At 56.5% G+C, this 57,671-nt stretch carries 49 protein-coding genes (2 of these 49 cut by a window edge); 27 read left to right on the top strand and 22 right to left on the bottom strand.

Annotated features, from left to right (window positions below; translation table 11 throughout):
• Nucleotides 1-864 carry the start of a 1,4-alpha-glucan branching protein GlgB gene (glgB, locus tag AC1RKC_RS21275; RefSeq protein WP_392454983.1) on the bottom strand. Its footprint begins 1,323 nt before the window's first position, so the window shows 864 of its 2,187 coding nt (coding positions 1-864); its start codon is at nt 862-864; the stop codon falls past the left edge of the window.
• A 496-nt stretch (nt 865-1,360) separates the two neighbouring features.
• Nucleotides 1,361-2,464 (bottom strand): aspartate-semialdehyde dehydrogenase, encoded by a 1,104-nt coding sequence (gene asd, locus AC1RKC_RS21270; protein WP_020837386.1) that lies wholly within the window; start codon nt 2,462-2,464, stop codon nt 1,361-1,363.
• A 213-nt stretch (nt 2,465-2,677) separates the two neighbouring features.
• On the opposite strand from asd, the gene AC1RKC_RS21265 reads away from it, so the two are divergent.
• Nucleotides 2,678-3,271: a YhgN family NAAT transporter gene (locus tag AC1RKC_RS21265; RefSeq protein ID WP_041415736.1), complete on the top strand. Its 594-nt coding sequence runs from the start codon at nt 2,678-2,680 to the stop codon at nt 3,269-3,271.
• A gap of 48 nt (nt 3,272-3,319) precedes the next feature.
• Here AC1RKC_RS21265 and gntK read toward each other — a convergent pair whose 3' ends face one another.
• The 4 genes from gntK to AC1RKC_RS21245 all read right to left on the bottom strand — a co-directional run bounded on the left by gntK (nt 3,320) and on the right by AC1RKC_RS21245 (nt 7,698).
• Nucleotides 3,320-3,847, bottom strand: a complete 528-nt coding sequence (gene gntK / locus AC1RKC_RS21260) for a gluconokinase (RefSeq protein ID WP_020837388.1) — start codon at nt 3,845-3,847, stop codon at nt 3,320-3,322.
• 184 nt (nt 3,848-4,031) lie between these two features.
• On the bottom strand, nt 4,032-5,348 hold the full coding sequence (gntT, locus tag AC1RKC_RS21255) for a gluconate transporter (RefSeq protein ID WP_046372451.1): 1,317 nt from the start codon (nt 5,346-5,348) through the stop codon (nt 4,032-4,034).
• A gap of 365 nt (nt 5,349-5,713) precedes the next feature.
• Nucleotides 5,714-6,709, bottom strand: coding sequence for a gluconate operon transcriptional repressor GntR (gene gntR, locus AC1RKC_RS21250; protein ID WP_020837390.1), 996 nt, complete (start codon nt 6,707-6,709; stop codon nt 5,714-5,716).
• 293 nt (nt 6,710-7,002) lie between these two features.
• On the bottom strand, nt 7,003-7,698 hold the full coding sequence (locus AC1RKC_RS21245) for a pirin family protein (protein ID WP_020837391.1): 696 nt from the start codon (nt 7,696-7,698) through the stop codon (nt 7,003-7,005).
• Between the two features lie 386 nt (nt 7,699-8,084).
• On the opposite strand from AC1RKC_RS21245, the gene AC1RKC_RS21240 reads away from it, so the two are divergent.
• The gene (locus AC1RKC_RS21240) at nt 8,085-8,603 is read left to right on the top strand and encodes a GNAT family N-acetyltransferase (protein ID WP_046372450.1); all 519 of its coding nucleotides are present in this window, start codon (nt 8,085-8,087) and stop codon (nt 8,601-8,603) included.
• Nucleotides 8,600-9,778: a P1 family peptidase gene (locus AC1RKC_RS21235; protein ID WP_493092721.1), complete on the top strand. Its 1,179-nt coding sequence runs from the start codon at nt 8,600-8,602 to the stop codon at nt 9,776-9,778. Before AC1RKC_RS21240 ends, AC1RKC_RS21235 begins: the two co-directional genes overlap by 4 nt.
• Before the next feature lie 60 nt (nt 9,779-9,838).
• On the opposite strand, the gene iolE is transcribed toward AC1RKC_RS21235, so the two are convergent.
• The 4 genes from iolE to iolD form a co-directional block, all read right to left on the bottom strand.
• Nucleotides 9,839-10,735: a myo-inosose-2 dehydratase gene (iolE, locus tag AC1RKC_RS21230; RefSeq protein WP_046372448.1), complete on the bottom strand. Its 897-nt coding sequence runs from the start codon at nt 10,733-10,735 to the stop codon at nt 9,839-9,841.
• Between the two features lie 60 nt (nt 10,736-10,795).
• Entirely contained in the window at nt 10,796-11,680 is an 885-nt protein-coding gene (locus tag AC1RKC_RS21225) for a sugar phosphate isomerase/epimerase family protein (protein WP_044554812.1), read from the bottom strand.
• Between the two features lie 39 nt (nt 11,681-11,719).
• A complete protein-coding gene (iolG, locus tag AC1RKC_RS21220) occupies nt 11,720-12,733 on the bottom strand; it encodes a bifunctional inositol 2-dehydrogenase/D-chiro-inositol 1-dehydrogenase (RefSeq protein ID WP_046372447.1) in 1,014 nt (337 codons plus the stop codon).
• Between the two features lie 64 nt (nt 12,734-12,797).
• The gene (iolD, locus tag AC1RKC_RS21215) at nt 12,798-14,738 is read right to left on the bottom strand and encodes a 3D-(3,5/4)-trihydroxycyclohexane-1,2-dione acylhydrolase (decyclizing) (protein ID WP_256814514.1); all 1,941 of its coding nucleotides are present in this window, start codon (nt 14,736-14,738) and stop codon (nt 12,798-12,800) included.
• Between the two features lie 534 nt (nt 14,739-15,272).
• Here iolD and AC1RKC_RS21210 point away from each other — a divergent pair.
• A complete protein-coding gene (locus AC1RKC_RS21210) occupies nt 15,273-17,201 on the top strand; it encodes a bifunctional 5-dehydro-2-deoxygluconokinase/5-dehydro-2-deoxyphosphogluconate aldolase (RefSeq protein ID WP_122080410.1) in 1,929 nt (642 codons plus the stop codon).
• Between the two features lie 196 nt (nt 17,202-17,397).
• The gene (locus AC1RKC_RS21205; RefSeq protein WP_020837400.1) at nt 17,398-18,234 is read left to right on the top strand and encodes a MurR/RpiR family transcriptional regulator; all 837 of its coding nucleotides are present in this window, start codon (nt 17,398-17,400) and stop codon (nt 18,232-18,234) included.
• Nucleotides 18,235-18,279: 45 nt separating this feature from the next.
• Here AC1RKC_RS21205 and iolB read toward each other — a convergent pair whose 3' ends face one another.
• Both iolB and AC1RKC_RS21195 read right to left on the bottom strand, forming a co-directional pair.
• Entirely contained in the window at nt 18,280-19,101 is an 822-nt protein-coding gene (gene iolB, locus AC1RKC_RS21200; RefSeq protein ID WP_174574865.1) for a 5-deoxy-glucuronate isomerase, read from the bottom strand.
• Between the two features lie 383 nt (nt 19,102-19,484).
• A complete protein-coding gene (locus AC1RKC_RS21195) occupies nt 19,485-20,990 on the bottom strand; it encodes a CoA-acylating methylmalonate-semialdehyde dehydrogenase (protein WP_020837402.1) in 1,506 nt (501 codons plus the stop codon).
• Nucleotides 20,991-21,543: 553 nt separating this feature from the next.
• On the opposite strand from AC1RKC_RS21195, the gene AC1RKC_RS21190 reads away from it, so the two are divergent.
• Both AC1RKC_RS21190 and AC1RKC_RS21185 read left to right on the top strand, forming a co-directional pair.
• Nucleotides 21,544-22,971 (top strand): sugar porter family MFS transporter, encoded by a 1,428-nt coding sequence (locus tag AC1RKC_RS21190; protein WP_046372444.1) that lies wholly within the window; start codon nt 21,544-21,546, stop codon nt 22,969-22,971.
• 46 nt (nt 22,972-23,017) lie between these two features.
• Complete coding sequence (locus tag AC1RKC_RS21185) at nt 23,018-23,854, top strand: TIM barrel protein (protein WP_122080411.1); 837 nt, start codon at nt 23,018-23,020, stop codon at nt 23,852-23,854.
• A gap of 68 nt (nt 23,855-23,922) precedes the next feature.
• On the opposite strand, the gene fetB is transcribed toward AC1RKC_RS21185, so the two are convergent.
• The 5 genes from fetB to AC1RKC_RS21160 form a co-directional block, all read right to left on the bottom strand.
• Complete coding sequence (fetB, locus tag AC1RKC_RS21180) at nt 23,923-24,696, bottom strand: iron efflux ABC transporter permease subunit FetB (RefSeq protein WP_020837408.1); 774 nt, start codon at nt 24,694-24,696, stop codon at nt 23,923-23,925.
• Nucleotides 24,683-25,360: an iron efflux ABC transporter ATP-binding subunit FetA gene (gene fetA, locus AC1RKC_RS21175; RefSeq protein WP_493092720.1), complete on the bottom strand. Its 678-nt coding sequence runs from the start codon at nt 25,358-25,360 to the stop codon at nt 24,683-24,685. The genes fetB and fetA overlap by 14 nt, the downstream gene beginning before the upstream one ends.
• Before the next feature lie 184 nt (nt 25,361-25,544).
• Complete coding sequence (locus AC1RKC_RS21170) at nt 25,545-25,826, bottom strand: FaeA/PapI family transcriptional regulator (protein WP_493092719.1); 282 nt, start codon at nt 25,824-25,826, stop codon at nt 25,545-25,547.
• 15 nt (nt 25,827-25,841) lie between these two features.
• On the bottom strand, nt 25,842-27,008 hold the full coding sequence (locus AC1RKC_RS21165) for an FKBP-type peptidyl-prolyl cis-trans isomerase N-terminal domain-containing protein (protein ID WP_493092718.1): 1,167 nt from the start codon (nt 27,006-27,008) through the stop codon (nt 25,842-25,844).
• Between the two features lie 2 nt (nt 27,009-27,010).
• A complete protein-coding gene (locus AC1RKC_RS21160) occupies nt 27,011-27,424 on the bottom strand; it encodes a YuaE family lipoprotein (RefSeq protein WP_020837412.1) in 414 nt (137 codons plus the stop codon).
• A gap of 763 nt (nt 27,425-28,187) precedes the next feature.
• Between AC1RKC_RS21160 and AC1RKC_RS21155 the strand changes: the two genes are divergently transcribed.
• The 9 genes from AC1RKC_RS21155 (at nt 28,188) to AC1RKC_RS21115 (ending at nt 37,211) form a co-directional block, all read left to right on the top strand.
• Nucleotides 28,188-28,718, top strand: coding sequence for a fimbrial protein (locus AC1RKC_RS21155; protein ID WP_020837413.1), 531 nt, complete (start codon nt 28,188-28,190; stop codon nt 28,716-28,718).
• 88 nt (nt 28,719-28,806) lie between these two features.
• The gene (locus tag AC1RKC_RS21150; RefSeq protein WP_048760457.1) at nt 28,807-29,358 is read left to right on the top strand and encodes a fimbrial protein; all 552 of its coding nucleotides are present in this window, start codon (nt 28,807-28,809) and stop codon (nt 29,356-29,358) included.
• Between the two features lie 102 nt (nt 29,359-29,460).
• On the top strand, nt 29,461-31,962 hold the full coding sequence (locus AC1RKC_RS21145; protein ID WP_046372439.1) for a fimbria/pilus outer membrane usher protein: 2,502 nt from the start codon (nt 29,461-29,463) through the stop codon (nt 31,960-31,962).
• Nucleotides 31,963-31,981: 19 nt separating this feature from the next.
• On the top strand, nt 31,982-32,737 hold the full coding sequence (locus AC1RKC_RS21140) for a fimbrial biogenesis chaperone (protein WP_493092717.1): 756 nt from the start codon (nt 31,982-31,984) through the stop codon (nt 32,735-32,737).
• Between the two features lie 11 nt (nt 32,738-32,748).
• On the top strand, nt 32,749-33,363 hold the full coding sequence (locus AC1RKC_RS21135; protein WP_116691625.1) for a fimbrial protein: 615 nt from the start codon (nt 32,749-32,751) through the stop codon (nt 33,361-33,363).
• A gap of 14 nt (nt 33,364-33,377) precedes the next feature.
• The gene (locus AC1RKC_RS21130; RefSeq protein ID WP_020837418.1) at nt 33,378-34,382 is read left to right on the top strand and encodes a fimbrial protein; all 1,005 of its coding nucleotides are present in this window, start codon (nt 33,378-33,380) and stop codon (nt 34,380-34,382) included.
• Nucleotides 34,383-34,400: 18 nt separating this feature from the next.
• Nucleotides 34,401-34,940, top strand: coding sequence for a fimbrial protein (locus AC1RKC_RS21125; RefSeq protein ID WP_493092716.1), 540 nt, complete (start codon nt 34,401-34,403; stop codon nt 34,938-34,940).
• Between the two features lie 22 nt (nt 34,941-34,962).
• Nucleotides 34,963-36,597, top strand: coding sequence for a PglL family O-oligosaccharyltransferase (locus AC1RKC_RS21120; protein ID WP_493092715.1), 1,635 nt, complete (start codon nt 34,963-34,965; stop codon nt 36,595-36,597).
• A 2-nt stretch (nt 36,598-36,599) separates the two neighbouring features.
• Nucleotides 36,600-37,211 (top strand): helix-turn-helix transcriptional regulator, encoded by a 612-nt coding sequence (locus AC1RKC_RS21115; RefSeq protein ID WP_122080418.1) that lies wholly within the window; start codon nt 36,600-36,602, stop codon nt 37,209-37,211.
• 13 nt (nt 37,212-37,224) lie between these two features.
• Here the strand turns inward: AC1RKC_RS21115 and ctlX are convergent, their stop codons facing one another.
• Nucleotides 37,225-38,151 (bottom strand): citrulline utilization hydrolase CtlX, encoded by a 927-nt coding sequence (ctlX, locus tag AC1RKC_RS21110; RefSeq protein ID WP_392455003.1) that lies wholly within the window; start codon nt 38,149-38,151, stop codon nt 37,225-37,227.
• Between the two features lie 41 nt (nt 38,152-38,192).
• On the opposite strand from ctlX, the gene AC1RKC_RS21105 reads away from it, so the two are divergent.
• Nucleotides 38,193-38,708 carry an Lrp/AsnC family transcriptional regulator gene (locus AC1RKC_RS21105; protein WP_020837427.1) on the top strand — a complete coding sequence of 172 codons (516 nt, stop codon included), beginning with the start codon at nt 38,193-38,195 and terminating at the stop codon, nt 38,706-38,708.
• Between the two features lies 1 nt (nt 38,709).
• Here the strand turns inward: AC1RKC_RS21105 and AC1RKC_RS21100 are convergent, their stop codons facing one another.
• Nucleotides 38,710-39,621, bottom strand: coding sequence for an arginase family protein (locus tag AC1RKC_RS21100; RefSeq protein WP_493092714.1), 912 nt, complete (start codon nt 39,619-39,621; stop codon nt 38,710-38,712).
• A gap of 240 nt (nt 39,622-39,861) precedes the next feature.
• Here AC1RKC_RS21100 and AC1RKC_RS21095 point away from each other — a divergent pair, with 240 nt between their 5' ends.
• The 4 genes from AC1RKC_RS21095 (at nt 39,862) to AC1RKC_RS21080 (ending at nt 46,734) form a co-directional block, all read left to right on the top strand.
• Entirely contained in the window at nt 39,862-41,076 is a 1,215-nt protein-coding gene (locus tag AC1RKC_RS21095; protein ID WP_116691622.1) for an SrfA family protein, read from the top strand.
• Nucleotides 41,076-44,021, top strand: coding sequence for a virulence factor SrfB (locus AC1RKC_RS21090; protein ID WP_493092730.1), 2,946 nt, complete (start codon nt 41,076-41,078; stop codon nt 44,019-44,021). The genes AC1RKC_RS21095 and AC1RKC_RS21090 overlap by 1 nt, the downstream gene beginning before the upstream one ends.
• Entirely contained in the window at nt 44,018-46,216 is a 2,199-nt protein-coding gene (locus tag AC1RKC_RS21085) for a virulence factor SrfC family protein (protein ID WP_493092713.1), read from the top strand. Before AC1RKC_RS21090 ends, AC1RKC_RS21085 begins: the two co-directional genes overlap by 4 nt.
• Nucleotides 46,217-46,323: 107 nt before the next feature.
• The gene (locus AC1RKC_RS21080; protein ID WP_048760442.1) at nt 46,324-46,734 is read left to right on the top strand and encodes a VOC family protein; all 411 of its coding nucleotides are present in this window, start codon (nt 46,324-46,326) and stop codon (nt 46,732-46,734) included.
• A 55-nt stretch (nt 46,735-46,789) separates the two neighbouring features.
• Here AC1RKC_RS21080 and AC1RKC_RS21075 read toward each other — a convergent pair whose 3' ends face one another.
• Complete coding sequence (locus AC1RKC_RS21075) at nt 46,790-47,629, bottom strand: putative oxygenase MesX (RefSeq protein ID WP_187962041.1); 840 nt, start codon at nt 47,627-47,629, stop codon at nt 46,790-46,792.
• A 312-nt stretch (nt 47,630-47,941) separates the two neighbouring features.
• A complete protein-coding gene (locus AC1RKC_RS21070) occupies nt 47,942-49,141 on the bottom strand; it encodes a BaiN/RdsA family NAD(P)/FAD-dependent oxidoreductase (protein WP_046375112.1) in 1,200 nt (399 codons plus the stop codon).
• A 301-nt stretch (nt 49,142-49,442) separates the two neighbouring features.
• Between AC1RKC_RS21070 and pitA the strand changes: the two genes are divergently transcribed.
• Nucleotides 49,443-50,945 (top strand): inorganic phosphate transporter PitA, encoded by a 1,503-nt coding sequence (pitA, locus tag AC1RKC_RS21065; protein WP_020837436.1) that lies wholly within the window; start codon nt 49,443-49,445, stop codon nt 50,943-50,945.
• A 75-nt stretch (nt 50,946-51,020) separates the two neighbouring features.
• Here pitA and uspB read toward each other — a convergent pair whose 3' ends face one another.
• Complete coding sequence (uspB, locus tag AC1RKC_RS21060) at nt 51,021-51,356, bottom strand: universal stress protein UspB (RefSeq protein ID WP_020837437.1); 336 nt, start codon at nt 51,354-51,356, stop codon at nt 51,021-51,023.
• Nucleotides 51,357-51,969: 613 nt separating this feature from the next.
• On the opposite strand from uspB, the gene uspA reads away from it, so the two are divergent.
• The 5 genes from uspA to AC1RKC_RS21035 form a co-directional block, all read left to right on the top strand.
• Nucleotides 51,970-52,416 (top strand): universal stress protein UspA, encoded by a 447-nt coding sequence (gene uspA / locus AC1RKC_RS21055; protein WP_012147365.1) that lies wholly within the window; start codon nt 51,970-51,972, stop codon nt 52,414-52,416.
• A 258-nt stretch (nt 52,417-52,674) separates the two neighbouring features.
• A complete protein-coding gene (gene gdhA, locus AC1RKC_RS21050; protein WP_020837438.1) occupies nt 52,675-54,018 on the top strand; it encodes an NADP-specific glutamate dehydrogenase in 1,344 nt (447 codons plus the stop codon).
• Nucleotides 54,019-54,356: 338 nt separating this feature from the next.
• Nucleotides 54,357-55,343, top strand: a complete 987-nt coding sequence (locus AC1RKC_RS21045; protein WP_020837439.1) for an autoinducer 2 ABC transporter substrate-binding protein — start codon at nt 54,357-54,359, stop codon at nt 55,341-55,343.
• A gap of 112 nt (nt 55,344-55,455) precedes the next feature.
• Complete coding sequence (locus tag AC1RKC_RS21040; protein WP_493092712.1) at nt 55,456-56,955, top strand: sugar ABC transporter ATP-binding protein; 1,500 nt, start codon at nt 55,456-55,458, stop codon at nt 56,953-56,955.
• A protein-coding gene (locus AC1RKC_RS21035) for an ABC transporter permease (RefSeq protein ID WP_046374939.1) crosses the window boundary here: on the top strand, nt 56,948-57,671 show its 5' portion. Its footprint extends 266 nt past the window's final position; 724 of the gene's 990 nt are visible here — the first part of the coding sequence; it begins with the start codon at nt 56,948-56,950; its stop codon lies off the right edge, out of view. Before AC1RKC_RS21040 ends, AC1RKC_RS21035 begins: the two co-directional genes overlap by 8 nt.

The raw sequence follows: 57,671 nt of genomic DNA, 5'->3' as shown, positions 1-57,671 counted from the left end.
CGGCAGCAGCTCGATATGGGTGAATCCCATGTCCTTGACGTAATCAATCAGCTGCACGGCCAGTTCGCCGTAGCTGAGCCAGAAATTATCGTCGGTGTGGCGGCGCCACGAGCCAAGATGCACTTCGTAGATAGAAATCGGGCGGTCAAAATCATTGGCCCGCTGACGTTGCGGGGTGTTTTCTACCACCTCAGGCAACGGAGTGACCAACGACGCGGTGTCCGGTCGCATCTGCGCTTCAAATGCGTAAGGATCGGCCTTGAGCTGGGTGTTGCCGTAGCAGTCGATGATTTCATATTTGTACAACTGCCCGACCTTCACGCCCGGCAGAAACAGCTCCCAAATGCCATTTTCACGACGCAGACGCATCGGATGGCGGCGTCCGTCCCAAAAGTTGAATTCCCCCACCACCGAGACTCGCTGGGCGTTGGGTGCCCAGACGGCAAAACTGACGCCTTCGACGTCATCGAGCGTGGCAAGATGAGCACCCAAACGTTCATAAGGACGCAAATGGGTCCCTTCAGCCAACAGCCAACTGTCGATATCCTGCAGCAGGGTGCCGAAGCGGTAGGGATCGTCGACGATCTGTTGGTGATCGTGCCAGCGCACATCAAACTGATAGCGGAACGGCGTTTTACGGCGCGGCACCGTGGCGCTGAAAAAACCCCGCTCATCATCACAGTTCAGCTGCACCAATCGGCGGCCGGTTTGCTGATCCCGCAGCCAGACTTCGCTGGCGTCAGGCAACAGCGCACGCACCTGCAGGCCGTTATCGACCGCATGCATGCCAAGCAGGGAAAAAGGATCGGCAGAGTTGCCGGAGAAAAGCTGATCAATCACGTCACGATCGGGAAGTACAGGCATAGTCTTCTTCCTAAGATTAAGAGCATGATTTATAAGAGGCCACGCAGCCCATCGCCTTTCAGGTTACAGCGGCGTTGGCTGTACCTTGAGATCCACAGGGCGTAACGCTTAATCCATAGCCGTTTTGGTTATCATGCAATTCATTCGGTTTCTAAAGCGTGATTACAGTCGGTTATTGATCAATTTTCACCCTACCGACCCGAATACCGCTCTTTATGCTTATTTTTGGTGCTGGCGAAAATTTATCCGCCAGCCCTTTAAGCATAGCTAATGTCAGTTAAAAACATTGCCGCATTACCAGGAAAAAGCTTCATTAAGAAAACTGCCAGCCTGACAGCGTCTTTGCGCTGCTGCCCGCATGGTGAAGTGCCGATGGCTTGTGTGCTTTCTCCCCTTTGCAGCGACTTAGTCCATAGCGCGCCGAAACGGAGAAAAAGGAAGAAAATAAGGCTTTTGAGGGCTGAAAGAGCTCAGCCCTCGGGAAGTACAGTTCAGGTTACAGCAGGATACGCAGCATGCGGCGCAGCGGTTCAGCCGCACCCCACAGCAACTGGTCACCCACGGTGAACGCAGACAGGTATTCCGGCCCCATATTCAGCTTACGCAGACGGCCGACTGGCGTATTCAGCGTCCCGGTAACCGCAGCCGGCGTCAGTTCACGCATGGTCAGTTCACGGTCGTTCGGGATCACCCGCACCCAATCATTGTGGGTCGCCAGCATCTGCTCGATTTCCGGCAGCGAAACGTCTTTTTTCAGTTTCAGGGTGAATGCCTGGCTATGGCAACGCAACGCGCCAACGCGCACGCACAGGCCATCAACCGGGATCACGCTGCTGCTGTTGAGGATTTTGTTGGTTTCCGCCTGGCCTTTCCACTCTTCGCGGCTCTGGCCGTTATCGAGCTGCTTGTCGATCCATGGGATCAGGCTGCCGGCCAGCGGCACGCCAAAGTTATCGGTTGGCAGTTTGCCGCTGCGGGTGGCCGCAGTGACTTTACGTTCGATGTCCAAAATGGCCGATGCCGGATCCTGCAGCTCTTTCGCCACGTCTGCATGCAGCATGCCCATTTGAGTCAGCAGCTCACGCATGTGGCGCGCGCCGCCGCCGGAAGCGGCCTGATAGGTCGCAACGGATGCCCACTCGACCAGGTTGTTGGCGAACAGGCCGCCCAGCGACATCAGCATCAGGCTGACGGTGCAGTTGCCGCCGACAAAGGTCTTGATGCCTTTGTCCAGGCCCTGCTGAATCACGTCGCGGTTGACCGGGTCCAGAATGATAATCGCGTCATCCTGCATGCGCAGAGAAGAAGCGGCATCAATCCAGTAGCCTTGCCAACCGGTTTCACGCAGCTTCGGGTAAATTTCGTTGGTATAATCGCCGCCCTGGCAGGTAATAATGATGTCGAGCGCGCTCAGCGCATCAACATCGTAAGCATCTTGCAGCGTGCCCTGCTGGCCGCCGAATGCCGGCGCCGCAGAACCGTGCTGCGAAGTGGAGAAAAAGACCGGGCGAATGGCGTCGAAATCGCGCTCTTCCGTCATGCGCTGCATGAGTACGGAGCCGACCATTCCGCGCCAACCGATGAAACCAACGTTTTTCATATGACTGTCCTGCCTTGGAGGATGACTGCTATAAGTTGTGTGCACTATCTCTCCACCTTACAAAATGTCAGCGCAGGCGCAAAGTGAATTTATTCGATAGCTGAACGATTCTCAGCAATCCTTCTTATATACCCCGTTGTCTTTCAAGCCATCGGGGATGGGTTAGTGCGTGGGTCGGGATGGCCGACACGTTTTTCAGATGCAGAGGTAATGATGACAGAGATGATTTCCGTCACGGTGTTGCTGTTTTTAATCATGGATCCGCTAGGCAACTTGCCGATTTTCATGTCGGTACTCAAACATCTGGAACCACGCCGACGCCGGGTGGTGGTGATCCGCGAATTGCTGATCGCCCTGTTGTTAATGCTGATATTCCTGTTCGCCGGCGAGAAAATTCTGGCGTTCCTCAACCTGCGAACCGAAACCGTGTCCATTTCCGGCGGGATTATTTTGTTTCTGATCGCCATCAAAATGATTTTCCCTACGCAGGAGGGCAACAGCAGCGGGCTTTCCGCCGGGGAAGAACCCTTCCTAGTCCCGCTCGCCATCCCACTGGTCGCCGGGCCTTCGATTCTGGCGGCGCTGATGCTGCTCTCGCACCAGTATCCGAACCAGATTTCACATCTGGTAGTGGCGCTGCTGATTGCCTGGGGGATTTCTGCCGCTATTTTGCTGATGTCGGACTTGTTCCTGCGCCTGCTGGGCAGTAAAGGCGTGAGCGCGCTGGAAAGGCTGATGGGGCTGATTCTGGTGATGCTGTCGACCCAGATGTTCCTGGACGGCGTGCGGGCTTACATGAAGCTGTAGTGAATAAACGGGCGCCTGTGCGGCGCCGGCTTAGGGTGGCAGCCCGGATTACTGGGCTGCAACATGCCGAATATAGGCAAGAGTATCGGCGACTACGCCATCCAGCGGCTGATCGATATCAATCGCCTGCACATCCGGCTCCTGCGCGCCCGGCTCTTCCAGGGTGGCAAATTGGGAAACCAGCATCTGCGGCTTGAAGAAATGCCCTTTGCGCTGCTTCAGGCGCTCTTCAATCACCGCCTTGTCACCCTTCAGATAGATGAAATGCAGGTTGCGGTTGCCTTCACGCAGACGGTCGCGATAGCTTTTTTTCAGCGCCGAACACACCAGCAGAGAGACGTCATTGGTGCGTTCCATGGCAAAGATAGCGTCATTCAATGCGGCCAACCACGGGGCGCGATCGTTATCGTCCAGCGCATGCCCGGCGGCCATTTTGTTAATGTTGGCGCGCGGGTGCAGGTAGTCTCCGTCCAGCATCGCGGCATGAGCTTCATGGGCAACGGCGCTGGCGACGGCAGACTTTCCGCTGCCTGAAACGCCCATCAAAATAAATACGTGGTGCTGTGGATTACTCATAATGTCATGCCCTTACGGAGTCAGATGTACGTTCTGGCAACGGGATACGCCGCCTGCGCCATCAAATGCGCCCCAAACTCAAAAGAATGTCCGACACCCCCACGGGGTGCCGGATAACCTCGCTATTCCCTTTGCATTTCAAGTGGCAGTCAACGCTGCGCCAACCTGAAAAACGACAGGAATATTAGACCACCGTCGCCAGCAGCAAACACCCTACCAGGCCGCAGACGGAAATGATGGTTTCCAGCACCGACCAGGACTTGATGGTTTCCATGATGCTCAGGTTGAAATACTCCTTGAACAGCCAGAACCCCGGATCGTTGACGTGAGAGAAAATCACGCTGCCTGAACCGACCGCGATCACCATCAGCTCCGGGCTGACGCCGGTAGTGGCGATCAACGGGGCCACGATGCCGCCGGCGGTGATCGCCGCCACGGTAGCGGAACCCAGCGCCAGACGCAGCGCAGCCGCAATCGACCAGGCCATCAGAATAGGTGAGACGTTGCTGCCTTCCATCAGGGCGGCAATGTATTTCTCCACGCCGCTGTCGACCAGTACCTGCTTGAACGCGCCGCCACCGCCGATGATCAACAGCATCATGGCGATAATTTTGATGGAGTCGGTGATGGTCCCCATCACTTCATCCATAGTACGGCCGCGGTTCAAGCCAAAGGTGAAGATAGCGATCAGTACCGCAATCAACGTCGCCATCACCGGATCGCCGAAGAACTCGGCAAAGCGCAGCAGGCTATGGCCCTTCGGCAGCACCATTTCCGCTACCGCACGCAGCGCCATCAGGATCACCGGCACCAACGAGGTGGCAACGCTGATGCCAAAGCTTGGCATTTCTTCTTCGGTGAAGATTTTTGGGTTATACAGGCCTTCAGGAACCGGCTTGTCGATGCCTTTCAGGAAGCGGGCGTAGACAGGACCGGCCAGGATCACCGTCGGAATGGCCAGCAGCGTGCCGTACAGCAGGGTTTTACCCATATCGGCATGGAAGATGGTGGCGATCGCCGTTGGGCCAGGGTGCGGCGGCAGGAAACCGTGGGTCACCGACAGCGCAGCCGCCATCGGCACGCCGACATACAGCAGCGGCACGCGTGCAGACGCGGCGATACTGAAGACCAGCGGCAGTAGCAGCACGAAGCCAACTTCATAGAACAGCGCAAAACCGACGGTAAAACCGGTCAGTACCACCGCCCATTGAATGTATTTTTGACCGAACTTCTCGATAAGCGTAGTGGCGATGCGCTGGGCGCCGCCGCAGTCCGCCAGCAGCTTGCCGAGCATGGCACCGAAGCCCATGATCAGCGCCAGGCTGCCCAGGGTGCCGCCCACGCCGGCCTTGATGGAGCCGATCACTTTATCGACTGGCATACCCTGAGCGATACCCACCGCCAGAGCAACCAGAACCAGAGAGATAAAGCCGTTCAGCTTAAAGCGGATCATCAGCAGCAACAGCAGCGCGACGCCGCCTGCAACAATCACTAATGGCATAATTTTTCTCCAACCTTTTTATCGCAGACTCTCTTTACGATAGGCCGTAAAGCGCGCGTTTGTTGTATTTTTAGGCTCTTCCCGGTGTTAGAAGACGAGCTGTAGGTGGTGCTGAGTCAAGGGTTCTATTTCTCCCTGTAGCGACCCTATCGCGCCGCCACAAGGTCATTGACCTCGTTGTTACCGGTATCATGATACCGGTAACAACAGCAGTGTCGGAACCGGGTAACGGGCTAAAATTCGCGTTCTGGGATAGAGATCAAACTTATGGGGGTAACGCGCGGTGGGCTTACAGATGACTAGCAAAACGCGCCGGGCGGCGCGATTTTCAAATTAAAATTGATGAAACAAAGAGTTAAAAGCGATCAGATGCTGCCGCCGGGGATCACGGTAAAACCGACGTCCACCATGCGCGGGCTGACCGTTTCGCCCCGCAAACGCGCCAACAGGCGTTCAGCCCCGATCTGCCCCATACGTTCACGCGGCGTCAGGACGCTCGCCAGTTTTGGCACCATCACCTGACCGATATCGTGGCCGTGGAAACCGGCAATCGCCATATCTTTGGGGATCGACAGCCCTTGGCGCTGGCACTCAAAGGTCGCGCCAATCGCCAGGTCATCGTTGGTGCAGAAAATACTGTCGATCTGCGGATAATCGCGCTGCGCCTGACGCAGCAGTTCGCCACCGGCGGAATAGGACGACGAACGCGCGGTCATGACGCTGTACGGCTCGAGACCGGATTCACGCATCGCCTGTTCATAGCCCTGTTGCTTGATAATGGTACGTTCATCCTGACGCGCCCCGAAATACACCACGTGGCGATGACCGTGCGCGATGATTTGCTGGGTCATCTGGCGTGCCGCCTCAAAGTTGTTGAACCCCACGGCCAGGTCAATGCACGGTGAAACGCAGTCCATCAGTTCGACAACCGGGATCCCTGCCACCTCAATCATCTTCATGGTGCGCGGCGTATGGTGGCGTTCAGACAGGATCAGCCCATCAATGTTGTAAGACAGCAGCGAGGTCAGGCGCTGTTCTTCGCGCTCCGGCAAATAGCCGTAGTGCGCCAGCATGGTCTGGTAATTGTGCGCATCGGTGACGCTCTCGATGCCGCGCAGCACTTCAGCAAACACCTGGTTGGTCAACGACGGCAGCAATACGCCAATGGCGCGACTGGTGGAGTTGGAAAGGATATCCGGCGCACGGTTGGGAATGTAGCCCAGCTCATCCAGCGCGACGGCAATTTTTTGCTGCAAGATGGCAGAAACCTGCTCGGGATTACGCAGATAACGGCTCACCGTCATCTTGGTAACGCCAACCTTGTCTGCGACATCTTGAAGTACCGGCCGTTTTTTCTTCATTATCAATGAACTGGCTAACCGTGAATGGGTGCTCATTTTAGCAAAAAAAAACCGCTGCCGATATTGTTGGTTATCGGACGTCACAACGCAAAAAGGGCTCACTGTGTGAGCCCTAAGACTGATGGCGAACCTGCGAAAAGGCTAAACCGGTAGGGGTCGAACATGTTCGACCCGATTTAACCCATTGATTATGCTATTGGGCGCAGCATGCAGCGCCCCTACTATTAAACAACAGAGCACTTTGTCAACGGCCTGAGGGCTCACAGTGTGAGCCCTCAGTATTTACCGCTTTATCAGACCGGCGGCAGATCGAACAGCAGAATTTCACTGTCTTCATCGGCATGAATCGACAGCGCAGTTTCATCCCACACCGCGAAAGCATCGCTGGTGCCGGCCTGCTGACCATTGACCACTACCTTGCCACGCACCACCTGGATCCACACGCGACGACCGGCTTCAATCGGGCATTCTGCCTGTTCGTCTTGCTTCAATGCCCAGCGGGACAACGTCATGTCCTGGAACACTTTCAGTGAACCGTCGCGCGCATCCGGCGACAACACCAGTTGGCGGCCCTGTGGCGCATCAAACATGCGTTGCTCATAGCGCGGCTCCAGCCCGACCCGATCGGGAATGATCCAAATCTGGTACAGGTGCAACGGACGATCGTTATTGCCGTTGTACTCGGAGTGACGCACCCCGGTGCCGGCACTCATGATCTGAAACTCACCGGCCTGGATCTGCTCTTTATTGCCCATGCTGTCCTGATGCTCTACTGTGCCGCTCAGCACGTAGGTCAGGATTTCCATGTCTTTATGCGGGTGGGTGCCAAAACCCTGCCCTGCGTCGATCACGTCTTCGTTGATCACCCGCAGCGCCGAGAAGCCCATAAAATCGGCATCGTAATAGTTGGCAAAGGAGAAGGTGTGCCAGCTATCCAGCCAACCATGATTGGCATGACCGCGATCTTCTGCCTTACGTAGATAAATCATATTCAACTCTCCTCAATGTTTTTTACAGTCTAGTCCTGGCAGCAGAATATGAAAGCGTAAAAAACTCATCCCTCTGTTCAAAAATTTAGATGGAGTTGCGAAGCCATTGGCAGGGAATTTGTTGAAGGCGGGTGAGCTGAAAACAGGCAAAAAAAAAGCCAGCACCCGAGCTGGCTAAGTAATACTTGGAAGCAATGTGAGCAATGTCGTGCCTTCGCAGCGAGGGTATCAAAGGTTGATACTCTCCCCGGAACGCATCGCAATAATAATCATTATCATTCGCACCTGTAAAGCGTTTTTTTAACCAATCCGGAATAATATTGACTCGACACAATAAACCGATAAATTCAGAGGTTATTCAACCGGTAAGCCAAAGGAGCAGCGTAATGAGTGAAATCGTAGTTCGTCACGTGGAAACGGCAGATGCACAGGCCCTGCATCAACTCTATTCTCAGCCGAAGGCTTACCGTGACACGCTACATCTTCCGCTACCGTCGGTCGAACTATGGCACAAGCGCCTCGCCAACCTCGAACCGGGCACGCATAGCCTGGTGGCCTGCATCGACGGACAGATTGTCGGTCAGTTGAGCGTGATGCTGAATCAGCGTGTGCGCCGCCGCCACGTGGCGACCTTTGGCATCGGCGTCGATGATCACCACCACGGCAAAGGTGTCGGCAGCAGCCTGATGAAGGCGATGATTGACCTGTGCGACAATTGGGCAGACATCGAACGCATCGAGCTGACGGTATTTACCGATAATCAGGCGGCCATCGCGCTATACCGCAAGTTCGGTTTTGAAATCGAAGGGACCAGCCGCGCTTACGCCATGCGCGACGGCGTACTGGTAGATTCTTACCATATGGCTCGCTTTCGCAGTGAACAGCAGAAAAAATCAGCCTCATGAGTGAGATAAAAAGTGAACCAGGGGCGGCAAAGCGCCCCTTCACCGTCAGCCGTCGCACCTTCGTGCAAACGCTGGCCTGCGTAACGGGTGCTATCGGCATCCTCTCTCCCACCACCTTCCTGGGGGCCGCAATGCCAAGTTCTCCCGCCGTTCGAACCGGCGCCCGTAACCTAATTACCGACGTGCCCGGCCTGAAGGTCGGGGTCGCTCAGGACAGCCGGGTGCGTACCGGCACCACGGTGATCCTGCCGGATAGCCCGGCGATCGCCGCCGTCGATGTGCGCGGTGGCGGCCCGGCAACCCGCGAAACCGATGCGCTGGGGGAAGACAATCTGGTACAAACCCTTGATGCACTGGTGCTGAGCGGCGGTTCGGTGTATGGCCTGGCGGCGGCAGATGGCGTCGCAGCCTGGCTGGGGCAACAGGGGCGTGGTTACGCCCTGCGTCCGGCACCGGGCGTACCGGTCTCTCCCATCGTACCCACCGCCTGCCTGTATGATCTAAGCAACGCCGGCGATAAAAACTGGCAGCTCGCCCCGCCCTATCGCCAATTGGGGATAGAGGCCGCCGGCAAGGCCGGCCACGACTTCCCGCTCGGCACCGTTGGCGCTGGCTATGGTGCCATGACCGGCATGGGCAAGCTGAAAGGCGGGCTGGGTTCGGCGTCGATCGTGGCGACCAATGGCGCTACCGTCGGCGCACTGGTGGCGGTCAATAGCCTGGGATCGGTCGTCGCCCCCGGGACCCGTGCCTTCTGGGCGACGCCTTATGAAATCGACGGCGAGTTTGGCAACGGCGGTGCCGCAGCGCTGGCGCAGTTACATGGCCAGGGCGAAGACTGGATGCCAGAAGAACCGACGGGCGGCAGGAAGAACACCACCCTGGCTTGCATCGCCACCGATCTGGCGTTGACCCGGGTGGAGCTGAAACGCGTGGCGATGATGGCGCAGGACGGCATGGCACGCGCCATCCGCCCGCTACACAGCCCGTTCGACGGCGATGTGGTGTTTGCCTTATCCACCGGGCAGCGTGAGGTACAAGGCAGCCGAGAGCTGGCGGTGCTGCAGATAGGTGCACTGGCGGCGGACACCCTGGCACGTGCCATCGCCCGTGGTGTCTATGCGGCGACCCCATGGCCCGGCGGACAGGTAACCACCTGGAAAACCCTCGCCTGACGTTGCCAATAAAAAAGGGCGCATCGATGACTCGAGCGCCCCTTGCCGATCGCCTGCGAATTAAATGCCGGCGGTCTCTTTAATATAACGGCGCGCCTTCACCGCATACTCAAACGGGTTGGCCAGCGCCGGATCCTGCTCGGCCTCCACCACCATCCACCCTTTGTAACCGCGCTCATCCAGCAGTTTAAACACCGGACGGAAGTCGATCACCCCATCACCCGGCACGGTAAAGGTGCCTTTCTTCACGCCGTCGAGGAAGCTGAGTTTGTTGGCCTTTACCTCGGCCACCACGTCGTCACGCACATCTTTCAGATGCACATGGTTAATACGCGGCAGGTATTTTTCCAGTATCGCCATCATCGCCTGCTGGCTGCCTTCTGAATAGTAAGCATGGCCAGTATCAAACAGCAGGTAGACGTCGTCGTTCACCATGCTCATGTAGCGGTCGATCTCGGCGGTAGTTTGAATGCCGGTACCCATATGGTGGTGCAGACAAACCTGCATGCCCTTGCCGGCAGCAATCTTGGCCAGCTCATTGTAGCCATCGGCCACTCGCTGCCACTCTTCATCGCTGAAATACGGCTTCTCTTCGAACACCCCTTTGGTGGTGCCCTGAATGCTTTTGCTCTGCTCGGAGCAGCCAATCACCTTGGCACCCATCGCATGCAGGAAATTCATATGGTTAATAAATTCATCAATGGTTTTTTCTTTCAGACCATCGGCGAAGAAGGTGCTGAACCAGGCGTTGCAGATTTGAATGCCGCGGATATCCAGCATCGGCTTGAGCACCGCCGGATCGCGCGGATACTTGCTGCCCACTTCGCTGCCGGTAAACCCGGCCAGCGCCATTTCACTGACGCACTGCTGGAAAGTGTTCTCTTTGCCCAGGTCGGGCATGTCGTCGTTGGTCCAGCCAATCGGGGCGATGGCCAGTTTTACGTTGTCTTTATTCATTTTCAGCCTCAATCATAGGAGCAGCACGCCGGTGATTTCACACCCACGCAACCGAGAAATTTATTTACCCAACAGCTCTTTTTCGATGCGCTCTCGGGTCGCTACCGCCTGAGTTTTCATTCGTTCCGGATAGCCAAACAGCGAGGTGCAGATAATGGATTCGCCGCCCACCTTAAAATTACGATTGGCAAACTCCATATCGCGCAACGTCTGGAACAGGGCATCGAAATCCACTTCCCCTTCGCCGATACCCATATGCTGGTGCACGGCGGCGTCTACACCCGGCGGGTTGACGATATAGCGGCAGTGCTTGGTATGGTTCATGGTGTCGGCGATCAACACGTGCGAGAGATCGTCACCGGCATATTTCAGCATGCCGGCCACGTCGCCCTGACCTTTGTCGTAGTAGAAGGTGTGCGGCACGCTGTAGAGATACTTCACGTGATCGCTGCGTAACGACTTGACGATATCGGCGGTTTCGTTGCTCAGCTCGCAGAAATCCCACGGGTGCGATTGGATTTCCATGCGGATGCCTTCGCGCTCGATAATCGGCAGTAACTCCTCCATTGAGCGGTACCACAGTTCTTCACAGATCTCCGGCTCATTGGGGTTACCCGCCAGCTCGGTATTGATCACCTGCACGCCCATTTCCACTGCGATTTCAATCATCCGGCGCCAGTTTTTGACCGCCGCCTGGCGGCGATCTTCGCCCGGACCGGACCAGCGATACACCACGATAAACGAGGAAATCTCCACGCCGGTGGCCTTCAGCGCATTTTTGTATTCCGCCATCACTTCGCGCCCGGCTTTCGGATGCTTGTAGAACGGATTGATCTGCGGGTGTGGTGACTGCTCAATATACTGATAGCCCCAGTCCGCCACCTGCTCAACCATTTTGGTGATGCCAAGGTCCCTGATGACATCCACATCAAAAGCGATCTTCATGGTCATTCCTCTTTAAACGTAAGTGCGGCGCTCAACCCATCAGTTGCCGTAAAAAGCCGGGCGCGGCGGCAAGGTCACCGGCACAATTTCACCGCTGAGTTGCGCGGCCACGCAGGCGTCGGCAGTGACAGAAGCGGCATAACCATCCCAGGCGGAAGGCCCGGTCAGCTTGCCGGCCAAGACGTCATTGATAAAGCCTTGCAGCTCGACGTCATAAGCATCGATAAAGCGGTCTTTCCAGTCGGTCAGAATTTCGGTAGACAGTCGGGCGCCGCTGCGCATCTGCACCGAAGACGGCTCTGGCAGCTTGGCAATGCCGGTTTCACCCACCACCTCACACTGGATGTCATAGCCGTATTGGCAGTTAACGAAAATTTCGACGTCGATGCGCGTGCCTTTGGCGGTTTCGAACAGCACAATTTGCGGATCTTTCAGGTGCGGGAACGCCTTGGGGCTTTTACGCGGGAACACGACCTGCACCGAGACATAGTCGTCATCCAGCAGCCAGCGCAGCACGTCAATCTCGTGGATCAGGGTGTCGGTGATCGCCATATCCGTGGTGTAAGCTTCGCCGACGGTCGGGTTGCGGTGTGCGCAGTGCAGCATCAGCGGTTCGCCAATTTGCCCGCTGGTCAGCACCTGTTTTAATGCGCGGTAACCCTGATCGTAAGGGCGCATAAAGCCGACCTGCACCAGACGTTTACCGTGTTTCGCTTCGGCCTCGACGATGTTTTTGCAGCCCTGAGCGGTAACCGCCAGCGGCTTTTCACAGAATACCGGCTTACCGGCAGCAATCGCGGCCAACACGAACTCTTCGTGACTCGGGCCCCAGGAAGTGACCAGCACCGCCTGCACGTCCGCCGCATTGACCAGATCGTGGCCGTTGTCATACACCTTGGCGTCCAGCTTCAGGTCGCTCACCACCTTGGCGGCGCTGTCGCGATTGATGTCGTTGACCGCCACGATACGGCTGCCCTGCAACACTTTGCTGCAGCGGCGAATGTGATCCCGACCGATTGCGCCGGTGCCAATAACCCCAATGTTCAATGTCATTTTCGTTATCCTCTTCAAATAGTTGCGGCAGACGCAAGGTCTGGGTAATCAAACGGGATCCTGATCAGTAGTCGCGGGCCTTATCGATGTTTTCCTGCAGCTTGCGGGCCACGGCGACGATTTTTTCGCTGTTGGCAACCTGGGCACCGCCCACGCGCCACCAGCTGAGATATTTGTGCACCATGGTTTTTGGCAGCACCTTGATGTCCAGCAGGGTCGACACGGTTTGCCGACGGGCATCGGCCAGCGCTTCGATCAGCTGCTGCTCGGTGGTCACGCTGTAGGTCTTGCAACCGTAGGCCGCAGCCAGCATGGCAAAGTTGACCGGCACCAAATTGCCGTCGAGCTTGCCGCCCTGCGGGTTGCGGAAGCGGAACTCGGTGGTGTAGCTGTCCATGCCGTGTTCCATCTGCAGGTTGTTGATGCAGCCGTTGGTCATGTTGTCGAGCAGCACCACGTTGATTTTGCAGCCTTCCTGAATCGAGGTGACCAGTTCGGAATGCAGCATCATAAAGGCGCCGTCGCCGACCATCGCATACACCTCGCGGTTCGGCTCAGCCAGCTTGACCCCCAGCGCGGCATTGACCTCGTAGCCCATACAGGAGTAGCCGTATTCCACGTGATAACCCTGCTCGCCGTGGTTGTGCCACACCCGTTGCAAATCACCCGGCAGGCTGCCGGCGGCGGCGACGATCACGCTGTCCTGCGGCAGATGCTGGTTCAGTACCCCCAGCACCCGGCTTTGGGTTAACAAGGAGTCGGTCTTTTCGATAAATTCGGCAAACACGCGGTCACGATCGAGGTGATCGTCAATTTCAGGAACAAAACCTTCTCCGGTGTATTCCACCGCATAAACCCGGGCGGTTTCCTGCTGTTGCGCGCTGCGTGCGTCGGCAATGGCATTGCCCCAACCGGCGCGATAATCTGCCTGTGCCAGCCGTTCGCTCAGTGCGGACAGCGCTTCGCGGGCATCGGCCAACACCTGCACGCCGTCGAGCTTGCCGGCGTCAAAAGCGCTGACGTTAATATTGAGGAAATCGACGTCCGGATGCTGGAACAGCCATTTTGACGAAGTGGTGAAGTCGGTATAACGGGTGCCCACGCCAATCACCAGATCGGCCTGACGGGCCAGTGTATTCGCCGCCAGACAGCCGGTTTCACCGATGCCCCCCAGGTTGAATTCATGGCTGCTAGGCACCGTGCCTTTGCCCGCCTGAGTTTCGGCAAACGGGATGTGGAAACGCTCGGCGAAGTCACGCAGCGCCTGGCCGGCCTGCGAGTATTTCACCCCGCCACCGCACACCAGCAGCGGGCGACGTTTAGCGGTCAGCAGCGCCAACGCATCCTCCAGCATGCCGGCGGTCGCCGGGCGGCGATCGAGCCGATGCACACGCTTTTGGAAGAAATAGTCCGGGTAGTCATAGGCTTCGCCCTGCACGTCCTGCGGCAGGCACAGCGTCACCGCGCCGGTTTCCGCCGGATCGGTCAGCACGCGCATCGCATTGATGCAGGCGCTCATCAGCTGTTCAGGGCGCACTATGCGGTCCCAGTACTTGCTCACCGCACGGAAGGCGTCATTGGTGCTGATGCTGAGATCGTAGGACTGTTCAATCTGCTGCAGCACCGGGTCCGGCTGGCGTGAGGCGTAAACATCGCCCGGCAGCAGCAATAAAGGAATGCGGTTGGCGGTGGCGGTCGCGGCGGCGGTGATCATATTGGCGGCGCCGGGCCCGACGGAAGAGGTGCAGGCATAGATCTGCTGACGCAGCTTCTGCTTGGCGAAGCCGGTCGCTGCGTGGGCCATACCCTGCTCGTTACGCCCCTGATGCACCACCAGCTCACCGCTGTCCTGCTCCAGCGCCTGCCCCAGACCGAGGACGTTGCCGTGGCCGAAAATCGCAAAGATGCCTTTGACGAATTTGGTTTCCACGCCGTCGACCAACAGGTACTGGTTGTCGAGGAACCTGACGAGTGCCTGTGCCATGGTTAACCGGATCTTGCCCATTTACTCACCCTTTTAGATTAGTCTCGCCCGCGCCGGCACCAGCTGCATGCCGAACCAGATAAGCTGTGTGATACTCGCCGTCAGCAAGCGCTGTGTCCTGCTTAAGCCGACAACCTGAAACGTGTTGGGATTATAAACAAATATATTTTTCATAAAATCACATTACAGAAGAAACATTTCATTTTGCGATAAAGATCCCATAATGATGAAAACCCCGTTTCATCCATGCCTTTAGAATTCACTGACTTAGCCACCCTTTCACCCGTTGAGGCATCCGCTCAACACCGCCTGAACTCACAGCAACCCTTGGCACCATCAGCCTGTGACACCAAGGATACCCTTGCCGCCCCTCGGCGTTTTCACCTCAGGGCGGGCGGGGTTTTCGATGCCCTTTACCGTTGTAGCAACGGGGTTTTAAATGCATCACATTTTTGGGGTGTAAATTTCATTCAATCTTGAAATTGAAATTTTTATTCCTCATACTCCAAAAATGCTTCGCAGTCGGGGTTTCGCTTAATACAGAAGGAAACGGGTATGGCTACACAAGAAAAACAGCTTGATGTCATTTGTCTCGGGCGTATCGCCGTCGATTTCTATGCACAGCAAATCGGCGCACGCCTGGAAGATGCCAGCACATTCTCAAAATATCTCGGCGGCTCTTCCGGCAATGTGGCTTACGGCACGGCCATTCAGGGTCTGAAGTCCGGCATGCTGGCCCGCGTCGGCGACGAACATATGGGCCGTTTCCTGCGCGAAGAACTGCAACGCGTTGGCGCCGACACCCAAAGCCTGATTACCGACCCCCAGCGCCTGACCGGCCTGGTGATCCTCGGCATAAAAGATCAGGAAACCTTCCCGCTGATTTTCTACCGCGAAAACTGCGCCGATATGGCGTTGACGCCGGACGATATCGACGAGGCCTACATTGCATCGTCACGGGCATTGGCCATTACCGGCACCCACCTGTCGCATCCGAACACCCGCGCGGCAGTGTTGAAGGCGCTGGAATACGCCCGACGCCACGGTCTGCGCACCGCGTTGGATATCGATTATCGGCCGGTGCTGTGGGGCCTGACATCGCTGGGCGACGGTGAAACCCGTTTCGTCGAGTCAGAAAAAGTGACCCGCGAACTGCAAGAAGTGCTGCATCACTTTGATCTGATCGTCGGCACCGAAGAAGAGTTTCATATTGCCGGCGGCAGCACCGATACCCTGACCGCGTTGAAAAACGTGCGCAAGGCGACCCAGGCCACGCTGGTTTGCAAACGCGGCGCCCAGGGCTGTTCGGTATTTGAAGCGGAGATCCCGACAAGCTGGCAACAGGTCAAACTGCACTCCGGCGTAAGGGTTGAGGTACTGAACGTACTGGGTGCGGGCGATGCCTTTATGTCCGGCCTGCTGCGCGGTTACCTGAACGATGAAGGTTGGGATCAGGCCTGCCGCTATGCCAATGCCTGCGGCGCACTGGTGGTTTCGCGTCACGGCTGTGCGCCGGCGATGCCGACCAAGCAGGAACTGGATGACTACCTGCAGCGCGAGCAGGAAGTGAAACGTCCGGATCGCGATGCGCGGCTTAACCATCTGCACCGGGTCACTACACGCAAACAGCAGTGGCCGGAGCTGTGCGTGTTCGCTTTCGACCACCGCAAACAGCTGGCGGACATGGCGCGAGAAGCCAACGTCAGCGAGGAGCGCATTCCCAAACTGAAAACCCTGCTGCTGACCGCGGCGCAACAGGCCGCCGAGGTTGCCGGGTTGCAGGGCAACAGCGGCATTCTGGCCGATACCACCTATGGGCAGGCGGCGCTGAACAGCATCACCGGGCAGGGCTGGTGGATTGGCCGACCGATCGAGCTGCCCAGTTCACGCCCGCTACGACTGGAGCACGGCAATATTGGCTCGCAGCTGATCGACTGGCCGCAGGAGCACGTGGTGAAGTGCCTGGTGTTTTACCATCCGCATGACGCCGCCGAACTGCGTCGCGAGCAGGATGAACTGATTGCCGACGTGTATCGCGGTTGCTGCAAGTCCGGCCACGAACTGTTGCTGGAGGTGATCCTGCCGGAAAGCAACGCCGACAAGGCCGAAAGCTACTATCTGGAGATGCTGCAATATTTTTACACGCTGGGCATCAAGCCCGACTGGTGGAAATTGCCGCCGCTGAGCGCAGAAAATTGGCAGCGGGTGGGGGCTTTGATAGAGGCGAACGATCCATTCTGCCGTGGCGTATTGATACTGGGGCTGGACTCACCGGAAGAAACGCTGAAGGCCGGTTTCGCCGCGGCGGCAGACGCCCGTTGGGTAAAAGGTTTTGCCGTCGGCCGCACCATCTTCGGCCAGCCTTCACGCCGCTGGTTGCAGGGCGAACTGGATGACGCTGGCTTAATAGAGCAGGTGAAACAAAAATACCTGACGCTGATTGGCTTCTGGCGCCAATACCGCCCAACCTCTCACTCGTCTTAATCGACAAACCCTCCCCTTAAACGATTTTCGCCGCTTTAAGGGGATTTTTTTGCCGGTTTTCTGTGAAGTAACGCAACTTGCAATCGAATAAATCGCTTTTTGGTGAAATGAAACTTCCGCTCCATCTGTTAGAATGAGCTGTCAATAATTCAGGCGTCAGGCCAATACGCCTTAGCCCACACTGCGAGCCGAATGGATGAACAACCCAACTCAACTTTCGCTGTTACAGGACGAGATCCGCCACCGTTATGAAACGCTGAGCAAGCGTTTGAAACAGGTGGCGCGTTACATTTTGGATAACAGTAACAGCATTGCTTTCGATACCGTCGCCTCCATCGCCGCACAGGCCAGCGTCCCGCCGTCGACCCTGATCCGCTTTGCCAACGCGTTTGGCTTCAGCGGTTTCAACGAAATGAAACAGGTTTTTCGCCAGCACCTGATGGAAGAAACGGTCAACTATACCGAACGGGCCCGCCTGTTTCGCCAGACCTCTACCGACGATAACGTTGCGCCGGAAAAACCGGCGGAAATTCTTAACGTTTTCACCATGGTCAATGCTCAGGCCCTGCAACAGCTGGCGATGCAAACCAGCCCCGAGCAGTTGGATCGCGCGGTTGAGTTGCTGAACAACGCCGAAAATATCTACGTGATCGGTCTGCGTCGCTCATTCAGCGTCGCCTCGTACCTCACCTATGCCTTGCGTCACCTGGAGCGCCGAGCCTTTCTGATCGACGGTTTGGGCGGCATGTTTACCGAGCAACTCAGCATGGTGAAACCCAATGACGTCGTGATCGCCATCAGCTATTCGCCGTATGCGCAGGAAGCGTTGGAACTGGTGGAGTTGGGCGCCAAGCGTGGCGCACAGCAGATTGCCATTACCGACAGCCAGGTCAGCCCGCTGGCCGCCTTCAGCGACGTGTGCTTTGTGGTGCGCGAAGCGCAGGTGGACGGTTTCCGCTCCCAGGTCGCCTCTATGTGTCTGGCGCAAACCCTGGCGGTATCGCTGGCGCTGAATAACGCCAAAGAAGAGTAATACGTGCAGGATCAACAAGGCCCGGCTAGCCGGGCCTGATGCGAATTATTTCGCCGCTGGGTATCCGTCGCTATTAATCCAGGCGTGGTCTTTTTCCCAGGTGAATTTCCACAGGCGCACCGGCCCGGCCATCACGTTGAGATAGTAGTTGTCGTAACCGGCCAGCGTTGCCACCGGGTGGTAGCCGCGCGGCACCTTGACCACGTCGCGGTTATAGACCGCCATGCACTCGTCCAGCGACCTGTCGTCGGTATAGACCCGTTGCAGGCAAAAGCCCTGTTCCGGCTGGATCCGGTGATAGTAGGTCTCTTCCAGATAGGTTTCATCCGGCGAATCTTCCTGATCGTGTTTGTGGCTAGGGTAAGAGCTGGTATTGCCCTCATCCGTGTACACTTCCACCACCAACAGGCTGTCGGCCGGCGCGCTGTCCGGCAAGATATTGTGTACCAGACGCTGGTTGCGCCCTTTACCGCGCCGCTCTACGCCCACGTCTGCCGGGGTGATCAGCCGCGATGGCAGGTGCCCGTGGCTCGGCGCGCTGCAAACAGCCAACTCCAACGCACTTTCCGCGCGCACTTCAATTCGATCGTGATGCGGCACATACACCGCATAAGGCGGGGTGCGCTCAAACGGGCTCATCCGTTTACCGATGCTCGGGTATTCCGCTCGCAGGGTAGCGACAGAAGCGATACCGGCGACCAGCACCAGGCACAGTTCTTTGTCGCCGCTTTCCAACTGCAGCGACTGACCGGCTTCGAGACGATAGACGTCAAACCCGACAAAGCGCCAGTCGGCATTCTCCGGGGTGACGTGCTGGATGCGCCCCTCGGCATTTGGCTGCTGACATTTGGCGAGCAATGAAGACATGGTAATTCTCCCAATCAAGTATGAATAGACCCCAAATAATTGGCGTTGCATCATCGTAGGTGCGCTGCATGCTGCGCCCGCATTAATCGGGGCGAATTTATTCGCCCCCTACAGGGTGACTGGGCCAAATACACGCAGCCAACACAGATGCGGCTTCAAGTATGAAGGGTAGATGCACATACCCTATGGATTTCAAGTTGCAGCCAGGCGTCCAGCTCATTCATCCTCCGGAGCTTACTTAAGTAAGTGACTGAGGTGAATGACAAATCTGTCGGGAACAGATTTGAACGCTGCTTGCTGCGGCCCCGAAGGGGTAAGACCCACGGATGGGTCTTGTAAGCAGGTAACAACGCTGCGGCTTGAAAGACGACGGGTATAGTGCCTTAACCCAGCGTCGGCATACTGTATTCAGACACCGTTTGCTGCCCGGTTGGCCAGCGGGCGGTGGCGGTTTTCATCCGGGTGTAGAAACGCACGCCGTCGGTGCCGTGAACGTTTAATGCACCGAACACCGAGCGCTTCCAGCCACCAAAGCTGTGGAACGCCATCGGGACAGGCACCGGGACGTTGACCCCCACCATGCCGGCCTGCACTTCCTGCACGAACTGGCGCGCATAGTGACCGTTACTGGTAAAGATAGCGCTGCCGTTACCAAATTCATGGCTATTCACCGTATCGATGGCGGTCTGGTAATCCGGCACGCGGACAATGCCCAACACCGGCCCGAAGATCTCTTCACGATAGATACGCATTTCCGGCGTAACGTGGTCAAACAGGGTACCGCCAACGTAGTAGCCGTCCGGGTAACCCGCCACCTGATAGTTGCGGCCATCGGCCACCAGGGTAGCGCCCTCTTCCACGCCCAGATCGATATAACCCAGGACTTTCTTCTGGTGCGCCGAGGATACCAGCGGCCCCATCTCGTTTTCTTCGCCACCCTGTTTAAGCCCTGGACCAACGCGCAGCTGAGCGATCAGCGGCTTCAGTCTGGCAATCAGTTTATCGGCCGTGTCGTCGCCGACGACCACCGCCACCGGCAACGCCATGCAACGCTCGCCAGCCGAGCCGAATGCGCCGCCCATCAGGGCATTGACCGTCGCGTCCAGATCGGCGTCAGGCATGATGATGGCCTGGTTTTTCGCCGCGCCGAAGGCCTGCACCCGCTTGCCGTGGGCACTGGCGGTAGTATAGATATGTTCCGCCACCGCAGAGGAGCCGACAAAGCTCACCGCCTGAATGTGGGGATCGGTGCACAGCTGCGCGGCTTCTTCGTTTGCGCAATGCACCACATTGAATACGCCGTCCGGCAGCCCGGCTTCTTTCAGCAGTTCGGCCATGCGAACCGAGGCCGAAGGCACCAGCGCCGGGGGCTTGAGCACAAAGGTATTGCCGCAGGCCAGCGCGATAGGGAACATCCACATCGGCACCATCGCCGGGAAGTTGAAGGGAGTGATACCCGCGACCACGCCCAACGGCTGCATCAGCGAGAAGCTGTCAACGCCGCTGCCGACGTCCGCAGAATATTCGCCCTTGATCAGATGTGGAATGCCGCAGGCAAATTCCACCACTTCGATGCCGCGGGTCAGTTCGCCCAGCGCATCGGAATACACCTTGCCATGCTCGCTGACAATCAGCGCCGCCAGCTCGTCGCGATGCTGTTCCAGCAGCGCCTTAAAATTGAACATGATGCGCGCACGGCGCAGCGGTGTGGTGCGCGACCAGTCGGCAAATGCCTGGTGGGCCACGTCAATGGCCTGCTTCACCTCGGCGGCAGTGCTCTGCGTCACGCGGCGTTCAACCTGCCCGGAAGCCGGATTATGCACGTCGACGGTTTGATTGCTGCTGCTCAGGCACACCTGCCCGCCAATAAAGTTACCCACGGTTTTCATGTCTCACCCTCTTTTAAGTCCGCTGTCGCCTGACCGTCTGCGGCCGTAGCGTTTTCATCACACCGCTTGCCGGAGACTGCCCGCAAGCAGGCTAAATCCTGACCGGATGAAGCAAACTCTATTTCATTGAAAAAAAAGTTTCAAATAAATTATTTTAGAAAATTTGTTTTTAGTGCGGAAGGTCGCAGTTTTGCCACATCACTGTGCAAGGCCATTACATGCAGGAAAAAAAGCGGTCCCTGTGTTCACGTGCTAACGGCAGGGAATTAGCCCTGACTTTTATACAGAAACAGGCAGCCCACGGGGAAAGGCGACCCGGCCAGACGTTAAAGGATCGCGCGGTAACGCTTGAGGGGCATTTGCGGTTTTTTTTGAACTGGATCTAAAAATCAATATTTCATTATTCACTAATTATGAAATAAATGTTCTTGTTTACCGAAGCGTTAACTCGACTATCACCGCCTTAATGACAGGCAGGGTCCAACCCCTTCCGCCTCCTCTTCCCTACAACCAACAGCGCGGGTGGAAGCCAGGAAAAAAATCGGAGCAACACATGTCATCTCAGCGTAAGCATAATACCGGGTACATACTGCGAATATGCGGCATTGCGGCACTTGGCGGCATTTTGTTCGGCTACGACACCGCCGTGATCTCCGGCGCGATCGAATCCCTGAAAACCTATTTTAATCTCAGCCCCGCCGAAACCGGCTGGGCCGTTTCCAACGTGGTGATAGGCTGCGTGGTCGGTGCCTTTGCCGCCGGGCCACTGGCCGGGCGATATGGTCGTAAGAAGGCCCTGATGCTGGCGGCAGTGCTGTTCACCATTTCGGCAGTGGGTTCTTCACTGGCGCCAACTTTCACCTGGTTTGTGATTTACCGCATTATCGGCGGTTTGGCGGTGGGTATCGCCGCGACCGTTTCGCCGATGTACATGTCGGAAGTCTCACCCAAAGACATGCGCGGCCGTGCGCTCAGCATGCAGCAATTCGCCATCGTGTTCGGCCAAATCGTGATCTTCTACGTTAACTTCAAAATCGCCAGCATCGCCAGTGAAGCCTGGCTGGTGGAGATGGGCTGGCGCTGGATGTTCGCCTCCGGCGTGCTGCCCTGCATCCTGTTTTGCATTTTGGTATTTATCATTCCAGAGTCGCCACGCTGGAGCGTGATGGTCGGCCGGGACGATCAGGCGCTGGCGATGCTGACCAAAGTGTCCAACGCCGAACATGCGAAAAAAGTGCTGCAGGAAATCAAAGACTCGATAAAACAGGATCAACAAGCCAGCCAGAAAAAACTCAGCTATGCCGATAAACGGGTACGCTTCATTCTGTTCGTTGGCTGCATGATCGCCATGCTGCAGCAGGTCACCGGGGTTAACGTAATGATGTATTACGCGCCGGTGGTGCTGAAAACCGTCACCGTAAACGCGCAGGAAGCGCTGTTCCAAACCATCTGGATCGGCGTGATGCAGCTGGTCGGTTCCGTCATCGGTGCCATGTTGATGGATCGCATGGGCCGCATCCCGCTGATGCGTTGGGGTACGCTGGGCGTCATCGCCGGCCTGCTGATCACCTCCTATGCGCTCTATACCGAGGCCACCGGCTACTTCGCGCTGTTTGGCATGCTGTTCTTTATGGTGTTCTATGCGCTGTCGTGGGGCGTGGGCGCCTGGGTCCTGGTGTCAGAAATCTTCCCCAATCGCATGCGCTCTCAGGGCATGAGCATTGCCGTCGGCTGCATGTGGCTGGCCAACTTTGTCGTGTCTCAGACCTTCCCGATGATCAACGATAACCCTTATCTGTTCTCCAGCTTCCACGGTGCCTTCCCAATGTGGGTGTTCGCCGTCTGCTGCCTGTTCAGTTACTGGTTTATCGGCCGCTATATTCCTGAAACACGAGGGGTATCGCTGGAAAAAATGGAGGACGTGGTCATGGCAAAACGCTATCGCCAACCTCAACCCGAAATACAACGCACGCCGCTATAGACCTGTAAATATCAGGCTTTATCAACTCATTCAGGAGTAATGCATCATGACCATTGCGCCAGACCGTTTTTGCATCAACCGCAAGATCGCGCCAAATCTCGATTTGGAACAGTTTTTCAGCCTGGTGAAAAAGTGCGGGCTCAACAAAGTAGAGCTGCGCAACGATATGTCGAGCGGCAAGGTGACCGATAACCTGAGCAACGATCAATTAAATGCGTTGGCAGAAAAATACGGTATCGAAATCGTCACCATTAACGCGCTCGGCATGTTTAACCTGCTGGACGATCAAGCCGCGTTGCTGAAAAACGCCGAGGCGCTGTTGTCACAAGCTCAGGCAATCCGCAGCAAGGCGCTGGTACTGTGCCCGCATTGCAGCGCGGGCGATAACCGCAGCGAAGAGCAGAAAAAAACCGACACGCTGGCGGCCCTTAAGCTGCTGGCTCCGCTGTTCAGGCAATACGGTGTACAGGGCTATGTGGAGCCGTTGGGGTTCGGTATCAGCTCACTGCGCTCATCGCTGCTGACGCAGTCCCTGATCCGGGATTCTGGCGCGCCGTACAAAATCGTGCTGGATACCTTCCACCACTATTTAAGCGACGTCACGCAGCCTGAATTTGATGCGCAAATTCAGATCGACGGCATTGGGCTGGTGCACCTTTCCGGGGTGGAAGATCTGCGTGCTAAAAGCGCATTAAGCGACGAAGAACGCATCATGCTGAGCGATAAAGATCGGCTGGAGAGCAAAAAGCAGGTGCAGGATCTGGAGCGCCTGGGCTACACCGGCATTTACGCCTTCGAGCCGTTTTCGTCGCAACTGGACAGCTGGACGGCAGCGGATATAGAACGTGAAATCCGTCAGAGCATCGCTCTGCTGCAAGGGTAGCGGCTGCAAAGGGGCGAGCATGCTCGCCCCTGATTTAACCGGGCGCCCCTACCCTTATTTTCTCCAGATTATTTCAACGTGCTGACCACCAGCTGATGGCGCTCGTTGTAGAATTTCCGGTAGGCCAGGTAGCAGGCGATAATGGTCGACAGACTGGCGGTCGACAACAGCATGAAAGTCACCATAATCTGGTACTTAATCGCCTTGACCGGATCGATACCGGCGAAGATCAGACCCGACATCATGCCCGGCAGGCTGACCAACCCCACGGTTTTGGCAGAGTCCACCGTAGGGATCAACGAAGCACGGATACTGTCGCGGATCAGCGCCGCCGAAGCAAACTTCGGCGAGGCGCCCAGGCTCAGCATCTCCTGAATCTTCTGCTGATCGCTTTTGAAACGCTGCCCCAGGTTGTTGTAGCACAGGCCAACTGCCACCATCGCATTGCCGGCCACCATGCCGGAAATCGGGATCACCTGCATTGGGGTAAACTCAATCGAACCGGTCAGTACCAGCACCGCCAACGTTAATACCGCGCCGGTGGTTATGGCAATAAACGACGTCATAAATGCATGATCGATATATTTACTGCGCTTTTGCGCGTTGTAGGCGGCGTTAAAGCAGATAAACAGCACCATCAGCACCGTCAGAATGGCGTTATTTACATCAAAAATGTATTTCAGCACGTAGCCGACAATGATCAGTTGCACCACCGCCCGGCAAATACTCCAGATAATGTCTTTTTCCAGCGCCAGCTTTTCTTTATGGCTGATTAAAATAGCAATAATCACCAATACCATCGACAAAGCCAAAGATTCATTGCTGATGTTATGCTGGTTCATTGGTCGTCTCCTGCGCCCGAGCGCGATGCGCACTCAAAGTAATCACATCATCCGCATGTTTGATTTCATCTTTATCATGCGTAACCCACAACACCGCGACGCCATGCTGTGCGACCAGTTGATGAATAATTTCATTAACGTTGCGTTTATTATCTTCATCCAGCGCACTGGTGATCTCATCCAATAACAGAACCTTGGGCATAAACTGCAGGTTACGGATCAACGAAATTCGCTGCTTCTCGCCGCCCGATAATTCGTTAACGCTTTTATCCAGCATATTTTCCGCTAGCCCAAAGCGCACCAGGTCGGCCTGCATCTTTTTCCTGTCCGGTTTTTGTTTGCGAATCTGGTAGGGCAACGCGATATTGTCATACACGCTGTCGCCAAACAGCGAAGGGGTTTGAAAACAGTACGACACCTGTTGACGATACTCTTCCGGCGGTATATCGGTAATGGCCTTACCGGCAAAGATAATTTTTCCACGGGTTGGGTCGATCAAGGAAGATACGATTTTTAGCAGGGTACTTTTTCCGCAGCCAGACGGGCCGGTAATCAGTTTAAATTCGCCCTGATTCAGTCCGAAAGACACGGAATCTAAAATAACCTGCTCGTCTATTTGATAATGAATATCATCCAATAACAGTATTTCTTTGCTTTCCTTCATTATAAGCACGCATCCATCATGAAAATATTTGCACCCAGGCCCTCAGTATACGGCCTCAAAAATTGCACTGCCAATGGCTGGTCATTAGTCGTAACAAAGGAGTCGGGCTGAGGCGCTTTTCGCTCCGTCAGCCCTGAGTTGATCCGCTGTGAAGGGTAGTCAAAATGACGAAACAGGAAAGGAATTACATTTTTTTGGGTGATGCACAAATATACCAGCGTAACGAATTATTGATGCTGCGATGAGTACAACGAACTTTACCCTCTTTTTCCAATGCCAATAACAGCGTGCGCGTGGTGTAAATATTTTCACCGCATTTGTCTGCCAGCTCCCTGGTTTTAGGCCAGTGTTCCGGTGCCGGAGGGTGATGTTCCCCTGACCCCGACGCGCGCTCCATACAGAGTTTTCGTAACACGTTTAGCATATGTGACTTCCTGATTTCATATGTTATCGGCGCCTTGGCCATCGCGTACTCCTTGGGTTACTTTTGCCTGCTCCTGTCCTGCGGCAGCACGTCGGCCACGCGCAAGGTGTAAATCATCGTGGCGCCCGGGGGGATTGCGGGCGGGCTTCCTTTGTCGCCGTATGCCAGAACTGGCGGCACCACCAGCGTCATGGACCCATGCTTGTTCAATTTGCCGATGGCGGCGCGAAACAGCGGTGGATATTGCGACAAAGGCAAAGAGATAGTGGTGCCGGCCAAGTCCATATCCTTGATCACTTGCCCATCGGGCAAGCTCTCGCGTACCACGATATCGACGTTGTCATTGGCGTTTATCTGCCCGCTGCCGGCATAGTCCACACGGTAATAAAAACCGAGCGCATCTTTTTGCACGCCAGGCTGCTTGGCGAAATCGGCGAGGTAGGTTTTACCCTCCCCCCGTATCGCCTGCTGTCGCTGCTGTTGGGCCTGCTGCAAGGCAGCGTCTGCGGCCTTTAGCGCGCTGTCGATGGCGGCATCATCCAACCGTTGCTGCCCCGCCAGCGTATCGGCAATGCCCGCCAGCAAGCGCGGGCGATCGGCTTCGATTCCCAAGCGGCGGTTCTCTTCCTGTAAATGCAGAATGTCACGCCCCAGCGAAACCCCGGCGGCGTAGGCCTGCTTATCGGCATCGCTGGCCAGCTCCGGCGGTTGTCGCTGCGCGGCTAGCTGACGGTTGAGCTGCTGCAACTGCTGCTCTTGCTGCGTGACGATCCGCTGCTGCCGTGCCAGAGCCGCCGCCATGGCGATCAAGTCTGGCGGCGTGGCGATGGCCTTACGGATCCCTTTTAACGCGGCCACCAGCGGCCGGATATCAACCGGGTCTGGTTTGGGTGTTGCCTTGAGGGCTGGCGCCGCCGGTTGAGCCTGAGCCGCCAGCTGCTGTTCCAATTGGCGGATGGTTTCGGCTTGCCGTTGCAGGGCCTGATTCAGCGCAGTCAGACGGGCGTTGTCTCCGCGCGTAACAGCGGCGGGTTTGGGCTTGGCAGTCACCGGCTGAGGCGCTGCAGGTGCACTTTCCACCACCGGCACCGCCTGCTGTTGTTCGGCAAATTTCAGCAATGCGGGAATGCCGTCATCCTTGCCAGGTGCAATCTCTGCCGCCGATGCAGCGCCCCATACCAACAACAGCAGCAAAGCAGCGGCTCCTTCCGCATACCTTCTCATGATTACAGGCTCTCCACCCGGCTCGACAGATCGGACATCAGCTCATGCTCAACGTCGGCGCAGAATTTCTCGGTTTTATATTTATAAAGCGCATCTATGGCTTTACGGGTGCTTTCATCGACATTACTGCGAATGCCGGCATATCCCGAGGCGTTGGACAACAGCCCGTTAAAATAAGCAATCCGTTTCTGATAGCTTTGCGGATTAATATTCTTAAGTGAGTTGACCCGTTGCTGACAAAGCGCGATCCGTTGCTCATCAGTGTTTTCCTTAGGATTACTCTGTGAAACTTTTTTCATGGCAACCGTGCCGGTGCCATTTTTTCCTACGCAACCGGACAGCAGTAAACAGGACATTATCATCAACGCCGTAGCGACGGCGGAACGGCGAGTTGAATCATTAATTATGGTAATCATTCCGTTTATCATCCCTTAATTATCACTTAGGTCATTATTATGTCGCGAAGCCCTGCTTTATCTGACTGCTTCTGATTAATCCTAACGAGTTAAATAACAAAAACGCACAATAACAGTCGGGTATTGGTAATAATCCGATACACATCTGTATTGTTATGTTTTTGTTAAAACTCAAAAAGAAATTATCGTAGCCACAATGAATGAAAGTCACATCCCAGGCCAGTATTACCGGCACGTTCACCCATAAAAACAAAGAGTTAACTTTTTACCCGCGATTAACGCGCAGAATTCATCATCTGCTGTCTGAGGGCGATATTATCAAAACAATATTGCTAATTGTAGTGCGAACACTAATTCTGGCGATCTAATATCTCGCATATTGCTATTTATATAGTCATTTATTCTGGATAATATTTGTATACGATCTATTGATTTTCAATTATATATATTTCTTTTTCCTTTTGGTTTTATATTCTGTATTTGACTTAACTTAATAAAAGCTATTTCCAACCGCACCTATTATTTGCAAGAATAATCCCAGCAAGACGCTATGGTGATATACCTATTTTTCTTTTATGGATTTCGCTTGTACGACTTCCAAAATATTTCGTTATTCACTCATGAATAACGGAGGGTGGCGTATTGCCCAGAGCAAAAGGATCTGGCTCCAACTACGGCGTCGGCGACATGACGTTGCCGCTGTTGTGGGGGATTTAGATGTGCTGTTCTTTTTATTTAAATACTCTCTACAGGAACTTGAGAAATGAAACTGAATAAATTAATGCTGGCAACCGTGATTGCTTTCGCTTCTGCATCTGTTGCTCACGCCGCATCTAACCAGGGCAGCGGTAAAGTCACTTTTACCGGTGAAATTATTGATGCGCCATGCAGCGTAGCACCGGAATCTGTTGATCAAACTGTCCCTATGGGCCAAATCAGCAGCCGTCTGCTGGCTAAAGAAGGCAAATCCAGCTCTGAGCCATTCAGCATCGAACTGAAAGATTGCTCTATTGCGACCATGAAGAACGTCCAGGTGACCTTCACCGGTACGCCGGATCCAGATAACAGCAAACTGCTGGCACTGAGCGGCACCGCAACCGGCGCTGGCATCAGAATCTATGACAACCTGCATTCCAAAGACGTTGAACTGGGCACCGCAACCGATGGCCAGGGTCTGACCGAAGGTAATAACTCCCTGAAATTCGCCGCTTATCTGCAAGGCAGCAGCGCTTCTGGCGCCGTGGTCCCAGGCGAATTCACCAGCGTTGCAAACTTCACACTGGCTTACCTGTAATCCCCCCTCGGGGACGCCACTTTGGTGTCCCCGTTTTACCTGCACGGACATTGGGTAACGGGACCAACGGCTACAGGGAGACGCCAGCATGACAAACCGGATTTCGGGCGTACTGCTTATCGCGCTCAGCCTTTGCAGCGCAGAGGCGACGGCGAAAAATCAGGGCCACGGCACACTCAACCTGGGTGGCGAGATCGTCGAAACCCCCTGCGGGATTGCCAGCGAAAGCCTAGACCAGACCGTTGATTTCGGCCTGATCTCGATGACCGATGCGGCATTGGATACGCAGCCGGTACTGATCGGCAGCCGCCGCAACTTTGAGATCAAGCTGGTGAACTGCGAATTGGCCAGCATCGTGAAACCCGACTTTATCTACCGCGCGGCCACCGTCACTTTCAACGGCATCGCCGACAGCCGAGATCCCGATCTCTTGGGGGTTTATGGCGAAGCCCAGGGCGTGGCTATTGAGCTACTGACCGCCAACGGCGTTCAGATACCGCTGGGCAGTACCACCGCGGATTACCAGATTGTCGCCGGCGACAACACGCTGCGCTTTGGCGCTCAGTTACGTATTCATCCCGACAGGGCCAGAGCCGGCGGATTCAGCTCACTGGCGAAATTCACCCTGTCTTATCTGTAAGTAACGCCTCGTTAGGCGGGTGCCGCCGTCAGGCACTGAATGACATCACGTATTACGTATTCAGGTCGTACAGGATGACCTGCTATTGGGCGCGGATTTGCCATGAGTGATTATTCTATGACGTCATTACTGACACGGAAAAAAATACCCCTTACCGTCATTCTATCTTTCCTCTGGGTGCATTCGGCTTTTTCCGCCACGGAATTCAATACCGACGTATTGGATATTGGCGATCGCAGCAAAGTGGATTTATCGCGTTTTTCCGACGCCGATTACGTCATGCCCGGCGCCTATTTGCTGGATATCAAAATCAACCAGAAAACCTTGCCGCAGCGCAGCATTCAATATTATCCGTCGCCGGATAAAAAGGATCGCTCTCGCGTCTGCCTGCCGCCGGATCTGGTCGAGAAAATGGCGCTGAAAGAAGACGTCCTCAAAAAAATCACCCTGTGGCACGACAACAGCTGCGCCGATATCAGCGGCATCAAAGGGGCGACCATCTCCGACCGCATCGGCGGCGGCGTCTTGGCCATCACCATCCCGCAGGCCTGGATGAAATATTCCGATCCGGACTGGACACCGCCGGAGCAGTGGGACGACGGCATTCCCGGACTGCTGCTGGACTACAGCATCAGCGGCCAAGTCGGCAAGCAGAGCCACAATAACAACACCGCCGAAAATCTCAGCAGCTACGGGACGGTGGGGGCCAACCTGGGTGCCTGGCGCCTGCGTGCCGACTATCAGGCCAATTACAATCAGCAGGCCGGCGAGCGCGATAACAACTTCGACTGGAACCAGATCTACGCCTACCGCGCGCTGCCGATGCAGGCTGCCAAGCTGACGCTCGGTGAAATCTTTCTCGACTCGGGGGTCTTTGATTCTTACCGCTTTACCGGTCTGAATCTGGCCAGCGACGAGCGCATGCTGCCGCCAAACCTGCAGGGTTATGCGCCGGAAGTACGCGGCATTGCCAAAAGCAACGCCAAGATCACCGTCTCGCAAGAAGGTCGTACGCTGTACGAAACCACCGTGCCCGCCGGGCCGTTTGCCATTCAGGATCTCAACAGTTCGGTACGTGGCCGGTTAGACGTGAAGGTGGAAGAACAAGACGGCACCGTCTCCACTTTCCAGGTCGACACCGCCACCATCCCTTACCTGACGCGCCCCGGCTATGTCCGCTACAACGTCGCGGTGGGGAAACCTTCGGCATACGATCACCGCACGCAAGGGCCACTGTTTTCCGCCAGCGACTTCTCCTGGGGGCTGACCAGCGCCTGGTCGCTGTACGGCGGCGCCCTGCTCGGCGGCGATTACAACGCCTGGGCGCTCGGCCTGGGTCGCGATCTTAACGTGTTCGGCGCCATGTCGGTGGACGTGACGCAGTCCATCGCCCGTTTGCCCAATGAGCCTACCGCCAGCGGCATGTCGTTCAAGGTCAACTACGCCAAGCGCTTCGATGAGCTGAACAGCCAGATCACCTTCGCCGGCTACCGCTTCTCACAGCGCAAGTTCATGAACATGTCGCAGTATCTGCAAGAGCGCTACAACGACTATGACGAACGCTACAACGGCCGCCAAAAAGAGCTGTACACCATTACCGCCAGCAAAACCTTTATGGCGGAAGACAGCGCCAAGGCGATCACCGCTTACCTGACCTATTCGCACCAAACCTATTGGGATGCCAGGGCGCAGGATCGCTACGGGTTATCCGCCAGCAAGCTGTTCAACGTTGGCAATGTCAGCAATGTGACCGCATCGCTGTCGGCCTACCGTACCACCTATCACGGCCGCACCGATGACAGCGTGATGCTGAACTTCAGCGTGCCGATCGGCGATCGCCGCCGGCTCGGTTACTCACTGCAAACCAGCAACAGCGACGTGACGCAGATGGCGTCTTACAACGACTATACCGACCCGAACAACACCTGGCAGGTCAGCGGCGGCTTTAACCAGTCCGGCAAATCGCTGGCCCGCGGCTACTACAGCCATAACGCCTCTTTCGGCTCGCTCAACGCCAGCGCCTCTTACCAGCAGGACAGCTATTCGTCGATCGGCGGGACCTTCCGCAGCGGCATTACCGCTACCCGACACGGCATTGCCGCCCACCAGAACTCCAGCAACGGTGGCAGCCGGATGATGCTGGACACCGACGGCATCGCCGGGGTGCCGATCAACAACGGCCGCGCCTACAGCAACCGCTTCGGCCTGGCGGTGATCTCCGATATCACCAGCTACTACAACACCGACACCCGCATCGACGTCAATACCCTGGCGGACGACGTGGAGGCCACCCGAGCGGTGGTGCAAGGCACGCTGACCGAGGGCGCCATCGGCTACCGCCACTTTGAGGTGGTGAAAGGCAGCAAGCTGCTGGCCACCATCAAGCTTGCCGACGGCAGCGAACCGCCGTTCGGCGCCACGGTGCTGAGCGAAAAAGGCCGTGAGGTGGCGGTCGTGAACGACGGCGGCTCGGTCTACCTGACCGGCGTGCAGCCGCAAGAGCAGCTGGACGTCGCCTGGGAAGGCCAACGCCAGTGCCGCATTGTTATACCGGGCGCCGCCAAGCCGCTGGACCAGCTACTGCTGCCGTGCGCCAAACTGTAATCCGTAACGCAGAGAATTGATGATTATGAACAACGTTCCGTTAGCAAAAATGACCGTGCTGGGCCTGGCTTTGACCGCTGCAGTACCGGCCGCCAACGCAGCGATATCGCTGGATCGTACTCGCGCCGTTTACCTCAGCGACGCGAAATCCATCAGCCTGAATATCGTCAACGAAAACAAGGAACTGCCTTTCCTAGCGCAGTCCTGGCTGGAAAACGAGCAGCACCAGAAAATCACTTCGCCACTGGTGGTGTTACCGCCGTTGCAGCGGGTTGAAGCCAATGAACGCAGCGTGGTGCGCATCACCAAGACGCCGGAGGCCGATCGTCTGCCGCAAGATCGCGAGTCGGTGTTCTATTTCAACCTGCGTGAAATTCCGCCGAAAAGCAGTAAAACCAACGTGATGCAGTTGGCACTGCAAACCCAGATCAAACTGTTTTATCGGCCAAAGGCCATCGTCGCGCCAAAAGGCGAAGTGTGGCAGGAAAAGCTGGTATTTCGCAAAAGCAACGGCGGTTTCACCGTTGAAAATCCTACGCCTTTTTACATCACCCTGACCGGCATGACCCGCCAAACGCAGAAACAGGGCGGCGGCGCGCTGGGCGACTTCCAGCCGGTGATGCTGAAACCGAAATCGAGCGAAACCATTAAGGTGCGCGACAACGGCCTCAACAGCTTTGTCATCACCTATATCAATGACTACGGCGGTCACCCAGAGCTGCGCTTCGCCTGTAACGGCAGCGTGTGCAACGCCGTGCCCGAGACCAAAAAATAAGGAGATTCCGCATGGCTGAATTCACCGGCGGCCGCCTGCGGCCCCTGCTGATCGCCGCGCTGCTGGTTAGCGGCAGCGCGACGGCGGCAACGCCACTGGGCGTGATCCAAGGCACCACCGGCACCGTCAGCTTTCATGGCGGCCTGCTCAGCTCCCCGTGCAGCCTGACGCCGGACAGCCAGGATCAGTCGATTGATTTGGGTGATGTTAACGCACGCGATTTTCAAAACGCCGGCGATCAGAGTGCGCCGGTACGTTTTCGCCTCTCGTTCCGCAACTGCCTGCTGGGGGCCAAAGCCTTGGCGGATAACCCGGCAGGGCAACGTAACGGCGATGCCGGGCAGCTCTATTTGCAGGGTGAACAGGCCGCCACGCTGGTGTTTCTCGGCGAAAGCGATATCAACAACCCCGATCTGCTGAAACTGAACGGCGGCGTACAGGGCATCGGCCTGCGTTTGAAGGATCAGCAGGGCCATGCGCTCTCGCTCAACCAGCAGAGCCGGCCTTACATTCTGCAACCCGGCAGCAATACGCTGTGGTTCAGCGCCAGCGTGGAATCCACGCAGCGAGCGGTGATGGCGGCCGGTTTTTCCGGCGTGGCGCACATTCAGGTGATTTACCTGTGAGGTTCACAAACGTGATGAAAAAAACCTACCTTAACTCCTGCCTGCCGCTGGCACTGGCGCTGACGGCTCCAGCCGTGTGGGCCAACGGCTACGTCACGCCGGACGGCGGAGCGAAACAGTTTTATATCGATCTGAATGAAAGCAATATCACCAACAAGGTCGGTTTTACCAAAGAGTTTCCCTATTCGTTAGGCGGCACTTATACCGGCAAGGTCTATTGCGACACCCCGATCCCCGTTAGCCCACACTTTTATAAGTCGGATTCGGCATTGCCTGCGTCCGAATACGGCAATGGCTATTTAAAACTGAATGACTTCCTGGACTTGAAAGCCGAAGTTTGGATCGCCGGCAATAAAAACGCCTATATCACCGTACCGTTTTATAACGAGTCCAATCTGCTCAACCAGCACTCCTGCAAACCGCCTTATTTGCAGGTCAATAACTATGGCAGTGGCTCCAAAGGCAAAATCACCTTCCGGGTACGCAAAAAAATTATTAACGGCGTACAGATCAATGACCGGCAGATCATCGAGATGTATGGCCGTTTGGGGTCAACCGACGCCGGTTTCGGCCCCAATCCGATGGCGCAGGTGTTTATTCAGTCCGCCATTCTCTACGTGCCGGATAAATGTGTGGTGAACGAAGGCCAACTGATCAACGTCGAGTTCGGTGAAATCGGCGGCAGCAATCTGAACGGCGCCAGCTACCCACAAAGTATCCCGGTGCGCTTCCAATGCGAAGGCGGCAGCTTCGAAGACGGTACGCTGAACATCAAACTGGCGGTCTCCGGCACCCCGGCGCCCTTCACCAATAACGCATTTAAAACCGATAAAACCGACCTCGGTATCGAGATCAAACATAACGGCCAGTTGGTGATCCCGAATGAGTTTTACCCGGTGCCAAATATCGGTAACGGCGGTAGCTGGAACCTGGTTGCCGCACCATTGGCCAACGGCGGTAAAGAAATCGCGGAAGGGGAATTCAACGCCTCTGCCACCATTGTGGCGGCCTTCGAGTAATTCAGGGAGAAACAGACGATGCGTTTACGCGCTTTAGCGATGCTCAGTTGCACGCCGCTACTCTTTTTGGCACTGCCGACGCTGGCGGATACCGAGCTGGTCGGCTCACCGCTGCAGTTCCACGGCACCGTGGTGAGTCGCCCCTGCAATATCGAACCGCAATCGGCCGATCAGGTGGTGGAAATGGACACGGTGATCGTCAAAACCCTGTACCGCTACGGCCATAGCAACCCGGTGCCGTTCAACATCAAGTTGACCGACTGTAAAACGGCGGTGTTTAAAACCGTTAATGTCACCTTCAGCGGGAACGAGGACAGCGAACTGCCGGGCAAGCTGGCGATTAATAACGGCGCCAACGGTGCCGCGATCGCCCTGTTTGACAGCAAGGGCGCGGACATTGATTTGAACCAGGCCACCAGCGCGGTGACGTTGCAGGACGGTGCCAATATTCTGAATTTCACCGCCTATGTGCAGGGCCATCCCAGCGCGATACAGAATAAAACCATTACCGAGGGTGAGTTCAGCTCGGTAGCCAATTTCGTACTGGCTTATCAGTAAGTCGGCGCCGCAGGAACACGTCATGATGTCCAAATCTAAAGCGGCCTGGTTATTCGGGCTGGCGGCATTTTATTGCCTGATCGCCATGCACATTTACTGGCCCAATCGCGGCGGCAGCGGATTCTATCTGCCGTGGAATCTGGTCGGCGGGATCTTCATCGCCCTGTTGATCATAGGTGCGATGCTGTTCGGCCGTCCGCCGCTGGCCACCTCCGGCTTCTTTAACTTGCTGGCGTCCGGCAGCCTGATTTTACTCCTGCCGCTATTGTGGGCTCAACAGCCCTGGTTAAGCGAAGCCTTGCCGCGCCTGATGGGATTGGTGCTGGGCGTTCTGGCCTACTTTGCGCTGCTGCAAATCCCGCTCGATCGCCGGTGGCGGCGCAGGCTATTGGTGCTGCTGCTGGCAGCGACGGTTATCGAAGCCTTGCTGGGCCTGGTGCAATACAGTTTGCTGCAGCCGGGCAACTGGATGGGCTACAACACCCTGAAAAACCGCCCTTACGGCATCTTCCAGCAGTGGAACCTGATGGCCAGCTTTATGGCTACCGGCCTGGCGTTGGCGCTGTATCTGCTGAGCGCCCGTCGCCCTTTGTCGCGCAGTTTGCAATGGCTGGCCGCCGCCATGCTGCTACTGGCACCGCTGTTGCTGATCGTTATCGCCTCCCGCGTCGGACTGCTGGCGGCCCTGCTGGTGTCTCCGCTCCAACTGTGGATGTTGTACCGCCTTAACCGCCGACGCGCCGGCATCGCCCTGCTGTTGTTGATGGCCGGGGTAAGCGCCGGGCTGTTGCTGGTGATGCTAAATGGCGCTACGCGGGCGCTTATGCTGCCGGAACCGATTTTTTACCGACTTACCTACTGGCAAGAGGCGCTAGACATGATCGCCGAGCGTCCCTGGTTAGGTTGGGGTTACGGCCATTTTCAGCACGATTTTCTGCATCATTTTTACACCACTCACAGCAGCGGTATGGAAAGCGTTGCCATCAGCCACCCGCACAACGAGATATTGCTGTGGGGCGTCGAAGGCGGTCTGCTGAGCCTGAGCGGTATCGCCCTGATCGTCTGGGGGCTATGCCGTTTGCTGCGGCACAGCCGCCCCGTTCCGCTACGGCCCGCGCCCTGGCTGGCGGCATTGCCGATCCTGCTGCACATGATGGTGGAATACCCGCTTTATCTCTCCGCCGCCCACGCGGTGCTGCTGCTGGTGATTCTGCGCGTTAGTGACCTCCGACGCCGTTTGCGGCTGCCCTCCCATTCGCAGCTCCCGCTGCGGCTGACCACTGCGGGCATCGCTGCATTGATGGTGCCGTATCTGCTTAATGGCCTGCACAGCGCGCTGATCATTACCGCTGTGGAAAAAAGCGGCCTGCGGCAATTCGGCCCCATGAGCCAGGTCATCACACCGACGCCCTGGCAGGTCCGTTACGACTATGACATGCAGTTGCGACAGCTGCTGCAATACCCGCAAACCCGCAATATGGCTACGTTGCTGAGCTACCAGCAATGGGCTGAAAACGAAATCCGCGTGCGGCCAGACGCCAATATTTACATCAATTTGATGGCGGTCAGCCGGCTACTGCAACAGCCCCAGCGAGCCGCCGATCTGCAACGCCAGGCCAAGCGACTGTTTCCGCACGATGCGCGCTTTGAGGAGTAACTATGCTTAATATCCGGTTCACCCTGTTGGGCAGCGATAACTTTTATCAGCTCGGACTGCGCCTGCTGGTAGAGGATTACCTCCATAACCTGAATGCAAGCAGCCGCGGCGCCTCGGCCGATTTGCTAAATATGGAGCCGATAGAAATCGTCTTCCGCACGCTGGAAGACAGCTGCGGCTGTGCCCGCTGCTACCAGAGCCCTTATCAGACGCCGCGCCATCGGCAAATGACCGTGCTGATCCTCAACGACCGAGATGCTCACTACGAGCACAAGCATCCGGCGCTGTTTAGCATTAATCGGCGCGATGATGATGCCGTCGTTCGCGCAAAACTGCAGCTGGCGCTGGAGCGCTTCTGCCAGCAGCCCTGGGTCGCCCTGCACGCCAGCGGCATCTGGAAATGCCGACAGTGCCGTATTGCCGCCCTGAGCAGCTGCGAAAAGAAGGTGCTGAAGCTGATGAGCTCCGGCATGTCCGCCTGTACCATCGCCGGTATGCTGCAGCGCAGCCAGAAGACCATCAGCGCCCATAAGCGCTCGGCGATGCGCAAGCTGAACGTCCACAAAAGTATCGAATTGAACAAGATGCTGCTGAATCAATTGGGATTGAACTGAGTGGCCAGCGCAGTCAGGCCGGTGCGAATTTACGCTGCAGGAAAATTTCCGCCAGCATGCACCGCGCCCCGCCGCCGCCCAGATCCTCAATGATATCAATAGGTCCAAGCGCCAGGCGCGCATAGCTGCCGATCAGCGTTTGCTGCTTCGGGGTGAAATGAGCCCAGGCCCGGGTGGACATGGCGTAAACCGGGTGGCCGTCTTTGGCGCGCAGCTCCAGCACGTTGCACGCAAAGCCCTCCATCTGGGCAAAACTGACATCGATAATGGTTTTTCCGCTGCGTGTGAGCGAGGCGATCAGCGCACTTTTTTGCGTTTCGTTGCGGATGCTTTCAAGGCAAACAATGGCATATTCCGCACCGACGCTCAGCATCACGTTGGTGTGATAGATGGGCCGATTATGGCGGTCTGCAGCCTCGAACCAGACAATCTGGTAGCCGGAGTGTCGTTCAAATTCGCGGCCTACCTCCGGCGAACTGCGTGAAGACCGGCAGGCGTAAGCCAGCTTATGCCGGTGATCCAGGATCAGCGATCCGGTACCCTCCAGAAAGCGCCCCGCCAGTTCGTGGGCGGAAAGATCAATTTGCCGTTCAACCACAAAGTCATTGGCGAGCTGCGCGATAATGTCCTGGCGGCGCTCCCGTCGTCGGTTCTTCGCTTCCATCGGAAAGGTGAACAGGCTGCCGTCCCCCAGCAGAGCAATCCAGTTATTGGGAAATAACGCATCCGGCGTTTCCTGCCCGCCAGTATCCTCTATCACCGTAACGTCAATACCGGCTTGCGTCAGTGCGTCGACGTAATCATTGAAGGCAGTTAATGCCAACGTTGCCTGATTTTCATTATGTTCCGTGATTTTTTGAAAGAAGTTGCTGTGCCGGGTTTCTTGATTGGCGGCGAAGCCGAATGGCCGCACCATAAAAACGGATTGGGTGGTTTGCATGATGTTTCTCACAGGGTTCGGGATAGCGACGCCGCCCTATTATGGAAAATCAATTTGACGCCAAACAGTGTGATAACTGGCTAAATTGCTCTATATTTTTACAAATCGCCACTTCGAACCGACACTTTGACACCATGAACGATACCGACCGCCAAATCCTCGCGCTGCTGCGCGAAAATGCCCGTAGCTCGGTGACCGAACTGGCCAATAAGGTCCGGGTATCACGCGCTACGGTGCAAAAAAGAATTGAGGCTCTGGAGGCGCAAGGGATCATTACCGGCTACACCATCCGTGTAAAACCGGGGGTGGAACATAACCGCATCCGCGCCTGGATGTCCGTGGCGGTCGAAGGCACCAAGGCGCAAAGCGTGTTGCAACAGCTGCGCGGCGAGCCCGCGGTGTTTACCCTGCACACCACCAACGGCAAGTGGGATATTTTGGTGGAGATCCGCACCGACAGCCTGGAGAACTTCGACAAAATTCTGGGGCGAATTCGGCGCATTGCCGGCATTTCCAGCACCGAAACCAGCATCCTGCTGTCGACACACAAGGCCTGACTTAAGGTTTGTGCCGATGGAACATCGCCGCGAGCATTTCCACGATCAATGCCGCGTAGCGGCCGTCGGGATCCAGATCCGGGTCGAATACCGATACCGTCATGCCGCAGCACAGCGGATTTTGCAGCAGCTTAGCCCCGATATTTTCCAGCCAAAGACGATCGATACCGGGGCTGCCGGGGGAATCCACCGCCGGCATCACGGCCTGATCCAGCACGTCCACATCAAGGTGCAACCAAAATCGCCACTCTGGCTCGGCGGCCAGCATCTGGTCGATATGCCGTATAATTTCCGCCCTGCCCATCAGGTTGGCGGCAAAAACATCGATACGCGTGATGGCAGTCTGATTGATATCCGGCCAGGCGAAGTCCGCGTCGCGGCACTCTCGCTCACCCAATTGTAAAACCTGGCGATCCGGTACCAGCGGCCCTGCCACATCGGGCCATTCGGTCAACAACGCCTCCCCGCGGCCGGTTGCCAATGCCAGATCCATCCCCGCCACCGCGCCCAACATCTGCTGAGGGTCGTAGTTGCCGGGATGACGAAAGTCGCTGTGCCCATCAATGTGCACCAGCGAAAGTGGCCCTGCGCGGCGCGCCCCCGCCAGCGCGCCCAACAAAATTGAGCAGTCACCGCCAATCACCAGCGGGAAGTCACCACGCGCTTGCACCGCGGCCACCTCTGCAGCCAGCTCTAAATTGAAAGCGCGAATGGCATGGCCATTCCGTATGCGGGTGCCCGAGGGGGCCAGCGGAGAATAGGTCGGCGACACTAACTCATGGATGGCCTCAGCCGCCAGCCGTTGAGCCAACCCCTGTGCCATCAGCGCCTGTGGCGCTCGCCAGGTACCGGGGATATGGCCGGGCCACAGAGGGCGCAGCCCCAGATTGGTCGGGGCCAGAATGATCTGCATGCGGGTCACCTAATGAAAAACTCTCTTCAAGCCAGCTTAGCCTATGAGTCGGTTTTCGCCTCACGGCATCAGGAAACAGGCTGCGGTATTGCCACGATAAACAGGCTCTATGCGTTTTCTGCCTCGCCCATTAAAGCAAGAGGTGCCTTTTTACGCCTGTCCTTGGCCGTTTGCCGCTTTAGTTCGCGGGTTACCATGACCGTTTATGCGTTTATCGGTAACAGAACAAGGTGCTTGGCAGTGGGAAAACCCTTTTTACGCAGTGGCCGTTTGGATGATGTGCTTGCATTGGGCGAGAATGGACAGCCGGTTTACGCCTGCGCGTTGCAGCTGCGGGAAACTCTGCGCATTCGTCAACAGCAGCCGGCCGCTGATTGTCTGGCTATCCCGCAGCCGAACGAGGCGGGCACTCACATTGACTGGTACTCGCCTTTCCCTGGAAAAGTCACCTCCTGGCTGGCGGCGAACGAGGCTCAACGCGCTCAGGCCGTGCACCTGTTGGAGCGCAGCCTGGCAACCTTCAACGCCCTGATCGCCGAGACACAAACGACCGCCCATCCCAGCCAACGCCTTTTCGGCGCCTTGTTAAGCAAGGCGATGCAAATACCCGATCCCAACCATGTTTATCTGGTCGACGATAAACCGGTGCTGACCTTTTGGGGCTTTATCAGGCCACAGGCACAGTGTCAGGACGATCCGCTGGCCTGCCTGCGCCCAACCGAAGAGCCGGCAGAAAAACCGACGCCAATTGCCGCCAGTCCGCGCGTAGAGGCGGCCCCCGAGCCTCAACCTGCTGCGGAACCCGCAGCCCTGACGCCAGAAATTATCCTCGCGCCGGTGCGCCGGCCGTGGCGCCGCTATGTGTGGATGGCGCCAGTGATAGCGATCATGGCCTTGTTGGCGGGTTGGCTGAGCCAAACGAATCCCCCACCAGCCACATCTTCGGCGGTGCTGGCACCACCACCTTCGCCTGTCGGTGTCGCCAAGCCGATCCCCAAGCTGCATCTGCCATTGGCACACGCCACGCTAATGCCGCCGCCGCCCGTCCCGGTGGTGTTGCCGCCGGCGGACAAAAATTCGCTGGTACTGCCAGCCGAAGCGGTCAAGGCCGGCTCCACCCGTTTTCTCAACGGCAGATGGCGCGCGACGGTGGCGTTGAAAGATCCGCTGACCGGCAAACGGCCCAGCCTGCAATACCGTCTCAATAACGGCAAAGGCACCGCCAGCATCACCTACGGCGACGCCATCACCTGCCGGGCGCCGATAGAGGCCGGGCTGATGCAGTCAGGCAATCTGGTGATCAACAGCCGCACCAAAGCGCGTTGCAGCGACGGCAGCCGCTACCCACTGCCGGAAATCGTCTGCAGGCAAAATGAGACCGGCCCGGCGGAATGCACCGGCCGTTACGCTGCGGACACGGTTTATCCCATGACGTTAAAGCGCGAGAGTAAATGATGCTGGCCCCCCTTACGGACTATAAAAACGCCATTACGCTGATTCAGGACAGCGGCATCCAATTTCTGGACTTTGCCCTGACGCCGGTTTTGGATGCCGATTTTCCGGGCAAGTTTGTCCGCCAGACGGCGAGTGGCCCACTTTTACGCCTGCAGTGGCATGCCGACAGCGGCAAATACCTGCTGCCCGCGCAGCCGGGGCAGGTCGATGAAGTGGTGCGCCCTGAATTCAGTTATCCCCTGCAGCAATCTTTGCGGCTGTTGGATAAGACCTGGCTGCCACTGCCGTTCTTTCGCTACACCCCTTCCGGGGCGTTTCTGGCTGGGCCGGACAACTGGGCGCGCATGCAGATCCTTCAGTTGGATACCCCCGATCAGGACGGCAACTCGCTGCGGGTGGTGCTGGCATTCGATACCCGTATCGCGACGCCAGGCCAGGAGGCGTTAGCCCCGAGTGAAAGCGATCTCGACACCGGACTAAGCTTTGCGCTGGCCCACCGCAATCACGATCTGGGCGAGTTCCTCGATCTGACCTGGGTGGACGGTTGGCTGCGCGAAGTCTTTACCGAAGGCGCCACCACGTTGGAACAACGTGCCGAAGCTCAGATCTACAGCGGGTTGAAAACTTTCGAATATCAGGCGCACTACCTTAACGTGTTGAACATGCTCGGCGACCAACTGGCGGTGCCGCAGATAAAGATCATCGCGGCCACGCTGCAGCAGCCCGCGGTCAACGTGGACGTGATTCTGGACGTCGGCAACTCCCACACCTGTGGCGTGCTGGTCGAAGACCATCCGGAAGAAAGCAACGGCCTGAAGCAGACCTATGAACTGCAGCTACGCTCGCTCAGCGCGCCGCACTGCGTGTACAACGAACTGTTCGAAAGCCGGGTCGAGTTTTCTCAGGTTTCGTTCGGCAAACCCGGCCTCTCGTTCCAGAGCGGGCGCGACGACGCCTTTGTCTGGCCTTCCATCACCCGCGTGGGCCGCGAGGCCGCACAGCTGGCGCAACAACGGCAGGGCAGTGAAGGCACCACCGGTATTTCCAGCCCCCGCCGCTATCTGTGGGACGAAGAACGCTATGCGCCTGGCTGGCGTTTTAACGGCAAGCAGGAGCCGATGGCCACCGCCGCTCCCTTGACCACCCTGTTAAACGATGAAGGCGTTCCGCTTTCTGCGCTGCCGTTAGCGGAACGGCTACCGGTATTCGCCGCCCATTACAGCCGCAGCGCGGTTATGACGCTGATGCTGACCGAGTTGCTGGCGCAGGCGCTGATGCAGATCAACAGCGTCGCCCAACGGGCAAAAATGCCGAATGCCACCGCCCCGCGCCGCCTGCGAACTCTCATCCTGACATTGCCTTCGGCAATGCCGAAACCGGAACGGGAAATTTTCCGCCGCCGCATGCAGGAGGCGATTGGCCTGGTGTGGAAAGCCATGGGCTGGCACCCGCTGGACGCACCGTTCGACGGCAAGCAAACCCGCTTCCCCGTTCCGCAGGTGCACATGGAATGGGACGAGGCGACCTGCGGCCAGATGGTTTATCTGTACAACGAAACCCAGGTGAACTTCGCCGGCCGTACCGACGCCTTTTTTGCCAGCATGGCTCGACCGGATCGCCCTTTGGCAGCCGATGAACCGGCAGGAAAAACGCTGCGTATCGCCTCCATCGATATCGGCGGCGGCACCACCGATCTGGCAATCACCCAGTACAGGCTGGACGATGGCGTAGGCAATAACATCAAGATCAACCCTCGCCTGCTGTTCCGCGAAGGCTTTAAAGTCGCCGGTGACGATATTTTGCTGGACGTGATCCAGCTGTTTATCTTGCCCGCCGTGCAGCAGGCTATCGAGGACGCTGGGGTCGCGGCCCCGGTGGCCGTGATGGATAAGCTTTTCGGCAATGAAGGCCGCATGGACGGATTTTCCACCCTGCGCCAACAGGCCGCGCTACAGATTTTCATACCTGTCGGGCGTGCGTTGTTGGCAGCTTATGAGGATTACGACCCGCTGGATGCCCAGGCAGAAGTAGCCGCCAGCCTGGGCGATCTGTTGCCTCAAGCCCCAACCCCGCAAGTGCTGACGTTTATCAACGGCGAGATCCAGCGCGAAACCGGCACTTCTTCTTTCGATATTTTGCACACGCCGCTGGTCGTCCGCCTGGGTGACTTGCACAGCGCCTTCTTGTCTGACCGGATCGGCATTGGCCGCTGCCTGCGGCTGCTGTGTGAAGTGGTGGCGCTGTACGCCTGCGATGTGTTGCTGCTGACCGGCCGCCCGGCACGTTTCCCCGGCGTCCAGGCCCTGCTGCGCCATCTGCAGCCGCTGCCCGCCAGCCGCATCTTGCCGCTCGAGGGCTATCACACCCGCAGTTGGTATCCGTTTAACAAGCGTGGGCGTATCGATAACCCCAAATCCACCGCCGCCGTGGGAGCGATGCTGTGCCTGCTGGCCATCGACCTGCGCCTCGAGAGTTTTTACTTCAACGTTGGGGATTTCCAGCCCTATTCCACCGTTCGCCATCTGGGCATGCTAGACGGCAATAACATGCTGGCGGACGATAACGTCTACTATCGCGATATCGATCTGGATCGCGCCGATTTTGCGCTGGATCCCGCCGGCTGCTTCCAGTTGCGCGGTCCTTTGCGCCTTGGGTTCCGTCAGTTGGACAATCCGCGCTGGCCGGCATCGCCGTTATATACGCTGACCATCACCGATCCCCTGTTGGCACGCAAGCTGGCTGGCGATGCGGTCATCAGCCTGCGGTTGGCCATTACCGGCAGTGAAGCGCAAGGTGCCGAGGGCGTTAAAATTGCCCACGCCATGCTGGCCGACGGCAGCCCGGTTCACGCACATCAGCTACAGCTTAAACTCAATACCCTGGCTGCCAGCGCCTCTGGTGCACCCCATTACTGGATCGACAGCGGGAGCATTTATCAACGATGAAACCTATCACTTCAGACCCGATAAACCGCCTCAGCAACGGAATTATCCAGGCAATTGACTGGGTCGCCGGCGCACGGCAACAGTCCGCTCGCCTGGACCGGGAAGCCGATAACCTGACGATCCGTTTGCGCCGCAGCTACAATCGGGCGCGGAAGTTGGACACCGCCACACCTCACCGCGTCGCCATCGGCCTTTATGGTCATAACGCGGCTGCCAAAGCCCACCTCTTGGCGGTATTGGCCCCCGGCGCCGCGCTGCTTTCAGAGGATTGCCCGCTGGCAGTACGCTACTGCGCGCCCGTCGTCGTAGCATCTCCAGCTTATCCGGTGAGCATCACCTTGCTGGATAACGCGCAGTTGCTCGCCATAACGGCCAGTGCAGCATTGATGAACGGCTTTCGCCCGGATGGAGACGCACGAGCCATTGCCGCACACCTGAATACATTGGAACGCCATCGCCAGCCCATGGCGATTGACGGCATGGACAGCAATGCCATCGTGGCGCTGTGGGACACTCTTCGTCACCACGGCGGCAAATGGCAACAGGCGCTGGACCGCCACTTCTGGCCGCAGGCCGTCTCATTGGCCCCCTATCTGAGCATTGACGACCGGGCCCGCCTGTTCGCACCGCTGTGGGGTGAAGACCCGGCGCTGACCATGCTCTATCGTCAGTTGGCGCATAGCCTCCAGACGCTGGGCTGCAGTGAACGCGTACAGGCCGCTCTACAAGCTTTGGATCCCGATACGGGTATTCAGCATGCCCACGCGGTCACCACGCCAGCCGAGGTGAAACTTTCCGTACTGACAGAAAACGGCGCCGTCGTGGACGTCGCGCAGGCCGATCTGGCGTGGTTAGCTGCCGAAGTGGCAACACTTCTGCCCGCTGGGCTGCCCGTCGACGCTGAGCTTCTCGACATTCCAGCCAGCCTCCGTCGTTCAGACGGCGATCTGACATGGCGTATGCAACAGGCCAAACGCGCCAATCTGCTGACCCACTACGCCGATAATCTGCAGGCCAGTCTGTTGCTGGTCAGCGATGCCGCCGGCACGCCACAGGAGGCCAGTCGAACCGGCCATGCGCTGGCCTACTGGGTTAAACGCACCCAGGGGGAAAGTGCTGCGGTACGCAGCCGTCGTAAGCCCGGTTTAATCTGGGCAATCACGCCGTTCGACGCGTCGCGCGAAGGGAAAGCCCGCCCCGACGACGCCGTTCAGCGCTACGTCGGTGAGCCCGGCGACAGTTGGGCCACCCTGCTGGCCATGGATGAACGCGACTGCCGCCGCATGACAGACTATCTGATGGCGCAGGCGCGCCCGGCATTGAAACAAGCGCGCATTCAGGAACTGCAACAAGAATTGCGGCGTGAGCTGAGTGAAAGCCTGCTCGGCAACTGGCTTGCCGCAGCGGATCCGCAGCGTGTGCAACAGCGCAGCCAACAACTGCTGCGAGCCTTGCAGGCGCAGGCTGGGGCGCATGGTGAATTGCTGGAATGGCTGTTGCCGCAGCGCGACAGGCTGCGCCAACTCTTCGTGCAGCAACAGCATGCTTCACCGGCACCGACTGTCGCCGCACCGCCGTTCGACGTGGAGATCGACCTGTTTGGTGAGGAAGATAGCGCCGCGACCGGCTCGGTGGAACATGGGCGTTCTTCCTTTGCCCAAAAGGTATTCGCCGACTGGATTAACCATCTGCGTTGCCTGCCGGACAATGCCCAACTGCTGATCCTGTTGGGCGTCGATAAACCGCAGCTGGAACTGCTGGTTGATACGCTGATTAGCGCCGCCTGCCGTCTGGAGATTGACGCAACGCTGGAGCGCGCATTGGCCGCAGGCACCCTGCCGGAACAGGGGGAGGATCGTCAGGTCAGCCAGGCGCTGACGGTATTGAGCGATTTCGTTGCCTGGCTGGGCTTCCAGCAGCGCGAGGCGGCTTTACGCCCCGCCAGCCGCATCAATCCCGGCCAGCCAATCTTTACCCCACCACCGCAGCCCGCGGTCGACTGGAGCAATCAGCAGCGCTTGACCAAACTGGCGCCCACGCCGGCGAAAAATGCCGCCTTCTATATCTACGACTGGCTGGTCGGGCTGCAGCGGCTGCTGGCGGAAAATGCGCAGGCGGGCTCTACACTCGCAGCCGCGCCGCATGCCGCGCTGGAAGCCATAGTGGCAACCCTTGCCGGCAATGACGGGCACTGACAAATTCAGGTAGGGCCACGTAACTTAGTGCAGGTAACGACGCTGCAACGTGAAAGGCGACGGGTATATTATACTGATTAATTATCCGTCGATCTGAGGACATCAGCGTGCGCCCATTCAGCCTGAAGAAAATCGATCACCTGGTACTGCGCGTCACCGACCTGGAAAAAAGCCTTCAATTTTATACCCAGATACTGGGATGTGAAATCGCCAGACGGCGTCCCGATCTGGGGCTGGTGCATCTGCGCGTCGGCGTTTCCATGCTTGATCTGGTCGACGTCGAGGGCGTGCTGGGGAAAAAAGGCGGCCAGTATCCCGACGCTCGCCAGCAGAATGTCGATCATTTCTGTTTGCGCATCGATCCTTTCAACGAGGGCGAACTGTTAGCGTATTTGCGATCGCAGGGGATCAGCGTTGATCCCCCCGAATCCCGATTTGGCGCAGAGGGCGACGGGCCGTCTCTCTATTTCACCGATCCAGACGGCAATCGCGTGGAGCTGAAAGGCCCTGCGGCGTAGCGTCGCAAGGATATTCCGCAGAGTTGAATGATTGGCTCCCGTCGCCGGCTTAACCCTAGTGCCTGATACCGTGCAGCGCCATCAGCGCCTCGACGCAGGGCTGATGCTCAGCCACCCACCTGCGCGCCGTATTGTGCTGCTCCCACTTGATGTCCGTCAGGTGCGCCATGTCAAAACGCGGCATATCCTGCTGATCCAACGGATAAAGGTGCGGGCGTACGATTTCAAACATCGCCTGCCCGCAGGCTGAGATTGCCGCGATGACTTCGGGATCCTGCGTGGCAAGATCCTGTTTGAAGTAAAACCGGAAAGGATAAGCCGACGCAGGCGGCTGGACATGCCGGGAATCCAGCCCCAGGCTGCTGAGATAGGTATGCGTAAGCGAAGGAGCTTGCTCATTTGCGCTACGGGGGATCATGATCACCGGATAACTTTCCAGTACGCCGGTCTTGGGCGAGTCTTGCTTGAAAATAGAGTTGAAGAACGCCTGATCGACCGGAATTTCCGACGTATCCATGCCATTTTCAAGCCGATCGCGATAATACTCGCGCATCTGCGAAGAGAACATCACGCCGTAGCCGCTTTTTCCTGTGGGTTGAATATCGATTTTGAGGAAATCGTAAACAGGTAATGCCTGGCTATCCGCTTCATGTTCCGCACGGCAAAAAACCGACAAATACGACAATTGCAATGAGGCAGTGGGCAGCGCAGAAGGATAATTGCTTTTAAACAGCGTATTGGCGCGGTTCAGGAACCAGGTCAGAGCTTCTGGACCACTGTGTGCCAGATCGTTGATATTGTTATAGCGCAGGAAACCATTGGCGTGGTTTTTTAATTCTGTAACCTGAAGTTCTGGGGTAATAGGTATTTGCCGAACAAAGAAAACGCCATTCATAATAACTTCTCACTCGAAAACATGAAAAATAATTATAGATGAGGTTTTTCACTCGCTGTAAATAATAAAAATCAGGTTATCCACCATTAATTAAATAAATTTAGATAGAATAATTAAACTAAAAATAATACCAAAAAACTTGATTTACAAATAATTTAAATACCGCTAAATACAATAAATTGAATATCGACGGATTACTCTGTTTCGTGCGGTACGCATGATTTATTTATCGGTCTTAAACCATAATTTTATTTGCTGCGTCGGTTCCGCCCGACGCAGCAAATGCCGGCTTTTACATCACCCCGGCGGAAATTATTGCTTTTGAGCCGCCAGCGCCTGAGCGCAAGCCCAGGCAGAACTCCAGGCCCACTGGAAGTTATATCCCCCCAGCCACCCTGTCACATCCACCACTTCGCCAATAAAGTACAGGCCCGGCACCTTGGCGGCCTCCATGGTCTTGGAGGACAGCTCTTTGGTGTCGACACCCCCGAGCGTCACTTCCGCCGTGCGGTAGCCTTCGGTACCGTTGGGTTGTACGCGCCAATTCTGCAAGATTTCCACCAACGCTGCCTGCTGCGTCGGATTCAGTTGCTTTAATGTCGCTTCCGGCAGTTGGCCCAACGTCTGCAAACATTCCACCAACCGCTTCGGCAGGTGCAGCGCCAGGGTATTTTTCAGGCTTTGATTAGGGTGTGCCTGACGTTGCTCATTGAGGAAGCCCGCCAGATCAAGCGTAGGAAGTAAGTTAACACTCACAAACTCACCGGGCTGCCAGTAGCTGGAAAGTTGCAATACCGCCGGCCCGGACAGGCCACGATGGGTAAACAATATGCTTTCGCGGAAGCTGACGCCGTTTTCTGCGGTGATCACTGCCGGCACAGAGACGCCAGACAGGGTCTGCAAATGCTCCAACAGCGGTTTATGCAGCGTAAAAGGCACCAGCGCGGCGCGCGTCGGCAATACCTTCAGGCCAAACTGCTCCGCCAGCTTATAGCCGAACGGCGTCGCGCCCAGGCCCGGCATCGACAATCCACCGCTGGCCACCACAAGTGAGCGAGCGCTCACTTTCTCACCATTCAGCGCCAGTTCGAAGCCTTCTGCGGTTTTTTCTACGCCCAGCACTTCGCTGCGCAGGCGTGTCGTCACCTGACCCTGCTCACACTCTTTCACCAGGAGTTCGACCACCTGCTGCGCCGAGTCGTCGCAAAACAGTTGACCCAGGGTTTTCTCGTGGTAGGCGATGCCATGACGGTTGATCAGATCGATAAAGTCCCACTGGGTGTAGCGTGCCAGCGCAGATTTGCAGAAATGCGGGTTATTCGACAGGTAAGCGGCAGGCTCCGTGTACATGTTGGTAAAGTTACAGCGTCCGCCGCCGGACATCAGGATTTTGCGCCCCGGTTTTTTGCCGTTGTCGAGCAGCAGCACCCGGCAGCCGAGTTGCCCTGCCTGCGCCGCGCAAAACATGCCCGCTGCGCCCGCACCTATTACCACGACATCAAACTGTTCCACCTGCGCCTCTCTGAATAAAAACCACAATCGCGACAAAAGGCCGCTATTTTACGCCGTATCGCTACCGGTAACCGACAACTTTACGGCGGCAGATTGTAAAGCCATGCCGCCCTCAACGCCATAGTAAGAAAATATTACAGCGAGACATTCAGCATAACGCGCTGATATTTCATGTATTTGTCATACCAACGCCATCATTTCGTCATATCGAAATCAAAAAAACGTCATATTTTCCTTTTCCCCGGCCCCGGTTGTCACTGATAATGCGCGGCGTTCATGTCCACAAACTGGCGTAACGCTTATGCTGCATTTGTTCGCTGGCCTGGATTTCCATACCGGCCTGATGTTAATTCTCGCATTGTTGTTCGTGTTGTTTTATGAAGCCATTAACGGTTTTCATGACACGGCCAATGCGGTTGCTACTGTAATTTATACCCGTGCCATGCGTTCGCAACTTGCGGTTGTGATGGCTGGCTTGTTCAACTTTCTTGGCGTTATGCTCGGTGGTTTGAGTGTTGCTTACGCCATTGTTCATCTGCTGCCAACCGATCTGTTGTTGAACGTCAGTTCAGCGCACGGATTAGCCATGGTGTTCTCCATGCTGCTGGCGGCTATCATCTGGAACCTCGGCACCTGGTATTTCGGTCTGCCGGCCTCCAGCTCTCATACGCTGATTGGCGCAATTATCGGTGTGGGTTTAACCAACGCACTGATGACCCACACTTCGGTGGTGGATGCGCTGAACGTCCCGAAAATGATCGGTATTTTCCTGTCATTGCTCATCTCGCCGCTGGTCGGCATGATGGTCGCCGGGTTGATGGTGTTTGCCTTGCGCCGCTATTGGAGTGGCACCAAGAAACGCCAGCGTATGCACATGACCCCTGCGGAACGTGAAAAGGTCGACGGCAAACGCAAGCCGCCGTTCTGGACCCGTATCGCACTGATCCTGTCTGCTATCGGCGTTAGCTTCTCGCACGGCGCCAACGATGGTCAGAAAGGCATCGGCTTGATCATGCTGGTGCTGATCGGCGTTGCGCCGGCCGGCTTCGTGGTCAATATGAATGCAACCGGCTATGACATCACCCGTACGCGTGATGCCGTGACCCACCTGCAGCAATATTACCAGCAGCACAGCGACGCCTTGGCGCACGTGGTCACTCTGACCCCACTGGTGCCAAGCCCGGATGAGGACGTCTCGCCGGATAAACCTATCGAGTTCCACTGTGACAGCGCGCGCGCCATGCCGGCGATTGAGCTGACTCAGGGCTTGCTGAACAATCTGCAAAGTTACGATCAACTGACGGTAGAACAGCGTAGTCATCTGCGCCGCCTGCTGATGTGCGTAACGGATACCGCAGACAAGATCGCCAAGCTGCCGGAAACCTCGGCCCAGGACCAACGTTTCCTGAAAAACCTGCGTCAGGATCTGCTGCAAACCGTTGAGTATGCACCGATCTGGATTATCGTCTCGGTTGCTCTGGCGTTGTCACTCGGCACCATGGTCGGCTGGCGTCGCGTCGCCACCACCATCGGCGAGAAAATCGGTAAGAAGGGCATGACCTACTCTCAGGGCGTGTCGGCTCAGATGACCGCAGCCTTGTCGATTGGCGTTGCCAGCTATACCGGCATGCCGGTTTCCACCACCCACGTACTCTCTTCGGCGGTAGCCGGGACGATGATCGTGGACGGCGGCGGCGTGCAAAGCAAAACCGTGAAGAACATCCTGTTGGCCTGGTTGTTAACCCTGCCAATCTCGATTCTGCTTTCCGGTTCGCTGTACTGGTTGGCGCTTAAGGTGATCTAAGCAGTTTGCCTGATGAGAAAGGCGGCCCTGGTGGCCGCCTTTTTCTTTGTCTGTTGCAGAAAGAATCGGTCGGATTCAATACCAAATCATCAGCGCAACCAGGCTGATCACCACCAGTCCGCACAGGGCTGAGGTCAGCATAAACTGCCCGCGCACACGCTCACAGCGGCGAATAAACTCCGGATCATGGTGCTCGACATAACGCTGCGAGAAGATATAGCGCACCAGCCGTATCTGCTTGCTCGGCTGGCCATGAGCGGTAAAGAAACCACCGCCGTCGACATATTGATACAGCAGCGGGTCACAGCCGCGCAGAACCACCAACAGCGCGCGCAGAGAAGAGTAATACCGCACCATGTTTAACACACACACCACACACAGAGCCCAAAACAGCGCGACGGTACTGATCATGATTGCCTCCTCAAGGCGTTGTTATCCACGGCGCTCCGCCGGGTCCAACTGCCCTACCTCTATCACCCATTACTGCTGGAGCTTACCGCTCCGATCCCCTTTGCACAGCACAGGCCGCGCATAACCCACCGCCTCTGGAAACACCCCATCGCCATGCAGATGCACACGCGAAGGTTTGATACAGAGGAGAAATGATAAGGCCTATAGTCATTATTGTAGGTTAATGAAACGCAAACTGGCCTGAGCAGTAGATAAAATTTACCGCAAGCCATCCATTTGTCATCCATCTATTGGTTATAACTGATAACTGCCCTGCCTGAGACCGCCGGAGTTTTCCACTGCCCTAAAGGGCATTTGGGGCTATACTCTGTTTAAGAATGCTTATATTTCAATCGGTCAACCCAGCAACCGCATCATGGGCGATAGGCTTTTCTGCCCAGCGGGTGTAAAACTGACGGTAGGGAGATAAAGAGAGTTTTTTGATGCGGTGCAGTGTGATCGCCTCAACATATCATTGTGTTATCTGAATGATAAAATGAAACCTGAAGCGCCAGGCTGGTACGCTAAATGCCTGCTAACCTTTTAATCGGCATTATATGGAAGGAGTATTCTCATGGCTTACAAACACATTTTGATTGCGGTAGACCTATCCCCGGAAAGTAAAATCCTGGTGGAGAAAGCCGTATCTATGGCGCGTCCGTACAACGCCAAAGTTTCCCTGATCCACGTAGATGTTAACTATTCCGACCTGTATACCGGCCTGATCGACGTTAATCTCGGCGATATGCAAAAACGCATTTCCGAAGAAACTCACCACGCATTGACCGAACTGTCGCAGAATGCCGGCTATCCGATCACCGAAACCCTGAGCGGCAGCGGCGATTTGGCGCAGGTATTGGTTGATGCCATCAAGAAATACGATATGGACCTGGTCCTGTGCGGCCACCATCAGGATTTCTGGAGCAAGCTGATGTCCTCCGCACGTCAGTTGATCAACACCGTGCACATCGACATGCTGATTGTGCCGCTGCGTGACGAAGACGAAAAAGCCGAAGATTAAGTCGGCGCCGCTAAACAGACTTGCCCAACGCCCGCGATTGCGGGCGTTTTTCATTCCGCCGACATCAATAATCGCTTGATAATCAACCGCCCTCCAGTGATATAGTCGCTAAAGACACAACATCCTCCCCCAGGTTTTATCCATACCAATATTTATAAAAATAATGGGGGAAATTAATAGTATTACCCTATGAATTTCGGGCTGTAGCCGGGCAACAACGCTGCAGCTTGAAAGGAAACGGGTATAAAGGAGTTATCCATGGAAAATACCGTATCGGTAGAGTCTTTCTTGTCCTCGCTTCAACAACATAATCCCCACCAGCCGGAATTTTTACAGGCGGTCAGGGAAGTCTTCACTTCGCTGTGGCCTTTTATCGAGCGTAATCCGCGCTATCGCGAATATGCGCTTCTGGAGCGTTTGGTAGAGCCCGAGCGTACCATCCAGTTCCGCGTCAGTTGGGTCGACGATCGCGGCCAGGTGCAGGTCAACCGCGCCTGGCGCGTGCAGTTCAACTCCGCCATCGGGCCTTATAAAGGCGGCATGCGCTTTCATCCTTCGGTCAATTTGTCGATTCTGAAGTTCCTCGGCTTCGAACAGACGTTTAAAAACGCCCTGACCACCCTGCCGATGGGCGGCGGAAAAGGCGGTTCGGACTTTGATCCCAAGGGGAAAAGCCAGGCGGAGATCATGCGTTTCTGCCAGGCGCTGATGACTGAACTGTACCGTCACCTCGGGCCGGATACCGACGTGCCCGCTGGCGATATCGGCGTTGGCGGTCGTGAGGTCGGCTTTATGAGCGGCATGATGAAAAAGCTGTCCAACAACACCGCCTGCGTGTTCACCGGCAAGGGGCTGTCATTCGGCGGCAGCCTGATCCGTCCAGAGGCCACCGGCTATGGGCTGGTCTATTTCACCGATGCCATGCTGCAACGTCACGGGCTGGGTTTTGAAGGCATGCGGGTTGCGGTTTCTGGTTCAGGTAACGTGGCTCAATACACCATTGAGAAGGCACTGGAGCTGGATGCGCGCGTGATCACCGTATCAGACTCTGGCGGTACTCTGGTCGATGAAGCCGGCTTTACCACCGAAAAACTGGCCCATTTGGTGGAGATCAAGAATCAGCGCTATGGTCGAGTGGAAGATTATGCCCGCGAACGTGGCCTGACCTATCTGGCCGGCCAGCAGCCCTGGAACGTGCCGGTGGATATCGCCCTGCCGTGCGCCACCCAAAACGAGCTGGATTTGGCTGCCGCACAGACACTGATCCGCAACGGGGTTAAAGCTGTGGCGGAAGGCGCAAATATGCCGACCACCATTCAGGCGACCGATGCATTCCTGGACGCCGGGGTGCTGTTTGCGCCGGGCAAGGCGGCCAACGCCGGTGGGGTTGCTACCTCCGGGCTGGAGATGGCGCAGAACGCCGCGCGCATCGGCTGGCGCGCCGAGAAAGTGGATGTACGTTTACAACATATCATGGCGGATATTCATCACGCCTGCGTGGAATACGGCGGCGAGGGTAAGCAAACCCACTACGTACACGGCGCCAATATCGCCGGATTCGTCAAGGTAGCCGACGCCATGCTGGCGCAGGGCGTGTTGTAACAGGTTCATAAGGTGATCTTGTTCACACATTGCTAAAATGCTTCAATGCCGGCGCTCAGTCCGGCATTTTTACCCCTGCAAAACCCGATTGCCCCGCCTCATTTGTTTTAAATATGTAAATCATTATGGTTTTTATTGTTAATTTTATGATTATTTTCTGTGGTAAAATTACCACCACTGAATTATTCAACAATTAATTAACATTAAAACCGTCATATTTTTACTCCAATGTGCACAGATCACAATTTCCCAACTCTCGTTACGTCCCCTCTTCCATTCCTTTGTAATCTGCTCAGGTGGAAAAACAGCCACCCCTACAGATAAAAAAGGTACAGCGAATGAAATTTAACCTCGCATTATTAAATGCATGTGTGGTTTCTGCGTGCATGTTATCGACAACACCTGCCTTTGCTGCTGAAAAGTACGAGATTGCCGTGGTTGCCAAAGTGACCGGCATTCCCTGGTTCAACCGTATGGAAGTCGGCGTTAACGACGCGGCCAAAAAGCTCGACGTCAATGCCTACCAGACCGGGCCGTCCACCCCAGACCCGGCCGCACAGGTGAAAGTGATTGAAGACCTGATCGCCAAAAACGTCAACGCCATCATCGTGGTGCCTAACGACGCCAAGGTGCTGGAGCCGGTGCTGAAAAAGGCGCGCGAGAAAGGCATCGTGGTGCTGACGCATGAATCCCCGGACCAGCAGATTGGCCAGTGGGACATTGAAACCATCGACAGCGAGAAGTATGCGCAGGCCAACGTCGATGAGCTGGCGAAAGACATGGGCGGCAAAGGCGGCTATGCCATTTATGTCGGCTCGCTGACCGTGCCGTTGCACAACGCCTGGGCGGATTCCGCCATCAAGTACCAGAAAGCCAAATACCCGGACATGTTCGAAGTCACTTCGCGCCTGCCGGTAGCGGAAAGCATCGATAAGTCCTACGCCACCACGCTGGATTTGATGAAAACCTATCCGCAGATGAAAGGCATTATCGGCTTCGGCTCCCTCGGCCCGATCGGTGCCGGCCAGGCAGTCGCCAAGAAGCGCGCCAAGGACAAGATCGCCGTAGTCGGTATTGCCATGCCGGCACAGGCCGCGCCTTACCTGGCACGCGGTGACATCAAGAAAGCCCTGTTGTGGGACCCGAAAGACGCCGGTTATGCCCTGGTCACGGTGGCCGATCAACTCTTGCAGGGCAAAGAAGTGACCAAAGATTTGTCGATCGAAGGTTTGGGTAAAGCCGACGTCGACATGGATAAAAAAGTGATTCGGTTTAATAAAATTCTTGAAGTCACCAAAGATAATGCCAAATCGCTAGGATTTTAATTTTCAGTAATATTACGCCACACCGGGAAAGTCATGAAACAACGAAGGGCGCAATATAGTGCGCCCCGAGTTTCAGTCACTACCATAATAAAAACCTGCACAGGTTAACGCTATGACCACATCCACCGCATTTATCACCCTGGAAAATATCAGTAAGAGATTCCCAGGCGTGCTGGCCTTGGACCAGATCAACCTGACGCTAAATATTGGCGAAGTGCATTGCCTGGCCGGGCAAAATGGCTGCGGAAAAAGCACCATCATTAAAATTATTTCCGGCGTTTATCAGCCGGAAAAAGGCGCCAATATTTCGCTTGAGGGTAAACTTTTTCATTCTCTGACGCCGCAGCTGTCCGGCTATTACGGTATTCAGGTAATTTATCAGGATCTGTCGTTATTCCCCAACCTGACCGTGGCGGAAAATATCGCCATTCACCGCTACCTGCCCGGCGGCCATTTCTGGGTGCGCAAGCAGGTGATGCGCCAGATGGCGCTGGATGCCATGGCGCGCGTCGGCGTGCATATCGATCCCGACAAGAAAGTCGAAAAACTGTCGATTGCCGATCGCCAACTGGTGGCCATATGCCGCGCCATTGCCGCCGACGCACGGCTGGTGATCATGGATGAGCCAACCGCTTCTCTGACGCGGCAAGAGGTCGACGGCCTGCTGCGGGTGGTCAACGAACTGAAAGCGGCGGGCATCTGCGTGGTGTTCGTCAGCCACCGACTGGATGAAGTGATGGAGGTCGCCGACCGCATCAGCGTGATGCGCGACGGCAAGCTGGTCGGCACTTATCCCGCCAGCCAGTTGGACAGCCATGAGCTGGCGTTCCTGATGACCGGCCAACGCTTCCATTACAGCCAACTGCCGGCGCTGGCGTCCACCGATAGCGCACCGCTGCTCGAGGTTCGCAATCTCAGCCGGCGCGGAAAATACCAGGACATCAATCTTTCACTGCACGGTGGCGAGATCGTCTCGATCGTCGGGCTGCTCGGCGCGGGCCGTACCGAGCTGTGCCTCAGCCTGTTCGGCATGACCCGTCCCGACAGCGGAGAAATTCGTATCGACGGCCATCCGGTCCAACTGCACAACAACCGTGAAGCGGTGCGCCAGGGTATCGGCTATGTGTCGGAGGATCGTCTTACGCAAGGGCTGATCATGGAGCAGTCGATCTACGACAACACCATCGTCACTGTCTTCGATCAACTTCACACCCCGCTCGGGCTGCTGGACCATGCCAAAGCGACCGAGCTGGTTAACCGGCTAATTCGCGATCTGAACATCAAGGTTTCCGACAGCGCGCTGCCGGTAAAAATCCTGTCGGGCGGCAATGCGCAACGGATCGCCATCGCCAAGTGGGTGGCAACGCAGCCGAAGATCCTGATCCTTGATTCGCCTACCGTCGGAGTGGACATCGCCAACAAAGTGGGGATCTACCAGATCGCCAAAGATCTGGCCGCGCTCGGCATGGCGGTGCTGATGATCTGCGACGAAATCCCGGAAGCCTATTACAACAGCCATCGGGTGATGGTGATGCGCAAGGGCGAGCTGATCGCCGAGTTTTCGCCGCACCACAGCACCGAACAACAGATCGCCGAGGTGGTGAATGGATAAGTCATTATTGGCCCGCCTGGCCGGCCGGCACGAGTTTTACCTGGGCCTGCTGGTGTTGTTGCTGGCAATAGGCCTGAGCGTCAGCACCAGCGAGTTTCTGACGCTGGGTAACCTGACGGATGTCGCCACCAGCTACGCCATTCTCGGCATTCTCGCCTGTGGCCTGTTCGTGGTGCTGATTGCCGGCGGCATCGATATTTCATTCCCGGCGATCACCGCCATCGCGCAGTACGTGATGGCCAGTTGGGTCATTCAACACGGCGGCGGCTTCCCGCTGGCGTTCGCACTGGCAATGGGCGTCGGCCTGCTGCTCGGGCTGGTGAACGGTTTTCTGGTCTACTGGCTGAAGGTGCCGGCGATCATCATCACCATCGCCACGCTGAACCTGTTCTACGGCTTACTGGTTTACGCCACCAACGGCACCTGGCTGTACGGTTTCCCCGACTGGTTTATGGATGGCATCAGCTGGTTCTCGTTCCAGGGGGCCGACGGTTATGACTACGGCCTGACGCTGCCGCTGCTGTGCCTGCTGGCGGTGATTATCGTCACCGGTGTGCTGATGAACTTTACCCGCCTCGGCCGCCAAATTTTCGCCATGGGCGGCAACCGCGATGCGGCGTCGCGCCTGGGGCTGAACCTGCTGCGGCTGCACTTCTACGTTTACGGCTACATGGGCATTCTGGCGGGTATCGCCGCGGTGGTGCAGGCGCAGATAA

Source organism: Serratia sp. GW822-FHT06E05 (assembly GCF_058799445.1).
The sequence above is the reverse complement of the archived record's forward strand: the minus strand, read 5'-3'. Positions and strand labels throughout refer to the sequence as shown.

What these genes read in the sequence shown, in the direction of transcription:
- AC1RKC_RS21210 (WP_122080410.1), top strand. Translation starts at nt 15,273, where the DNA reads ATGGCTACACAAGAAAAACAGCTTGATGTCATTTGTCTCGGGCGTATC.
- uspA (WP_012147365.1), top strand. Translation starts at nt 51,970, where the DNA reads ATGGCTTACAAACACATTTTGATTGCGGTAGACCTATCCCCGGAAAGT.
- iolD (WP_256814514.1), bottom strand. Translation starts at nt 14,738, where the DNA reads ATGGGCAAGATCCGGTTAACCATGGCACAGGCACTCGTCAGGTTCCTC.
- pitA (WP_020837436.1), top strand. Translation starts at nt 49,443, where the DNA reads ATGCTGCATTTGTTCGCTGGCCTGGATTTCCATACCGGCCTGATGTTA.
- AC1RKC_RS21140 (WP_493092717.1), top strand. Translation starts at nt 31,982, where the DNA reads ATGATTATGAACAACGTTCCGTTAGCAAAAATGACCGTGCTGGGCCTG.
- AC1RKC_RS21105 (WP_020837427.1), top strand. Translation starts at nt 38,193, where the DNA reads ATGGAAAATCAATTTGACGCCAAACAGTGTGATAACTGGCTAAATTGC.
- ctlX (WP_392455003.1), bottom strand. Translation starts at nt 38,151, where the DNA reads ATGCAAACCACCCAATCCGTTTTTATGGTGCGGCCATTCGGCTTCGCC.
- AC1RKC_RS21165 (WP_493092718.1), bottom strand. Translation starts at nt 27,008, where the DNA reads ATGAGAAGGTATGCGGAAGGAGCCGCTGCTTTGCTGCTGTTGTTGGTA.
- AC1RKC_RS21115 (WP_122080418.1), top strand. Translation starts at nt 36,600, where the DNA reads ATGCTTAATATCCGGTTCACCCTGTTGGGCAGCGATAACTTTTATCAG.
- AC1RKC_RS21170 (WP_493092719.1), bottom strand. Translation starts at nt 25,826, where the DNA reads ATGGCCAAGGCGCCGATAACATATGAAATCAGGAAGTCACATATGCTA.
- gntR (WP_020837390.1), bottom strand. Translation starts at nt 6,709, where the DNA reads ATGAAGAAAAAACGGCCGGTACTTCAAGATGTCGCAGACAAGGTTGGC.
- AC1RKC_RS21235 (WP_493092721.1), top strand. Translation starts at nt 8,600, where the DNA reads ATGAGTGAGATAAAAAGTGAACCAGGGGCGGCAAAGCGCCCCTTCACC.
- iolB (WP_174574865.1), bottom strand. Translation starts at nt 19,101, where the DNA reads ATGTCTTCATTGCTCGCCAAATGTCAGCAGCCAAATGCCGAGGGGCGC.
- AC1RKC_RS21100 (WP_493092714.1), bottom strand. Translation starts at nt 39,621, where the DNA reads ATGCAGATCATTCTGGCCCCGACCAATCTGGGGCTGCGCCCTCTGTGG.
- AC1RKC_RS21040 (WP_493092712.1), top strand. Translation starts at nt 55,456, where the DNA reads ATGACCACATCCACCGCATTTATCACCCTGGAAAATATCAGTAAGAGA.
- AC1RKC_RS21225 (WP_044554812.1), bottom strand. Translation starts at nt 11,680, where the DNA reads ATGAAGATCGCTTTTGATGTGGATGTCATCAGGGACCTTGGCATCACC.
- AC1RKC_RS21090 (WP_493092730.1), top strand. Translation starts at nt 41,076, where the DNA reads ATGCTGGCCCCCCTTACGGACTATAAAAACGCCATTACGCTGATTCAG.
- AC1RKC_RS21125 (WP_493092716.1), top strand. Translation starts at nt 34,401, where the DNA reads ATGCGTTTACGCGCTTTAGCGATGCTCAGTTGCACGCCGCTACTCTTT.
- fetB (WP_020837408.1), bottom strand. Translation starts at nt 24,696, where the DNA reads ATGAACCAGCATAACATCAGCAATGAATCTTTGGCTTTGTCGATGGTA.
- AC1RKC_RS21190 (WP_046372444.1), top strand. Translation starts at nt 21,544, where the DNA reads ATGTCATCTCAGCGTAAGCATAATACCGGGTACATACTGCGAATATGC.
- AC1RKC_RS21205 (WP_020837400.1), top strand. Translation starts at nt 17,398, where the DNA reads ATGAACAACCCAACTCAACTTTCGCTGTTACAGGACGAGATCCGCCAC.
- AC1RKC_RS21085 (WP_493092713.1), top strand. Translation starts at nt 44,018, where the DNA reads ATGAAACCTATCACTTCAGACCCGATAAACCGCCTCAGCAACGGAATT.
- AC1RKC_RS21185 (WP_122080411.1), top strand. Translation starts at nt 23,018, where the DNA reads ATGACCATTGCGCCAGACCGTTTTTGCATCAACCGCAAGATCGCGCCA.
- AC1RKC_RS21265 (WP_041415736.1), top strand. Translation starts at nt 2,678, where the DNA reads ATGACAGAGATGATTTCCGTCACGGTGTTGCTGTTTTTAATCATGGAT.
- AC1RKC_RS21075 (WP_187962041.1), bottom strand. Translation starts at nt 47,629, where the DNA reads ATGAATGGCGTTTTCTTTGTTCGGCAAATACCTATTACCCCAGAACTT.
- AC1RKC_RS21045 (WP_020837439.1), top strand. Translation starts at nt 54,357, where the DNA reads ATGAAATTTAACCTCGCATTATTAAATGCATGTGTGGTTTCTGCGTGC.
- AC1RKC_RS21135 (WP_116691625.1), top strand. Translation starts at nt 32,749, where the DNA reads ATGGCTGAATTCACCGGCGGCCGCCTGCGGCCCCTGCTGATCGCCGCG.
- AC1RKC_RS21155 (WP_020837413.1), top strand. Translation starts at nt 28,188, where the DNA reads ATGAAACTGAATAAATTAATGCTGGCAACCGTGATTGCTTTCGCTTCT.
- AC1RKC_RS21160 (WP_020837412.1), bottom strand. Translation starts at nt 27,424, where the DNA reads ATGATTACCATAATTAATGATTCAACTCGCCGTTCCGCCGTCGCTACG.
- gdhA (WP_020837438.1), top strand. Translation starts at nt 52,675, where the DNA reads ATGGAAAATACCGTATCGGTAGAGTCTTTCTTGTCCTCGCTTCAACAA.
- AC1RKC_RS21145 (WP_046372439.1), top strand. Translation starts at nt 29,461, where the DNA reads ATGAGTGATTATTCTATGACGTCATTACTGACACGGAAAAAAATACCC.
- asd (WP_020837386.1), bottom strand. Translation starts at nt 2,464, where the DNA reads ATGAAAAACGTTGGTTTCATCGGTTGGCGCGGAATGGTCGGCTCCGTA.
- AC1RKC_RS21195 (WP_020837402.1), bottom strand. Translation starts at nt 20,990, where the DNA reads ATGAAAACCGTGGGTAACTTTATTGGCGGGCAGGTGTGCCTGAGCAGC.
- uspB (WP_020837437.1), bottom strand. Translation starts at nt 51,356, where the DNA reads ATGATCAGTACCGTCGCGCTGTTTTGGGCTCTGTGTGTGGTGTGTGTG.
- AC1RKC_RS21150 (WP_048760457.1), top strand. Translation starts at nt 28,807, where the DNA reads ATGACAAACCGGATTTCGGGCGTACTGCTTATCGCGCTCAGCCTTTGC.
- gntK (WP_020837388.1), bottom strand. Translation starts at nt 3,847, where the DNA reads ATGAGTAATCCACAGCACCACGTATTTATTTTGATGGGCGTTTCAGGC.
- AC1RKC_RS21245 (WP_020837391.1), bottom strand. Translation starts at nt 7,698, where the DNA reads ATGATTTATCTACGTAAGGCAGAAGATCGCGGTCATGCCAATCATGGT.
- AC1RKC_RS21240 (WP_046372450.1), top strand. Translation starts at nt 8,085, where the DNA reads ATGAGTGAAATCGTAGTTCGTCACGTGGAAACGGCAGATGCACAGGCC.
- iolG (WP_046372447.1), bottom strand. Translation starts at nt 12,733, where the DNA reads ATGACATTGAACATTGGGGTTATTGGCACCGGCGCAATCGGTCGGGAT.
- AC1RKC_RS21120 (WP_493092715.1), top strand. Translation starts at nt 34,963, where the DNA reads ATGATGTCCAAATCTAAAGCGGCCTGGTTATTCGGGCTGGCGGCATTT.
- gntT (WP_046372451.1), bottom strand. Translation starts at nt 5,348, where the DNA reads ATGCCATTAGTGATTGTTGCAGGCGGCGTCGCGCTGCTGTTGCTGCTG.
- AC1RKC_RS21130 (WP_020837418.1), top strand. Translation starts at nt 33,378, where the DNA reads ATGAAAAAAACCTACCTTAACTCCTGCCTGCCGCTGGCACTGGCGCTG.
- iolE (WP_046372448.1), bottom strand. Translation starts at nt 10,735, where the DNA reads ATGAATAAAGACAACGTAAAACTGGCCATCGCCCCGATTGGCTGGACC.
- fetA (WP_493092720.1), bottom strand. Translation starts at nt 25,360, where the DNA reads ATGAAGGAAAGCAAAGAAATACTGTTATTGGATGATATTCATTATCAA.